Genomic DNA, 40,623 nt, shown 5'->3' with positions numbered 1-40,623 from the left:
CCCCCGGGCCCCCCCCCCCCCCGCCGGGGCCGGGTAATCCCCCGGCCCCCCCGCCCCCGGCCCCGGGGGGCCCCGCCCCCCCCCCCCCCCACCACCGGGGAGGCCTATCAGCCGCAATAAGCGCCCGTGGAGGCGGAGTTGACCATCTTGGCGTACTTGGCCAGGACACCCTTGGTGAACTTGGCCGGCAGCGGCTGCCAGCCGACCTTGCGGGCCTCGAGCTCCTCCGGCTCCACCAGCAGATCGAAGCTGCGGGCGGCAATGTCCACGCGGATCCGGTCGCCGTCCTTCACGAAGGCGATGGGACCGCCGTCGACCGCTTCCGGCGCCACGTGGCCGATGCACAGGCCTGTGGTGCCGCCGGAGAACCGGCCGTCGGTGAGCAGCAGGACATCCTTGCCCAGGCCGGCGCCCTTGATGGCACCGGTGATGGCGAGCATCTCGCGCATGCCCGGGCCGCCCTTGGGGCCTTCGTAGCGGATCACGACGACGTCGCCGGCGTGGATCTGTCCGGCGTCCAGGGCATCCAGGGCGCCCTGTTCGCGTTCGAAGACGCGGGCGGTACCCTCGAAGACGTCCGCGTCGAAGCCGGCTGACTTAACGACGGCGCCTTCGGGAGCCATGGAGCCCTTCAGCACTGTGATGCCGCCGGTCTTGTGGATGGGGTTGTCCATGGCGCGGAGCACCTTGCCGTCCGGATCCGGCGGATTGATCGATGCGAGGTTCTCCGCGACGGTCTTGCCGGTGACGGTGAGGCAGTCGCCGTGAATCAGGCCGGCGTCGAGCAGTGCCTTCATGATCACCGGCACGCCGCCGATCTTGTCGACGTCGAACATCACGTAGCGGCCGAACGGCTTCAGGTCCCCCAGGTGCGGGATCTTGTCGCCGATGCGGTTGAAGTCGTCCAGCGTGAGGTCCACTTCAGCCTCGCGGGCGATGGCGAGCAGATGCAGGACCGCGTTTGTGGAGCCGCCGAAGGCCATGGTGACCGCGATGGCGTTTTCGAAGGCCTTCTTGGTCATGATGTCCCGGGCGGTGATGCCCTTGCGCAGCAGGTTGACCACGGCTTCGCCGGATTTGCGGGCGAATTCGTCACGGCGGCGGTCGGCCGAGGGCGGTGCGGCGGAACCTGGCAGGGACATGCCCAGCGCCTCGCCGATGCAGGCCATGGTGTTCGCCGTGTACATGCCGCCGCAGGCACCTTCACCCGGGCAGATGGCACGCTCAATGGTGTCCAGGTCCTTGAGGCTCATCTTTCCCGCGGCGCAGGCGCCGACGGCTTCGAAGGCGTCAATAAGGGTGACTTCACGCTCGGTGCCGTCTTCCATCTTGGCGAAGCCGGGCATGATGGAACCCGCGTAGAGGAAAACGCTGGAGAGATCCAGGCGCGCTGCGGCCATCAGCATGCCCGGCAGGGACTTGTCGCAGCCGGCCAGGAGCACCGAGCCGTCGAGACGCTCGGCCATCATCACGGTTTCCACGGAGTCGGCAATGACTTCGCGGGAGACCAGGGAGAAATGCATGCCTTCATGGCCCATGGAGATGCCGTCCGAAACGGAGATGGTTCCGAACTGCATGGGGAACCCGCCGCCGGCATGGACGCCTTCCTTGGCGCCCTGGGCCAGCCGGTTCAGGGAGAGGTTGCAGGGGGTGATTTCGTTCCAGGAACTGGCGATGCCGATCTGCGGTTTGGCGAAATCATCGTCGCCCATACCGACGGCTCGGAACATACCGCGGGCGGGTGCTGCATGAATCCCGTCCGTGACGACACGGCTGCGGGGCTTGATATCCGGTGTATTTTCCACGCTCATAGCTAAATCCTAGGACTTAAGCCGGCGGCGTTCGCTCTGTGACGGGCGCGTGCTCCCCTTGTTACGGCCCGTGAACAGGAGATGAAGTTCCCGGCACCCGCCGGGGCGGGGTTCCCGGATAGGGGGAGCGTGTTCATAGACTGGGGAAATGACATCGGATAGAGAATCCAGCAGTCCGGACGCCCAGGCGGATACGGGAGCCAGCGATCAGCTCAAGCTCGTCCTCCGCCGCGTCTTCGAAACCCAGATTCCGAATTACGGTGACTACAACCTGGTCTGCGCCACCCCGGGGCTCGACGGCGAGACCGGGTTTTATGTGCTGGGCTACCGCTGGCGCCCGGCGGAACTGGTCTTTGCCCCGTTCGACGTCGACTCCCTCGCGGCGCTTGAAGCACCCACAGCCATCAACACTACGAATCTGTCCCACACTGATGAACTCGGCACGGATGCGTACGAGGTGGGCACCAACACCGGACGCATCTTCCGCTTCAGCGTCCTTCCGCAGGCCGCGCTCCCGGCCGAAGGCTCATCCACCCTGCTGGAGCAGGCTGCTGACTGGACCGATTTCCGTTCATTTGTACAGTCCTACCTGGACCTCGCGTAGCACCGCGACCACTGACCGGCTGCGGTCCGCTGCCCGCGGACCGGATCTTCGGAAGCTATTCCCACGGACCGCGCCGGACCAGGTTCATTGGTTCCCGGCCCTGAGCCAGCAAGGCGACCTGCTTACGCAAAAAGGCCTCGATCCGCGGCTGGAAGGCTCCCGTGTTCCCGCCCCAGTGCGGGGTGATGATGGCTCCCGGCGCACTTCGGAGCGGATGGTCCGAGGGCATGGGTTCAGGATCAAAAACATCCAGGGCGGCCCGCAGCCGGCCGGAGGACACCTCCTTGGTCAGTGCTTCACTGTCCACCACCGCCCCGCGTGCCACGTTCACTACGAGGGCGCCGTCCGGCAGTGCCGCCAGCACGCGGGCATCCACGAGGTGCCGGGTCTGGCCGTTCAGGGGCGTGATCACCACCAGGATGTCCGCGCCCGCAGCGAGGTCGATCAGTTCGTCGGTGCCGTGAACCTTCCCGTCCTCATCAGTGCGTGCGCTCCGGCCCACCCGGGTCAGTTCAACCTCGAAGGGCCGAAGGCGGGCAGCAATCTCATTCCCGATGCCGCCGACGCCCACCAGCAGTACCCGGCGGTCCGCCAGTCCGGGCCAGCGAATGGCTTCCCAGCGTCCCTCTGACTGTGCCCGGACGGCCTCGTCGATTCCCCGTTGGGACGCGAGCATCAGCGTGAGTGCCATTTCAGCCGTGGCAGCGGCGTGCACGCCTGCGGCGCTGGCAATGGCAGTGCCCGGTTCCACCAGTTCGGGCAGGCCGTCATACCCGGTGGACTGTGCCTGGAGCAGGGCAAGGTCCGGAACCCGGGACAGTGCGGCACCGTAGTTGCCCGGAAGGTAGGGAAAGACCACGGCGTCAATCTCCGAGTACTCCGCACCCTCGGGCTCACCGTCCAGATCCCAGAGCACCGCGCGGATTCCCTCCGGCAGGGGCTGCAGGGCGGAGAGCAGTTCAGCGCTGGGAACGGTGAGCACACGTACGGGGCGGGATTCGACGTCGGCCATGCGTGCCAGCCTAGCCGGATGCCCTTCATCACCGGCTATGGACACGGCCGGCCACCGGCCGTAACGTCGAATTGTGCCTTCCGCCGACCGAAGGAGGCCCCGTGGCTCGGAAATCGGTTCTTTTCACCGCCCTTGGACTCGGATCAGCCGCCACCGTTTGGACGGCCCGCCGGCTGCGCATGCTGCTGGCACACGGCGCGGTGCAGATGGCCGCGGGCCCCGCCCCCGGTCCGGAAGCCGAACGGACCGCACCGGCGGCGGCAAACGACGGTGCACCCCCGGTCACCACCGTGACCACCGGGGATCCCGCCTCGAACCTGCCGGCCCGGACCTGGGTGGTGGATAACGGCTCGGATTGGGACGGGAATCCCGGCGAACTGGTTATCCTCCCCTGCAACCGGACTGCCCGGGGCCACGAATCCAAGTGAAACAGCCCACAAAACGGGTCCGGATTTCATTCTTCGGCAAAACTGCTGGTAGTGTTTCATGTCGTTGCTGATGCAGCCACGGAGGAATATCCGCGGTTTACACGGCATCGAATGCGCACCTCTAGCTCAATTGGCAGAGCAATTGACTCTTAATCAATGGGTTCCGGGTTCAAGTCCCGGGGGGTGCACCAACTGCCCCGTCCGATCAGGTTATTCGCCTGAACGGGCGGGGTTTTTTGTGCTTCGCCACTGCTGTCCCGAGGTCTGCGGCGGTTTCGCGCTCCGGGTCAGGACGTGGTAGTGTTTCATGTCGTTGCGGAGATCGAACCGCGCTTCACGGCGCAGCGAGTTCGTCTCTGTGAAGATGCACCTCTAGCTCAATTGGCAGAGCAATTGACTCTTAATCAATGGGTTCCGGGTTCAAGTCCCGGGGGGTGCACAGCGAGAAACCCCGTCCGGCCAGGCCCAGTGCCCGGCCAGGCGGGGTTTTCTGTTGTCCGGCGCCGGGTGCCGAACCCTAGTCGCCTTTTACGCTCACGATCTGCCGCAGCACGTGCCGTACCGACACCAGGTCCTCCGCATCCGCCATCACCGTATCGATGTCCTTGTACGCAGCCGGGATTTCGTCAATGAAGGCGGCAGTGTCACGGTATTCAATGCCGGCCATGGCCTCCCGCAGCTGGTCCCGGCTGAACGTCCTGCGCGCCCGGGTGCGCGAAAACTGCCGGCCCGCTCCGTGCGGGGCCGAGTTCAGGGACGGAGCATAGCCCTTGCCTTCCACCACGTACGACGCCGTGCCCATGGAGCCGGGGATCAGGCCGGCACGGCCGGGCGAGGCGTCAATGGCGCCCTTGCGTGAGAGCCAGACCTTCCTGCCGTAGTGTTCTTCCACTTCCGTGTAATTGTGGTGGCAGTTGATCCGCTCCCGCTCCAGCACCCGCTCCCCCGTCCACGCACCGAAGCACGCCAGGACGCGGTCCATCATTTCCTCCCGGTTCAGGAGGGCGAATTTCTGCGCCCACATCAGTTCCGCTATGTAGCGGTCAAACTCCGGGGTGCTTTCCTCCAGGTAGGCAAGGTCCCGGTCGGGCAGCTCAATGGAGCGTCCGGTGCAGTAGGTCTGTGCAGCCTTGATGTGCCGCTGTGCGATTTTGTTTCCCACCCCGCGGGATCCCGAGTGCAGGAACAGCCAGACCGACCCTTCCTCGTCCAGGGATACCTCGATGAAGTGGTTGCCGGAGCCGAGGCTGCCCAGCTGCAGGCGCCAGTCCCGGAGATAAGCTGCAGGATCAAACCCGGCCGCGGCGGCGTCGTCGGCCAGTTCCCCTGTCCGGATCCCGGCGGATGCGGTGAGGACCTTGTTGTTATGTCCGGCGGAAAGCGGAACGGCCCGTTCAATGGCCTCCCGCAGTTTCCGGCGGTCCAGGCCCGCTATGTCCGAAGCCCGGTGTCCGGTCCGGACCGCAATCATGCCGCAGCCGATATCGACGCCGACGGCGGCCGGAATGACAGCACCCAGTGCAGGGATAACGGATCCCACGGCCGCGCCCTTGCCCAGATGCGCGTCCGGCATGGAGGCCAGGTGCGGATAGATAAACGGCATCTGAGCGGTCAGCCTGTTCTGTGCCAGCGTTGCCTCGTCAATGACACTGGCAAAGTTCAGGTACTTTTCGCTGATTCTCTGTTCCATGAACCGCCTTCCGGATCAGGGCTACGGCTTAAAGCAAAGGAGGCACATCCGGCGGATGTGCCTCCTATAAACATAGGTGCCCGTGGAGTCAGCGGCTCTCGGCTGCGGCCTCGGGAATAATCTCCAGGCCGGCGCCGGGCGGGAGGGGAAGCCCGGGGACATCCACCGCAACCTGCCAGCGCGGGCTGCCCAGCTCTCTGATCACCTTGCGCAGCTGGCTCCGCAGGTCCTCGGACATAAGCTCACCGTCATCGAGCAGCGTCCGCTCAATGTTCTGGGCCTCGGTCAGTGCTTCTTTGCCCTGAGCAGTAATGGTCACCATGTGACTGCGCTTGTCCAGGTCATTGCGTACGCGCGTCACGTGGCCGTGGGCTTCAAGGCGTGCCAGGGTTTTCCCCATGGTCTGCGCCTGAACACGCACCAGCTGCGCCAGACGTGCCTGTGTCATTGGTCCCTGCGTCTCCAGAACACCCAACGCGATGACACCTGCATGGGTCAGTCCGATGCTGACCAAACGTTCATTCCAGGCGTGCTCTACGAGGCGTGCTGCTGTAGACAGCAGGCGACCGGTGGGCCAACGCTCCATATCCGGCATAAAATAAAACTCTTCCTCTCGGCTTCGGACTCGCAGTAACAGTCAGTTTGCTGATAACGCGCGGATCCACAGACTAGGATAGCCACCCTGCGTTGGAATGTCGCGTTCGGACGCACCGAACACGAAATCTAGATCTTAGGAGAGACACAATGCCCCGCCTCAGCCCGGCCGAAACAGCACCGGATTTCACCCTGTCCGCCTCCGACGGAAGCACCGTCTCGCTGGCCGATATGCGCGGCAGCAACACCATTGTGTACTTCTACCCTGCCGCCGCCACTCCCGGCTGCACTACCGAGGCGTGCGATTTCCGCGACAACCTGAACAGCCTCAAGAGCGCCGGCTACACCGTCCTGGGCATCTCACCCGACCCGGTGGATAAGCTGGCGAAGTTCGCCGACTCCGAGGGGCTGAACTTCCCGCTGCTCTCCGACGAGGACCACGCCGTCGCCGAAGCGTACGGCGCCTGGGGCGAGAAAAAGAACTATGGCCGCACCTACGAGGGTCTGATCAGGTCAACGGTGGTGGTGGATCCCGAGGGAAAGGTTTCCCTCGCCCAGTACAACGTCAAAGCCACCGGACATGTTTCCAAGCTGCGCCGTGATCTGGGGCTCGATTAACCTCGGGTACACTGGAGGCTGGTTTCCCGGCCGCGCCTGCGGCAGGCCGGCGACCACGCGCGAGTGGCGAAATTGGCAGACGCGCTGGATTTAGGTTCCAGTGTCTTCGGACGTGTGGGTTCAAGTCCCTCCTCGCGCACCAGCAAAAGCCCCGGTCTTCGGACCGGGGCTTTTTTGCTGCCCTCCGCCAGCCCTGCCGCACCCGAACTGCAAAGGCGTGACCAAATCGTGACCGCGCCGGGGGTGTCGTATTTCACGTAACAGAAACACTTCGCCATTAGGCTCTGTCCATACGTTTGTGTCCGAGGACACATTCGGCCGGTATGCCGGCCGCAGGCAACACTCGCCTTAGCGTTTACCCGCCCTAGAGGAGTACCGAATATGTTCCCAGCAGACAGAGTCCGGAAAGGCCGTTCCGCGAAGAAACGCGCGTCCGCCCTGACCGCAGGCCTGGCCCTGAGCGCTCTTGTGCTCTCCGGCTGTGCCCAAAGCAACCGTGAAGAAGGCGACGCCGGCAACTCCGGCGACGTTGACGGCACCTTCGTTTTCGCCGCGTCCTCGGACCCCAAGTCCCTGGACCCCGCTTTCGCCTCCGACGGCGAGTCCTTCCGCGTCAGCCGCCAGATCTTCGAAGGGCTGGTGGGCGTGGAGCCCGGAACGGCTGACCCGGCACCGCTGCTGGCCAAGTCGTGGGAAAACTCCGAAGACGGCATGACCTACACCTTTGACCTTGAAGAAGGCGTCACGTTCCATGACGGCACCGACTTCAACGCCGAAGCCGTCTGCGCCAACTTCGAGCGCTGGTACAACTTCAGCGGCATCCAGCAGGCGGAAAGCCAGGCGTACTACTACGGCATGCTCTTCAAGGGCTTCTCGGATTCCCCCGAAACGGCTACGTACAAGTCCTGCGAGGCGCCCTCGGATACCGAGGCCGTTATTACCCTGAACAAGCCGTTCGCCGGGTTCGTCGCCGCCCTGTCCCTGCCGGCTTTCTCGATGCAGAGCCCTGCTGCCATGGAGGAATTCGGCGCCAACGAATCCTCGGGCACCGCTGAGGCTCCCGAGCTGACCGAATATGCCAAGAACCACCCCACCGGCACCGGGCCGTACAAGTTCGATAAGTGGGATGTCGGCAGCCAGCTGACGCTTTCCCTGAACGAGGATTACTGGGGCGGGGAAGAAGCCCAGGTCACCGACATCATCTTCCGCGTGATCGATGATCCGCAGGCCCGCCGCCAGTCGCTGGAATCCGGCGACATTGACGGCTACGACCTGGTGGCACCGGCTGACACCGAATCCCTGGCCGCGGCCGGTTTCAAGGTTGTCCCCCGGGATCCCTTCACCATCCTTTACCTGGGCATGAACCAGCAGGTACCGGAACTGGCTGATGTAAAGGTCCGCCAGGCCATCTCCCACGCCATCGACAAGGACGCCCTGGTCTCCCAGACCCTTCCCGAAGGCACCAAGGTGGCCACGCAGTTCATCCCCGAGGTAGTCAACGGCTACAACGAGGACGTCACCACCTACGAATACGATCCCGAGAAGGCCAAGTCGCTCCTGGCCGAAGCCGGTTACCCTGACGGTTTCACCATCGACTTCAACTACCCCACCGGCGTCTCCCGTCCGTACATGCCCACCCCGGAGCAGGTATTCACCAACCTCAGCGCCCAGCTGGGCGAGGTAGGCATCAAGGTCAACCCGCTGCCGAACAAGTGGTCCCCGGACTACCTTGACCGGGTCCAGGCCGGACCCGATCACGGCCTGCACCTGCTGGGCTGGACCGGCGACTACAACGACACCGACAACTTTGTTGGCGTGTTCTTCGGCCAGGAGAAGCCCGAATTCGGCTTCAACAACCCGGAAATCTTCGCCTCACTGGAAGAAGCTCGCCAGGTGTCCAAGCTCGAAGAGCAGACCCCGCTCTACGAGCAGATCAATGAAGACATCGCCCAGTTCGTGCCGGCAGTACCGCTGGCCCACCCGGCGCCGTCGCTCGCGTTCTCTGAGCGGGTGGATTCCTACCCGGCCAGCCCCGTGAATGACGAAGTGTTCAACCAGATCAAGCTCAACAAGTAGCGCAGCGAAGGCCGGGGACCCCAGCGGTCCCCGGCCTTTATGCGTGTTCCAGTCTTTTTCCCCACCAGATCCTCCAGCTCCCACGGCTGGGAAAGGACGCTCGTGCTACGAGTCATCGGCAAACGCCTGCTTATGCTGATTCCCACCCTGATAGGCCTCTCCATCCTGCTGTTCCTGTGGGTGCGCAACCTGCCCGGCGGGCCGGCCACCGCCCTGCTCGGCGATAAGGCCTCACCTGAAGCCATCGCCAACATCAATAAGGCCTACGGATTCGACCGCCCCCTGATCGAGCAGTACTTCACTTACGTGGGGAAGCTCCTGCAGGGCGATTTCGGCACGTCCATCGTCACCGGCCGCCCCGTCCTGGAGGAATTCGCCACACGCTTCCCGGCCACCGTGGAACTGGCGGTCGTAGCCCTGATCTTCGCGATCGGCATCGGCATTCCCCTCGGCTACCTGGCAGCCCGGCATTACGGCCGCTTCTGGGACCACGGCTCGGTGGTCCTGTCCCTGATCGGAATCACCGTTCCGGTGTTCTTCCTCGCCTTCATCCTCAAATGGGTACTGGCCATTCAGCTCGGCTGGTTCCCCACCGACGGACGCCAGGATCCGCGTATCAACGCCACCCATGTGACGGACTTTTATGTGCTCGACGGTTTACTGACCCGGGAATGGGACGCCTCCTGGGACGCCATTATGCACCTGGTGCTTCCGGCCATTGCCCTGGGTACCATCCCGCTGGCGATCATCGTGCGTATTACGCGTGCTTCAGTCCTGGAAGTCCAGGGTGCCGACTACGTCCGTACCGCCCGGGCCAAGGGCCTGATGGAAAAAACCATCCGCGGCCGGTTTGTCCTGCGCAACGCCATGCTGCCGGTGACCACCACCATCGGCCTGCAGACCGGGCTCCTGATCTCGGGGGCGGTGCTCACCGAGACAGTCTTCGCGTTCAGCGGTATAGGCCGGTTCCTGCGGGATGCCATTTTCGCCCTCGACTATCCCGTCCTGCAGGGCTTCATCGTCTTTATCGCCATAGCGTATTCACTTATCAACCTGCTGGTTGATGTGTCCTATGGCTTCATCGATCCTAGGGTGCGTGTCCAGTGAGTACTACTCTGCCTCCCGCCGCGGGCGGGTCCGTTCTTCCCGAAGGCGCACCCACCGCCAAGCCGGCCACCGGAAGCGGCATGTGGAAGGATGCCTTCCGCAGGCTGCGCCGCAACCCGGCCGCTATTGCCGGTGCCGTCATTGTTGGCCTGTTTGTCCTCGTGGCCATTCTTGCCCCGCTGCTGGCCCCGTACGGCGGCAATGACTTGCCCGGCCGGACCGAAATCACGCCTACCAGCATTCCGGGACCAGGTGATATCGACGGATATCCGCTGGGCCTGGACCGCTTCGGCGGAGACGTGCTCTCCAAGCTCATCTGGGGCGCCCGGGCATCGCTGATCATCGGCGTGGTCTCCACGGCACTCGGCCTGCTGGGCGGAATGCTCCTGGGCGTCATTGCCGGCGGCCTGGGCGGCTGGGTGGACAGCGTTATCATGCGTTTTGTGGACATCCTGCTCTCCGTGCCGAACCTGCTGCTCGCAGTAAGCATTGCCGCGCTGATGGGCCAAAGCTCCATGGCGATCATGATCGCCATCGGCGTTTCCCAGGTGCCGATCTTCGCCCGCCTGCTGCGTTCGTCGATGATTTCCCAGCGCAGCGCGGACTACATCCTCTCCGCGCAGACCCTCGGCCTGAGCCGGCGGACCATCACCATGAGCCACCTGCTGCCCAACAGCACGGGTCCGCTGATTGTGCAGGCCACGCTGACGCTGGCAACGGCCGTCATTGACGCCGCAGCCCTGTCCTTCCTCGGCCTCGGCGGCGGACTGCCGCAGACCGCCGAGTGGGGCCGGATGCTTACCTACGCCCAGGCTGAACTGGCCGTAGCCCCGCAGCTGGCGTTCCTGCCCGGCATTTGCATCGCCATTACCGCGCTTGGCTTCACCCTGCTGGGTGAGTCACTGCGTGAAGCTCTGGATCCAAAGACCCGGCGCAAGTAACAGCACGCGCCGGGCCGGTCCCGGGTATTAAAAGGGAAGGTCCCCTCCCGCTCGAGGGGACCTTCCCTTTTTAATGGGCGGTTCTTCTTAATGGGGCGGTTTTTCGTCGAGCGACACGAGGTACTCGGCGTTTCCCCGGATGGCCGGCACATACCGCTGCAGTTCCGGGGAATCGACATGCTCGGCCATCAGGAACAGCAGGCCGGCCAGGGCACGGTCCGCGCGGCCTGCTGCGTGCAGGGTCAGGGCCTCGAAGACCCCCAGCGACACCGAGCCGGGAAACTCCTGCCGGGCACGGGCAAAAACGGCCAGGGACTCCTCCATGCGCCCCAGGTTCCGCAGGGTGCTGCCGTACTGAAGGCAGCACCTGCGCAATACGTCCCCCGAGAGGCCTGCCGCCAGGGCCTGTTCGTAGTACCCGGCGGCTTCCTCCTCCCGCCCGGCGGTGTCATGCGCCCCGCCGACCTCATAGAGGACCCGGGCGTTGCCCGGGTGCCGCCGCAGTACGCCCAGAAGGGCGGTAATGGTCGGCGCCATGTCCGCCCGGTCCCGGGCCGCGAACAACCCGTCCAGCTCGGCTTCCAGGGCACCGTCCAGGTCCTCCGCCGGCGCCCCGGCCGGCCGATCTGTTGGCTCCCCGGCCGGTTTCTCCGGCGCCCGGTCCCCCGCCGGACCCGACGTCGGCATCATGACTAGGAGGCCAGCTCGCCGTCAAGCTCTGCGTCGCCCTGGATGTTCAGTTCATTACCGGGGATGGAGGCCAGCAGCTTGCGGGTATACGGGTGGCGGGGATTGGAGAAGACTTCCTCCGATGTGGCCGCCTCCACCAGTTCGCCGTCCTTCATCACGCAGACATAGTCCGAAATCAGGCGGACCACTGCCAGGTCATGGGAGATAAAGAGGTAGCTCAGCCCGAACTCGCGCTGCAGGTCCCCGAGCAGTTGCAGGATCTGCGCCTGGACCAGCACGTCCAGCGCCGAGACCGGTTCGTCGCAGACAATCAGCTCCGGCTTCAGGGCCAGGGCACGTGCAATCGCCACACGCTGGCGCTGGCCGCCGGAAAGCTCGGCAGGATAGCGGTGCAGCATGTCATGCGGCAGTGCCACCTGGTCCATCAGCTCCAGGACGCGGCGACGGCGCTCCGCCCGGTCCCCGCGCTTGTACGTCTTCAGCGGTTCCTCCAGGATCCGCTCAATGGTGTACATGGGATCAAGGGAGGAGTACGGGTCCTGGAAGATCGGCTGCACCCGCTGCCGGAAGTCCCGAAGCTGGACCTTGTCCAGCTTCGCAACGTCCATTCCGTCAAAGGTCATGGATCCGGACGTGGGCTCGATCAGCTTGAGCAGCATGCGGGCGGTGGTGGTTTTGCCCGAACCGGACTCCCCCACAATGGCTACGGTCTTGCCGCGCGGGATATCCAGGGTGACGTTCTTTGCGGCATAGAAATCATCGGCACGTCCGCGGATCTTGAAGACCTTGGTCAGGTCGCGGAACTCCACAATGTTGTCCACGGCTGCGGTGTCCGTTGCCTTGTCCTCCGCTTCCGCGGCGGCGGGCAGGTCTGCCGTTCCGGGAGCTCCGGCGAAGGCACCGGGCCGCAGCCGGACGGCGGCAACACTGGGCGCTGCCCGGACCAGGGACTGGGTGTAGGGATGCTGCGGGTCCTCCAGCAGCTGCCGCGCCGGACCGGTTTCCACCACTTCACCGCGGTGCATCACCACCAGCTGAGACGCACGCTCTGCGGCAAGGCCCAGGTCATGGGTAATCAAAAGGACCGAGGTCCCCAGCTCTTCGGTCATGCGGTCGATCTGGTCCAGGATGGTCCGCTGCACGGTCACGTCCAGGGCGCTGGTGGGTTCGTCGGCAATGAGCAGCCGCGGGCGGCAGGCCAGGCCAATGGCGATCAGGGCGCGCTGGCGCATACCGCCGGAAAACTCATGCGGATACTGCTTGGCACGTTCCTTGGCATTGGGCAGCCCGGCCGCGGTCAGGACCTCCACCACTTTCCGGTCCACGTCCTTGGATGTGGCCATCCCGTGCACCAGCAGCGTTTCGGCTACCTGGGTCCCGATCCGGGTTACCGGGTTGAGGTTGGACATGGGGTCCTGCGGTACCAGGCCGATGGACCGGCCGCGGATGGCGCGCATCTTTGCTTCCGGCAGCCCTACGAGTTCCTGCCCGTCGAAGCGGATACTGCCGGAGGCCACCTTGCCGTTGCCGGGCAGCAGGCCGATCACGGCCATGGCCGTAGTGGATTTTCCGGATCCCGACTCGCCCACAATGGCCAGGGTCTCCCCGGCGGGAAGCGAGAATCCGGCATTCCGCACCGCGGCCACTTCGCCGTCCATGGTACGGAATTTCACCGCGAGGTTGCTCACCTCGAGCAGGGGGGAATCAGTGCTCAAATCAGTCATTTCCCCATCCTGCCCCACTCTGGCCCCATGTGACGCGTGTCTCTGCGCTGTTTACCTGTTTTTAATCATTTAGAATGGAAAATCCACGAAACAGAGGGATGGAGCGTCCCGGAGGAGTATCACGGTGACACGATCCGGCGCAGCACAATCCGGCGCAGCAAACCCCGCCCCCGGCCCGGACCGTCCCGCACTTTCCCGCCGTTCCCTCATCCGCGCAGGCGCGGCCGCCGCAGCCTTGATGCTCGCCGGCTGCACGGCCGAAGCCGCCGGCGAGGACCCCACTGCGGGACCATCCGCCACCGGCGGAAGCGGACCCACGGCCCGCTTCACCTTTGCGACGGCGGCCCGCCCGGTCACCTTGGACCCCGCTCTCGCCTCCGACACCGAATCCTTCCGGGTCAGCCGCCAGGTATTGGAAGGCCTGGTGGGCGTAGACGCCCTGACCTCCGCGCCGGTGCCCCTCCTGGCCACCGGATGGACCCAGTCCGAGGACCGCAAGACCTACACCTTCGAATTGCGCCGCGACGTCATGTTCCACGATGGTGAACCCTTCAACGCGGAAGCGGTCCGGCGGAACTTCGAACGCTGGTACCACCTGCCCGAATCGGTGCGGAGCGGCGGCTCCCTGATGTACAAGTCCGTGTTCCGGGGCTACTCGGACACGCCGGCCACCGCCGTCTACAAGAGCTGCGAGGTGGAGGACGAATACACCGTGCGGGTGGAGCTGAACACTCCGATGGAAAGTTTCATCGCTGCGCTCGCCGCGCCTCCGTTCGCCATCTCCTCCCCCAAGGCACTGGCCGAGGCCGGTGCGGATTCCCTGACCCGGGAACTCAACGGCCGCAGAGTCTCCGGGTACGGCGTCCACCCTGTGGGTACCGGGCCCTTCCGCTTTGTGGCCTGGAATGAAGACACCGTGGAACTCGCCGCCAACCCCGGGTACTGGGGTGAAAAGGGACAGATCGGTTCGGTGGTCTTCCGCACCATTTCCAGCCCCGAGGGCCGGCTGCGTGCCCTGAAGAAGGGCGAGGTGGACGGCTATGACCTGGTTACCGTCAACGACGTGGGCGACCTGGCCCGCAACGGGCAGCGGATCCAGCAGCGCGACCCGTATTCCGTACTGTATCTGGGCATCAACCAGAACTTCCCGGGGCTGGACAGCGTCCTGATGCGCCAGGCAGTAGCCCACGCCATCGACAAGCCCGCCGTCCTGGACGGACTGTTCCTCAACGGCACCAAACCCGCCAATCAGTTCATGCCGGAAAAGCTGGGGCTCACCTCGGATTCGGTCACCGGCTACGGCTACGATCCGGAGAAGGCCCGGGAACTGCTGGAAGAAGCCGGCTACGACGGGCGCGAACTGCCCTTCTACTACCCCCGGCGCGTCACCCGCAGCTACCTGCCCGCACCGGAGAAGGTCTACGCCCGGCTCAGCGCACAACTCACCGCCGCCGGATTCAACATCCGCCCGGTGCCCGTGGACTGGTCCGAGGGATACCTGGAAAAGGTGCAGGGCAAGGAGGACCGGGCATTCCACCTGCTCGGCCTCGCCGGCAGCTACGAAGGCGGAGACAACTTCCTAAGCACGCTGTTCGGCCGCTACACCGAAGAGTTCTCCTTTAATGACCCCGAGGTCTTCACCGGCATTGAAAAGGCCGCCCGCCTGCCGGAAGGCCAGGACCAGACCGACGCCTACCATGCCGTCTCCGACCGCATTTCCCAGCGCGTTCCGGCCGTGCCGCTGGCCTTCCCGATTTCCGCCCTGGCCCTCTCGCCCCGGGTTTCCTCCTACCCCACAAGCCCGGTTCTGCACGAGGTCTTTAACCGGGTCAGCCTCACGGACCGCTGAGCCGGCTTCGAACAGCAATCGGCCCCGACCTCCAAAAGCAGTATTCGTACTGCGATAATTTTAGGAAGGCACCCGCTCGGGGATACGCTTCTATGGCTAGCGCCCACGCGACTGGAGAAGAAGTTGACTGCTAATAGCCCGGCGGAGAATTCCGCAACGAAAACTGATGTACTGCTGATCGGCGGAGGCATCATGAGCGCTACCCTTGGGGCGTTCCTGAAGCAGCTGGCTCCGGACTGGGACATTTCCCTCTACGAGCGCCTCGATCGCGCGGGGCTGGAAAGCTCCGATCCCTGGAACAACGCGGGTACCGGCCATGCCGCCCTCTGCGAACTGAACTACAGCCCGGCCGCGGCCGACGGCTCCGTGGACCCGGCCAAGGCGGTGGGAATCAACGAGCAGTTCCAGGTCTCCCGCCAGTTCTGGTCACACCTGGTCTCCGAGGGCCATATTGGCAATGACTTCATCAACCCGCTGCCGCACATGAGCTTTGTCTGGGGCGATGCACATTCGGAATACCTGCGCCGCCGGCACGAATCCCTGAGCGCCCAGCCGCTGTTCAAGACCATGGAGTTCTCCGAGGATCCGGCCAAGCTGGCCGAATGGGCTCCGCTCATCATGGAAGGCCGCGATCCCGGGCAGCGGGTGGCCGCCTCCCGCGTGGCCGGCGGAACCGACGTCGACTTCGGCAACCTGACCCGGCAGCTGACCAACTACATGGGTGCCAACGGCGTGCACCTGAACTTCGGCCACGAGGTCGGCAACGTTACCCGCTCCTCCAACGGCGGCTGGGACGTCAAGGTCAAGGACCGGGCAACCGGAACTACCAGCACCGTGTCCGCCAAGTTCGTGTTCATCGGCGGCGGCGGCGGTGCCCTGCACCTGCTGCAGGCCTCGGGCATCCCCGAGGGCAAGGGCTTTGGCGGCTTCCCCGTCTCCGGCCAGTTCCTGCGTGCCACGGATGAATCCATCATTTCCCGGCACAATGCCAAGGTCTACGGCCAGGCTTCCGTCGGCGCCCCGCCCATGTCCGTGCCGCACCTGGATACACGCTTCGTCAACGGCAAGCGCTCCCTGCTGTTCGGCCCGTACGGCGGCTTCTCGCCGAAGTTCCTGAAGACCGGCTCCCTCCTGGACCTGCCGCTCTCGGTCCGTCCCACCAACCTCGTGCCCATGCTGGCCGTGGCGAAGGACAACATGAGCCTGGTCAAGTACCTGGTCACCGAGGTTCTGAAGACCCGGGAAGGCAAGACCGCAGCGCTGCAGGAATTCATGCCGCAGGCACAGACCGAAGGCTGGGACCTCATCACCGCCGGTCAGCGCGTCCAGGTCATCAAGAAGGACCCGAAGAAGGGCGGTGTGCTGCAGTTCGGCACCGAACTCATCACCGCCGCCGACGGCTCCATCGGAGCCCTGCTGGGCGCGTCACCGGGTGCTTCCACTGCGCCGCCCATCATGATCAATCTGCTCAAGCGGGCCTTCCCCCGGCAGTTTGACGGCTGGGAGCCGAAGATCAAGGAAATGATCCCGGGCTACGGCGTGAAGCTGAACGAAAATGAACGCCTGGCTGAAGAGATTGAAGCCGATACCAGCCGGGTTCTGGGCCTGTCCTAGTCTCCGCTTAACGCGGCTTACCGTTTTACGCGGCGCAGACCTGCTCCTCCGGCAGGTCTGCGCCGCGAACCAGTTATACCGCCGGTTTCCGGCGCCGCTCCGTTGCGCACCGCCCTTCCTTAAGGCAGGATCATGGATCGTTTGGCCAAGCTGTCCCTCTCGAACAGGGCCCTCATTGCCCTGATCACCGTGTTTGTAGCTGTTTTCGGGGTGATCTCCATGAGCTCCCTCAAACAGGAACTGATCCCGTCGCTGGAGTTCCCGCAGATCAGCGTCATAACGGCACTGCCCGGCGCCTCCCCCGAGGTGGTGGACGCGCAGGTGAGCGAACCCCTCGAAGGTGCCCTGACAGCGGTGGAGGGACTCGAGTCCTCCTCGGCGACGTCGCGCTCAGGCATTTCGACCATCGCCCTCACCTTTGCCTACGGCACCGATCTGGACCGGGCCCGCGGCCAGGTGGACCGTGCCATTTCCAACGCCCGGCAGCTCCTGCCCGAGGATACGAATCCACAGTCCCTTGCCGGCAGCATCAGCGACTTCCCCATCGTTTACCTCGCCGTCTCCTCCGATGAGCCGCTGGCCGAGCTGAATGCGGACCTGCAGCGGCTGACCGTTCCCCGCCTGCAGAAGATCGAAGGCGTGCGGACGGCCGAGGTCACCGGCGGATCCACCCGCCATGTGGCCATCCTCCCCGACCCTGCCGCGCTGGCCGCCCAGGGTGCCACGCCGTCGTCGATTGTGGATGCCCTGGAAAACAGCGGCGCCCTGCTTCCCGCGGGCACGGTGGATGAGGAAAGCCGGACGCTGTCCATCCAGGTGGGAGCACCGCTGGACAGCCTGGAGAAAATTTCCGCCCTGCCGATTGAATCCTCCTCCGACAGCGCCACGCCGGTAACCATTGGCGACGTCGCCTCCGTGGAGATCACGGAGGACGAAGCCACCTCCATCACACGCACCAACGGACAGGCCACCCTGGCCGTCTCCATCACAAAGACCCCTGCCGGGGACACCGTGGGCATTTCACACGAGGTCACGGACCTGTTGCCTTCCCTCCAGGACGAGTTGGGCAACGGTGCGAAATTCACCGTGATCTTCGACCAGGCGCCCTTCATCGAAAAATCCATTTCGGACCTCACCACCGAGGGGCTGCTGGGACTGGGCTTCGCCGTCCTGGTCATCCTGGTCTTCCTGCTCTCGGTCCGTTCCACCCTGGTCACCGCCGTCTCAATCCCGCTGTCCCTGCTGGTGACCTTCATCGGGCTGCTGGCCTTCGGCTATTCCCTGAACATCCTCACCCTCGGCGCGCTGACCATCGCCATCGGCCGGGTGGTGGATGACTCGATTGTCGTCATCGAGAACATCAAGCGGCATCTGGGCTACGGCGAGGACAAACGCACCGCCATCCTCACCGCCGTGCGCGAGGTGGCCGGTGCCGTCACCGCCTCCACCCTCACCACGGTGGCCGTGTTTGCACCCATCGCCTTTGTGGGCGGCCTGGCCGGGGAACTGTTCCGACCCTTCGCCGTCACCACGTCCCTGGCCCTGCTGGCCTCGCTGCTGGTGTCTCTGACCATTGTTCCGGTGCTGGCGTACTGGTTCCTGAAGTCCTCTCCGCCGGTGGCGGATCCGGAGGCCTACCGGGCCGAAGCCGAGGAAAAGGAGACCCGCAGCTTCCTGCAGCGCGGCTACCTCCCCATCCTGCGCGGCACGCAGCGCCACCCCGTCTACACGGTGGTGGCCGGGCTGATCATCCTCCTCGCCACCGCCGCCATGACACCCCTGCTGCCCACCAACCTGCTCGGCGACACCGGACAGAACACGTTCAGCGTGCGGCAGGAACTGCCTGCCGGCACCTCGCTGGAACGCACGTCCGAAGCAGCCGAACAGGTCGAGGAAGCACTGTCCGGCGTGGACGGGGTCAAGGATGTCCAGGTCACCATGGGCACTTCCACCTCCGGCATTGCGGCATTCACCGCCGGCGGGTCCTCGGTGGCCAACTTCACCGTAATTACCGAGGAAGGCGAGGACCAGGTGGCCCTGCGGGACGCTGTCCGGGCGGCCATTGAGGACCTCGACGACGCCGGCGACGTCACCCTGGGCAGCACCGGCGGCGGTTTCGGTACCTCGAACACCGTGGACATCAACCTCTCCGCCGGGGATCCCGCGGAGCTGCAGCCGGCCAGCGACGCACTGGTGGAAGCCATGTCCGATCTTCCCGGCGTCGCCCAGGCCAGCAGCAACCTCTCCTCCTCGCAGCCGGTGGTCCAGGTGACCATTGACCGTGCCAAGGCCGTGGCGGCGGGTCTGAACGAGCAGCAGATCGCCGGCCTGGTTGCCTCCACCATCAGCCCCCTGCCGGCCGGTTCGGTCCGGCTGGGCACTGACGACCTGCCCGTGCTGATCGGTGAGGGTACCCCCATCACGTCCCTGGAACAGCTCAATGCCGTCTCGGTGCCCGCAGGCGCCGGCTCGGTGCCGCTGAGCGAGCTGGCCACCGTGGAGGAGGTCTCCGTGCCGACGTCGGTCTCCTCCTCAGGCGGTGAACGCACCGCCATTGTGTCCGTCTCCCCGGACGGCGACAACCTGGGCGCCACCATTACCGAGGTCCAGGCGCGGCTGGCCGATGTTGACCTGCCGGCCAGCGTCACCGCCGAACTCAGCGGCGCCGCCACCCAGCAGAACGAGTCCTTCACCCAGCTGGGCCTGGCCCTGCTGGCCGCCATCGCCATTGTGTACGTGATTATGGTGGCCACGTTCAAGTCCCTCCTGCAGCCGCTGATCCTGCTGGTGTCCATTCCCTTCGCGGCCACCGGCGCGATCCTGCTGCTGCTGATCAGCGGCATCCCGCTGGGGCTGCCGTCCCTGGTGGGCATGCTGATGCTGGTGGGCATTGTGGTGACCAACGCCATTGTGCTGATGGACCTGATCAACCAGTACCGCCGTCCGCGGGGCAGCGAACCCGGCATGAACGTGGAGGACGCCATCTTCCGCGGGGCACGCCAGCGCCTGCGCCCCATCCTGATGACGGCGCTGGCCACCATCTTCGCCCTGACGCCCATGGCGCTCGGCGTGACCGGTGAAGGCGGCTTTATTTCCCGGCCGCTGGCAGTGGTGGTGATCGGCGGGCTGATCTCCTCCACGGCCCTGACCCTGATCCTGGTACCTGTGCTGTACCGGCTGGTGGAAGGATCCAGGGAAAAGCGGGCGCAGCGCAAGGAACAGGTCCCTGCTGCGGCCGATGCCTAGGCCCCTGCTGCGTTAGCCGGTCCCGGGAATGAACCGGGGCCGGCAACGGTTGGAACAAAAGTCTATGCATATGCATATACTTTAAGAACATTCCAACATCGGAGGCCAGCATGCAGATCGGCGTCTTCAGCGTCAGCGACATCACCCGGGACCCGGTCACCGGCCGCATCCCCACCGAGGGCGAGCGAATCAAGGCCGCCGTGGCCATCGCCAAAAAGGTCGAGGACATCGGGATGGATGTCTACGCCACCGGCGAGCACCACAACCCGCCCTTCTACGCCAGCTCCCCCACCACCCTGCTGGGTTACATTGCCGCGCAGACCGAGCGGATCATCCTCTCCACGACCACCACGCTGATCACCACCAATGACCCGGTGAAGATCGCCGAGGACTTCGCCATGCTCCAGCACGTCTCCGACGGCCGCGTGGATCTGGTCCTGGGCCGCGGCAACACCGCCCCGGTCTACCCCTGGTTCGGCAAGGACCCGCAGGACTCGGTGGAACTGACGGTGGAGAACTACAACCTGCTCCGCCAGCTCTGGGACAAGGAGACAGTGAACTGGGAAGGCAAGTTCCGCACCCCGCTGCGCAACTTCACGGCCACGCCCCGCCCGCTCGACGGCGTCGCCCCCTTTGTCTGGCACGGCTCCATCCGCACGCCGCAGGTGGCGGAAATTGCCGCCTACTTCGGTGACGGATTCTTCGCCAACAACATCTTCTGGCCCAAGGAGCACTACATGCAGCTGATCGGGCTCTACCGGGAACGGTACGAGCACTACGGCCACGGCCGTGCCGACCAGGCCATTGTGGGCCTTGGCGGACAGTTCTTTATGCGGAAGAACTCCCAGGACGCGGTGAACGAATTCCGCCCCTACTTCGACAACGCCCCGGTCTACGGGCACGGGCCGAGCATGGAGGACTTCACCGCGCAGACCCCGCTGACCGTGGGCAGCCCGCAGGAGGTGCTGGAGAAAACCCTGAGTTTCCAGGAGTACTTCGGCGACTACCAGCGCCAGCTCTTCCTGATCGACCATGCCGGCCTGCCGCTTAAGACGGTGCTGGAGCAGCTGGATCTGTTCGGCGAGTATGTGCTCCCGGAGCTGCGCAGGGAATTCGATTCCCGCCGCCCGAAGGACGTTCCGGACGGTCCCACGCATGCCGGCCGCGTTGCCGCACGCGACGCCGCCCGTCATGCCGGGGCCGGGGTGCCCGCAACAGCCTCCGCCGTTCAGTAGGCTGGAACCATGCACTCCTCGAACAACCCGACCCCCAAGCAGGCAGCCGAAGCGTGGGAATCCCTGTTCCGCGTACAGGTAGGCGTGATGCGCCGGCTGCAAAAGGACGCGGAGTTCAAGGACCTGACCATGCGGGAATACGATGTGCTGTTCAACCTGACCCGCTGCCCGTCCGGCTGGACCCGGCTGAACGAGCTCAACGAGCACCTGCTGATCAGCCAGCCCAGCCTCAGCCGGATGGTGGACCGGCTCGAAGCCCGCGGCCTGGTCAAGCGCCGGCCCGCGGAGCAGGACCAGCGCGGCGTGGAGCTGTCCCTCACCGATGAAGGCCGCGAGGTGCAGAAACGCCTGGGCCGGATCCATGTGCGCGGCATCCATGACCTGCTCACCCCGGCGCTGGACCGCGACGAGCTGGCCACACTGAAGGAACTCACGGACAAGGTACTGGCCAGCCTCACCGATTAGGTCCCGCCCGGGCACTGCCGGCCCGGACTAGACGGCTTTCTCCTCCGCACCCAGCGGCGGGTCGGCGAACGCCAGCCGGGGAACCAGCAGCAGCACGGCCGCGGCCACGAACGCCGTCACCGAGCACACCGTCCACACCGTCAGGTAACCCTCCAGCGGCGCGGCGGTCACTGCGGTTCCGCCGGAAAGCGCATTCGCCGCTGTGCTGGCCAGGGCGATGCCGAACACTGCCGAGGCGAAGGACCCGCCAATGGTCTTGGTGGTGTTGGTGAGCCCGGTTGCCATGCCGGTGCGGTTCATCGGCGCGGCCGCTGCCGCAGCCGACGGAAGCGCCGCCACCAGGGCTCCGGAGCCGAGTCCGGCCACCACCATGTTGGCCAGCGCCTGCGGCAGCGTGTCATGGAAGGGCAGGAACATGGCGTATCCGACGCCGACCAGCAGTGCCGCCCCCACCAGGGTGTTGCGCGGGGTGGTGCGCCGGGCGGCCACCGGGAACAGCAGTGCACCCACCAGCAGGGCCAGCACATAGCTGCCGATGATGATGGACACCTGGGATGCTTCCAGCCCCAGCCCGTAGCCGTGCTGTGCCGGGTCGGTGCGCGCAAAGGTGGACATGGGCGCCTGCGCACCCAGCACCGAGATGCCGAACAGGCCGGCGGTCAGCTGGACCGGCCACATGGACGGGCGGCGCAGCATGGCGAAGTCCACCAGCGGATCCCTGCGGCCGAGCTCGTAGCGGACAAAGGGAATGAACGCCGCAACGCCGGCGGCCAGCACGGCCCAGGCCCACCAGGTACCGGGTCCGTTGATCCGCAGGAACGTCAGGCCGGAGGTCAGGGTCAGCAGCCCAACAGCCAGCAGCACAAATCCCGTGCGGTCCACGGTGCCGCCGTCCAGCGAGTCGGACTCCGGGACGCCGAAGTGCACTGCGAAAATACACAGGGTCACGGCCATTGCGGGGAAGGACAGCGTCAGCCAGAGCATCCCCGCGAACCGTTCCACCAGCACGCCACCCAGCAGTGCCCCGCCGATCACCCCCAGTTCCAGCGCGCCCACCAGCAGGCCGGCGGCCTTCCGGGTCAGCACGGCCCGGTTCGGGGCGTGGCGGAGCCGGCTGAAAATCAGAGCTATTTCCATGGGCAGCCAGACCACGTAGAACCCCTGCAGGGACCAGGCCGCCAGGAACGTCCAGAAGCCGGGCGCGAAGGCCACGCCCCAGGAGGCGGCGGCCGTCAGGACCGTGGACACGAGCAGGATGCGCTTGTGCCCGTAGATATCCCCAAGCTTGGCCAGGAGGGGCACCGCGAGGGCGCTGAGCATCAGCTGGGCGGATTCGAACCAGTTGACGTCGCCGTCGTCGATCCCCAGGTGCCGGGCGATGTCGGTGAGCATGGGGGTGTAGTAGCCCTGCAGGATGCCGCTGGTCAGTTCCACCAGCACCAGGAATCCCACTACGGGTCCGAGCATCCGCAGCCCTGCCGCCGGCAGAGCGGTCATCAGAGTGCACCCATCAGGGCGCGGTAAAACAGAATGCCCTCGCCGAAGGTTTCAATGCCCAGCTTTTCATTGTCGGCATGGATGCTTGCCCGGTCCGCTGCACTCATCCGGAACGGGGCAAACCGGTAGACCGCATCGCAGATGGTGGTAAAGCGGCGGGCATCGGTCCCGCCGAGCATGATGTACGGCACCGGGACGGCATCCGGGAACGTTCCGCTGATGGTCTCTTCCAGCAGCGCAAACTGGGCGTTGGTGGTGGCCGAGACCGGTGAGGGCTCGTTGCCTTCCACCACATGCAGGGACACTTTGGGGTCCCGGATGACCGTGCGGAGGCGGGTAAGCGTGGATGCCACGCTCTCGCCCACGGCTACCCGGATATTCGCATTGGCGCTGGCGCGGGTGGCCAGGACGTTGGATCCCTTGCTGCCGCGCAGCTGGGTAATGGCCACGGTGGTGCGCGTCATGGCATTGGGCTCCCCGCCGAGCAGTCCGAAAACCCGGGTCAGCGGACGCCGCAGCCGGCGCACATTCCCCAGCACCAGCCGGGGAAGCAGCGGGGCGGCCGCGGAGAGCCGCTCCACCATTTCCACGGTCACCTCGGGCAGGGCTGCGGGGAAGGGGCGGCGCTCCAGGCGGAGGATCGCCCGGGCCAGGCGCGCGGTGGCTCCCATCCGGTTCGGCGTGGATGCGTGCCCGCCGGGATCTTCGGTGGCCAGTTCGACGTCGAGGATCCCCTTTTCGGCCACGCCCACCACGGCCAGCGGTGCCTGGACGAAGGGAAAGGCGCCGGAGGCCACGGCGCCGCCTTCATCCAGCACCAGCCAGGGCCGGATGCCGCGCCCGGCGAGCAGGGCTGCGGCCGCGGCGGCCGTGTCACCGGCGGTTTCCTCGTTGTTGCCGAAGGAGAAGTAGATGTCCCGTGCCGGGGTGAAGCCTTCTGCCAGCAGCTGCTCGGCGGCTTCGAGCACGGCGGCCAGGGCGCCCTTGTCATCCAGGGCCCCTCGTCCGCAGATGGAGGTGTCGGTGATGGTGCCGGCGAACGGCGGATGCTCCCAGGCTGCCGGGTCCTCCACCGGGACCACGTCATAGTGGGCCATCAGCACCGCGGGACCGCGGGCATCACCGGTTTCCGCGTTGCCGCCCGCCCAGCGGTAGAGCAGGCCGTGCCCGTTGACCCGTTCCAGCTCCAAGCCGGCCGCGACGCGGGGAAAAAGTTCGGGCAGGGCGGCGAAAAACGCGTCGAACTGGTCTGTTTCCACCTCCTCCGGGATCCGGGAGGAGACGGTGCGGAAGGTCAGGAGCCGGGCCAGTTTCGGTGCCGCGTCCCTGCCGGTCCGGAGTGCGGAAGGCGCAGGCGCGGCGGAACCGGTCCGCGGGTCAATGGTGCTGTGCATGGGGCGAGTGTAGCGGCGGTGTGGTGCAGCTCACGCCCGGGACGCGAACCTGCAGCTACATTACGACGGCGGCCTGCCGGGCACCCGGCGTCGCCCTGCCCCTGGACTGCTGTCCCTGCACTATTGTCCCTGCACTGCTGCCCCTGTCACCGCTGCCACCGCGTCGATGACGGCGCTGGCTGCGTGCTCCATTTCCGCCGGCGTGGTGTGCGGGGAGAGGGTGAAGCGCACGGCTGTCTGTGCAGTTTCCCGGTCCAGTCCCATGGCGGTCAGTACGGCAGAGGGCTCATCGGAACCCGCCGCGCAGGCCGAGCCGGAGGAGCACAGCACTCCGCGGCGCTCCACCTCCAGCAGCACGGCCTCACCTGCGGTGCCGGGAAAACAGAAGGATGCATGTCCGGGCAGCCGCTGCACGGCCGGCCCGGTCAGTAATGCGCCCGGCACACCGCCGAGCACCTCCCGGATGAAGCGGTCGCGCAGCCCGGCGGTGCGGCGGGCCGCGGCATCCTGTTCGGCGACGGCGAGCGCCAGTGCCGCGGCAACGGCGACGGCACCGGCGACGTTTTCCGTCCCCGACCGTTTCCCGCGCTCCTGCCCGCCGCCGTGCAGCAGCGGTTCCAGCGGCAGTGCGCCCCGGACATACAGCAGGCCGCAGCCGGCGGGGGCGCCAAGTTTGTGCCCGGAAATGCTCATGGCGTCCACCCCCAGGTCCCTCACCTGTACCGGCAGCCAGCCGGCCGCCTGCACCGCATCGGTGTGGAACGGGACGCCCAGGGACCGGCAGGCACTGGCGACTTCGGTCACGGGCTGAAGAGTTCCCACCTCGTTGTTGGCATACATGATGGTGCACAGCGTGGTATCCGGCGTCAGGGCCGCGGCGGCTGCCGCCGGGTCCACCCGCCCGTCGCCGTCCACGGGCAGGAGTGTCAGGCGGAATCCGTGGGACCGTTCCAGGTAGCGCAGGGATTCCAGCACGGCGGGGTGTTCCACCTGGCTGGACACAACATGGCGTCCGCGGGGTGCGGCAAGCGCCAGCCCCTTGACCGCCAGGTTGTCGGCTTCGGTTCCACCGGAGGTGAACACGATGTCGCCGGGCCTGCAGCCCAGCGCCGTGGCCGCCGTGGTTCGTGCGTAGTCCAGGGCGGCCGCAGCACCCGTACCACGCAGGTGCCGGCTGGAGGGATTACCGAATTCCGTGGTCAGGAGCGGCTTGATCAGCTCCAGGATTTCGGTGCGCACCGGAGCGCTGGCCGCGGCATCGAGGTAAATCACCGGGTGTCCGCCATGTCCAGTCCAAGGTCCAGTGCCCGGACACTGTGGGTGAGGGCCCCGGCGGAGATCAGGTCCACTCCGGTGGCGGCTATGGCGGCCACGGTGTCGAGCCGGACATTGCCGCTGGCTTCGGTCAGGGCCCGGCCACCGATCAGCTCCACGGCGCGGCTCAGCTGCGCAGGAGTGAAGTTATCCAGCAGGACGGTGTCCGCTCCTCCGGCCAGGACTGCCTCGATCTGGTCCAGGCGGTCCACCTCCACCTCAAAATGGACAGTGTGCGGGAGCTGCGCGCGGGCCCGGCGCAGCGCCCGGGAGAGCTCCTCGCCGGTGCCCAGCAGTGCCAGATGGTTGTCCTTGGCCATCACGGCGTCCGAAAGGGAGAACCGGTGGTTGAAGCCCCCGCCGCAGCGGACGGCATGGCGTTCCAGGATACGCAGCCCGGGGGTGGTCTTGCGGGTATCGGTAATCCGTGCCGATGTACCACGGGTTTCCGCCACGAACGCCGCCGTCACCGTGGCGATTCCGCTCAGCCGCTGGGCCAGGTTCAGTGCCACCCGTTCGGCGGTGAGGATGGCGCGCGACGGGCCGCTGATCTCCGCCAGGACGGCACCGGCGTCGAACGCTTCACCGTCCCGGACCCGGAGCGCCACACGGGTTTCCGCCGAGGTGGCCCGGAAGGCTGCTTCAAGGACCTGGCTGCCGCAGAAGACTCCTGCCTCCCGTGCGGTCAGCTGCGCCGTGCCGTGAGCCTCCGCCGGGATCAGCGCCGTGCTGGTCAGGTCTCCCCATGGTGCGTCCTCGGCCAGGGCCGCGGTAACAATGCGTTCGACGGCGGCCGGATCCGCTGCCGGGATCTCCTGGGTGTTCATACTCTTACGTCCGTTCTCTCCCGCCGCGCAGGGATATGCGGGCTGTCCGTTCGGTAATGTGCCCCGAGCGAGGTGTGCCGCTGCAGGGCAGCACCCACCAGCAGCCGGGCGCAGGTGAGCAGGTTCGCGGTTTCCCGCTCCGCCACGGAGCTTCCTGCCGGCGGCAGCCAGGACGCCAGCTGCCGGGCAGCAGCGGCCAGGCCGTCGGCGTTGCGCAGCACTCCGGCGGAGCCGGACATCAGTGCCTGCAGCCGGTCCCGGGTAACCACTGCATACCCGCCGCCCTCCGGCCCGGCGGGACCCTGCGCGGCTAAACTCTGCAGCACTGAAGCCGGGAGAACCGGGGCCTGTGGAACCGAAGCCTGTGGAGCTGATGCCTGTGGAACCGAAGCCTGCGGAACTGAAGCCTGCCGGCCGACCGTTCCGGGCATCAGGGCTCCGGGCTGTGGGGGTCCGGATTGCTGGGCTCCGGTTTCGGCTTCGGCATCGGCTTCGGCTTCGGCTTCGGCTTCGGGCCAGGGCACGCCGGCCCGGACTGCGGCAGCGGTACGTGCCCCGAACACCAGGGCCTCGAGCAGTGAGTTGGAGGCCAGCCGGTTGGCACCGTGCACGCCGGTACAGGCGTTCTCCCCCACGGCGTAGAGACCGGGGACCGAGGTACGCCCGGCAAGGTCCGTACTGATTCCGCCCATCCAGTAGTGCGCCGCCGGTACCACCGGTACCGGCTCCCGTTCCCAGTCAAAGCCATGGGCTGAGGTAAGCGCGTCCAGGCCCGGGAAACGGCGGGCGAGGTATCCCGGACCGTGCCGGTGCCCGAGGCCGGTGGCGTCCAGGAAAACGCGGTGCGCTCCTGTCTCCTGCAGATGGAGCGCAATGCCGCGGGCCACCACATCCCGGCCGGAAAGCTCGGCTCCAGCTTCGGCTCCGGACCCGGCTCCGGACCCTATGTCCGAGTCCGTATCGGAGCCGGATCCTGCGACCAGGCCTGTATCGGCGCCTGCCCCCGCGAGGAACCGGATTCCGGCAACGTCCCGAAGTACCGCACCCTCGCCGCGCACAGCCTCGGACACCAGCGGATGGCCGGGGACGTCCAGTGCCGTGGGATGGAACTGGAAAAACTCGAGATCCGCCAGCGCTGCCCCCGCACCGGCGGCGAGCGCAACACCGTCGCCGGTGGCAGAGGCGGGATTGGTGCTCTGTGCGTAGAGCTCCCCCGCACCACCGGTCGCCAGCACCAGGGCAGTGACGGGCAGAATGCTCAGTACGCCGTCGGGATCCTGCACCTGAAGCCCCGCAACCCGCCCGCGTGCCAGCACAATATCCGTGGCAAAGGTGTGCTCGCGGATGCCGATTTTCGGTTCGGCACGCACCGCAGCCGTCAGCGCCACCGCAATCCCGGCGCCGGTGGCGTCTCCGTTCACGTGCAGCACGCGCCGGGCACTGTGTCCGCCCTCCAGCCCGGGTTCGGGATCAAAGTCCACCCCGAGCCGGACCAGTTCGGCAATGTGTTCGGCCGCCTCGGTGCACAGCGCAGCGACGGCTTCCGGGGTGTTGGTGCCTGCGCCGGCCTTCAGCGTGTCCTGGATGTGGAGGCGGACGGAATCCGGACCCCGGAGCACAGCGGCAATCCCGCCCTGCGCATACGGAGTGGCACCGCTGAGCAGTTCGCCCTTGGTCACCAGAGCGACGTCCAACCCGGCGCGCGCGGCACACAGTGCGGTGTAGAGCCCGGCAACTCCGCTGCCCACAACCGTCAGGGGCAGCGTCACGGGCGGACTGCCAGCATGCGCTCCAAGGCGGTGCGTGCGGGGGCGGCGACGTCATCCGGCACGGTGATGCGGTTATGCTGCTCACCGCGGACCAGACCCTCCAGCACCCACGCCAGGTAGCCGGGATGGATCCTGTACATAGTGGAGCAGGGGCAGATCACCGGGTCCAGGCAGAAGATGGTGTGCTCCGGGTGGGCGGCGGCGAGCCGGCGGACCATGTTGATCTCCGTGCCCAGGGCAAAGGTGCTTCCCGGTTCGGCGGCCTCGATCGCCTTGCGGATGTAGTCGGTGGAACCGGACTCGTCAGCTGCATCCACTACCGGCATGGGGCACTCGGGATGCACGATCACCCGCACCCCCGGGAACTGCTGCCGTGCCGCGGTGATCTGGTCCGTGGTGAAGCGCTTGTGCACTGAGCAGAAGCCGTTCCAGAGCAGGACCCGGGAGTGCCGCAGTTGTTCTTCCGTGTTGCCGCCCAGCGGCAGGCGCGGATTCCACATGGGCATGGCCTCCAGCGGGATGCCCATGGCCTTGGCGGTATTGCGGCCCAGGTGCTGGTCCGGGAAAAACAGCACGCGCTGCCCCCGCTCGAACGCCCAGGCCAGAACAGCCGCAGCATTGGAGGAGGTGCAGACAATCCCGCCGTGCCGGCCGCAGAATGCCTTCAGGGCCGCCGAAGAGTTCATGTAGGTCACGGGAATGACGGGCGCCGCTCCGGCAGTCTCCCGGCCGCGGAAAACGGCCTCCAGCTGCTCCCAGCACTCTTCCACTGAGTCAATGTCCGCCATGTCCGCCATGGAGCAGCCCGCTGCCAGGTTGGGCAGGAGTACTGCCTGCTCCGGCCCGGACAACAGGTCCGCGGTTTCCGCCATAAAGTGCACGCCGCAGAACACGATGGCTTCTGCCTCGGGGCGGGAAGCAGCAGCCTGGGCCAGCTGGAAGGAATCCCCCACGAAATCCGCATGGCGCACCACTTCATCCCGCTGGTAGAAGTGCCCAAGGATCACCACGCGGTCCCCCAACCCGGCTTTGGCCGCCGAGATCCTGGCCTCCAGTTCCTCGTCCGAGGCCTCGAGGTATTCCGAGGGCAGCGCACCCTGGCGCGGTGTTGCTGCCGGCGCGGGATCAGCGGCAGAGGCCCCTGGTCCGTACTGCGGCAGGGCGGCGCCGTCGAACGCCCAGGGCGGCGAGGCCAGGCCGGGCCCGCAGGTCGAGGACGCGGCTGCTGCCTTGTCGCGGCTGATCAGCCGAATGGCTGTTGCCACGCTGGCGCCGGGAGTAGCTTCCATGCTCATTCGGTGCTCCGTTGCGGTGTTGAGGGAACAGGACCGGGCACCGTGTCCGGGTCCGGGGTGTAGCGGTAGAGACGCGGCGGGCGGTGCCGGCCGCCGGCGAGGTAGTGCTCGGTCGCGGAGATCTGTGGTGTTGCCCGCAGCTGGCGGCGGAAATTTCCAGGGTCCAGTTCGCGTCCCAGAACCGCCTCGTAGACTTCGCGCAGCTGCGCCAGGGTAAACAGCTCCCCCAGAAAGGCATAGGCCGCCTGCCCGTACTCGGTTTTGTTCCGCAGCCGCCACAGGGCGTAGTCCACGATGGTGTTGTGGTCAAAGGCCAGCTCCCCGACGGCGTCGGCCCGGAACCAGCGCACGTTGTCGCTTTCCCTGGCAAGCGCCGCTTCGTCCGGCTGGACCAGCGCCCAGTAGACAATCGAGACCACCCGGGGCGACGGCGAGCGCTCCGGACCGCCAAAGGCGTAGAGCTGCTCCAGATAGCGCGGAGTGAGCCCGGTGGTGTCAGCCAGATTCCGGGCGGCTGCGTCCTGCAGGGATTCCCGGGCTGCCAGCGGACCGCCCGGAAGTGCCCACCGGTCCCGGTAGGGTTCCCGTATCCGCCGCACGAGCGGGAGCCAGAGCTCCGGGCGCCCTGTGTCCCCGTCCCGGCGCAGAGCGAAAATGACGGTGGAGATGGCCAGGGACGGCGGTGCCAGTTCACGCTCGGATACGTTGGCGTAGGGGGAATACACGGCTCCCCTTTCCGGGGCACTAGTAAAAGTCAGAATGACTGTAACTCATCCGGGCCGAAAAGATGGCCTTCATCACAGTGCGCCCGGTGCCGGCCGGACTCAGGGATCCGAGACGGCTGCCGCGTTCAGCAGCGGCAGCATCCGGCCTTCGAAATGCGTGTTGAGCACAATCACCGAGGACGTCCGCAGCACGGTATTGGTGGCCACAATTGCGTCGATGACCCGCTGCAGGTCCGAGTTGGACCGCGCCGCCACCCTGGCCAGGAGATCACTTTCACCGGACACGGTATGCACTTCCTGGATCTCCGGAATCCGGGACAGTGCCTGCACCACCGCGTCGTGGCCGGTATCCTGGCGGATGGTCAGGGAGCAGTACGCCACCACGTCATAGCCGAGGGCTTCGGCATCAATCCGCGGACCCCAACCGGCGATCACGCCCGTCTGCTGCATCCTGTCCAGCCTCGCCTGCACAGTGGCCCGGGCCACCTCCAGCCGCCGGGATGCCTCAAGCACCGACATCCGGGGGTTGTCGGTAAAGAGTGTGACAATGCGGGCGTCCAGCGCGTCGGTTGGCATGGGGTCCTTTGCTTAGAGAAGTCTGCAGCCGTGAACAATGATTGTCAGTGTACAAATTGTAGAGCCGACGTGGGTCACAGTCGGACATGACTGGACACAAACCGGTCCTAAGATGGAATCCGGTGTACATTCCCGCCAGCCGCCTGACGCCGGTCCGGCAGATGCACCGGCAGCCGCCCCAACGTTCTAAGGCCTTTTCCTTTTATGCCCGGTTCCGCCCTCCCGTCCCGTACCGATACGCCTTCTCCGGCCGGGAAAGACTCCGGGTCACAGAAAAAGATGCAGCCGCGGCACCTGGTTCTGATGAGCCTGGGCAGCGCCATCGGCACGGGACTCTTCGTCGGCTCCGGCGCAGGCATTGCGGCAGCCGGCCCGGCCGTGCTGATCTCCTTCCTGGTTGCCGGAACCATGGTGATCCTGGTGATGCGCATGATGGGCGAAATGGCCGCTGCGGATCCCAACAGCGGCGCGTTTTCCGTTTATGCGGAAAAGGCGCTCGGCCGCACTGCCGGGACGACCGTCGGCTGGCTCTGGTGGATCCAGATAGTCATTGTCATTGCGGCCGAGGCCACGGCGGCCGCCGCCATTGTCACGTCCCTGATCCCCGGCGTCGAGCAGTGGATCCTGGCCCTGGCCTTCATCGTTGTCTTCACAGCCATCAACCTGGCAGGGGCCGCCAGCCTGGGCGAGTTTGAGTACTGGTTTGCCATCCTGAAGGTGGCAGCCATCATCATTTTCCTGGCGGTGGGAGCCGCGTTCATCGCCGGCTGGCTTCCGGGCGCTGACTCCCCCGGGGTGGACAACCTCTTCAACAACGGCGGATTTATGCCCAACGGCATTACCGGGGTGGCCGCGGGCCTGCTGCTCGTGGTGTTCGCGTTCGGGGGTACCGAAATTGTCACCATTGCTGCCGCGGACACCGAGGAACCGTCCAAATCCATTGCGGGGGCCATCACCTCGGTGATCTGGCGGATCCTGATCTTCTACATCGGTTCTGTCCTGGTGATGGTCACGGTGCTGCCCTGGGACAACGAGGCCCTCAACACGGGCCCCTTTGTGGCTGTGCTGCACGCAGCCCAGGTGCCTGGAGCAGACACCGTGATGGCCGTGGTGATCGTGATCGCCCTGCTCTCGGCCATGAATGCGAATCTCTACGGGGCCTCACGGATGATCTACTCGCTCGGCGACCGCGGTCGCGCACCGGCCGCCCTGGCGAGGCTGGGCCGCGGCGGGGTCCCCCGGCGCGCGGTTGTGGCCTCGGTGGCCTTCGGGTTCATTGCCGTGGTGCTGAACTACCTCTACCCGGACACCGTGCTGATGATCCTGCTGAACCTGGTGGGTTCCACCTGCCTGGTGGTGTGGGGCATCTCGATTGTTTCGCAGATAATCCTGCGCCGCCGGGCCGATGCCGCCGGAGTGGAACTGACGTTCCGGATGTGGGCGTTCCCCTGGCTCTCCTACTTTGCCCTGGCACTGCTGGCGGCGATTGTGGTGCTTGGTTTCTTCGACGCGGCCGTCCGCGTGCAGCTGGTGGCCACGGCCGGTCTGACGGCCGTGCTGGTCCTCCTGGCCTGGCTGTTCGACCGCCGCACCACCCGCCGGTCCCGGACAGCAGCGGCGGACCCGGCAGAATAGCCCCGGCCCGCCGCTGCCCGGCCATCCGGGCAGCCGTCCCGGCTACCGGCCCTTGCGCCGCTTGGGCAGGAATTCTGCGTCAACCGCGCTCTTCGCCCGCTTCTCGGCGCGCTTTTCCTTTAGTGCCTTGCCGTGCTTCTTTGAACTGGATCCCTGCGGAGATTTACCTGACATGTCCGGCTCCTGACTCAAGGGGATGGATGTCTGGAAACCATACGCGGATACCGGAGGGATTCCAGCCCTTTTCCGAAACCTGATGTCAGCACCGCCGCATACCGGCTGCGAACAGATTGCCTAGGCAAAGGCGGGAGGGAATGGAACGTTTGTACAGAATGTGCAGCAATTCCGGGACGAATTGCCCAGCGTGATGCAAGCCACTAGATTGCCCCTATGGATAACTCTATGGATCCGGCGCCCCTGGCGCCGGAGGAACTGCGCAGGCTGTACCGCCTGATCACCGCCGCACGGCAGCTGGATCTCGCCGCCGTGGCCTGGCAGCGTCAGGGGATTATTCCCGGCTATGCCCCTGCCCTGGGCCAGGAAGCCGCCCAGGTGGGCAGCGCCTTCGCCATGGACCCTAAACGCGACTTTATCTTCCCCACCTACCGCGAAATGGGTGCGGCACTGGCCCTGGGCGTGGACATGACCGAGTACATGTCCACCCACAAGGCCAGCTGGCATGGCGGTCTCTACGATCCGGTGCGCACCGGATTTGCTCCAATCCAGGCAGTGGTCGGCGGTTCCGTGCTGCACGCGGTGGGTTGGGCCCACGGCCAGACCCTGAACGGCGGCACGGGCGGCGTGGCACTGACCTATTTCGGTGACGGCGCCAGCTCGCAGGGTGATGTCCATGAGGCCATGAACTTTGCCGGCGTACTGAAGGCCCCGGTGATTTTCTTCGTCCAGAACAACGGCTGGGCCATTTCGCTGCCCACCGAGGCACAGGTGGCGGGCGGCACGGTTGCAGCCCGCGCTGCCGGGTACGGCATGCGTGCCATCACTGTGGACGGCAATGACGCCCCCGCCGTCGTTTCCGCCACCCGCGAGGCGGCAGCCCATGCCCGCGCAGGGCATGGTCCGGTGCTGATCGAGGCCATGACTTACCGCCGCGGTCCGCACTCCACCAGCGACGACCCCGGGCGCTACCGCAGCCTGGATGAGGAACGCCGCGACGCCGGCCCGGACCCCGTCCAGCTGCTGGCCGACCGGCTGCTGGCCGAAGGCCTGGCGGACCGGGACTTCCTGGATGCCGCCCTCGAAGAAGCAAAGGACAACGCCGAACGCATCCGCGAAGGCGTGGAAGCCCTGGGCCCGCGGCCGGGCACGGAGATGTTCGACTTTGTCTATGCCGAACCCACCGAAGCACTCAAGGCCCAGGCGCGTGCCTGGCGGGAGGAATCCGAACATGTCTGAGCAGCTTACCGAGGCAGTACCCTCCTCCGATCTGGCCGAAGCGGCCCGCAACACCGAAGACACGGCTGCCACCCGCCAGTCTGCCACCACGCCGCCCGCGCCGTCCGGCCGCGGCCAGGTAGAGCAGCTTTCCATGCAGCAGGCCCTCAACCGTGCCCTGGCCGAAATCCTGGCCGAAGATCCCAAGGCCCTCGTCCTGGGCGAGGACGTAGGCCGGCTGGGCGGGGTTTTCCGCATCACGGACGGCCTGCAGAAGCGTTTCGGTGTCGACCGGGTCATGGACACTCCCCTGGCCGAATCCGGCATCCTGGGTATGTCCGTGGGCCTGGCCATGGCAGGCTTCCACCCCATTCCCGAAGTGCAGTTTGACGGGTTCGCTTATCCGGCCGTCAACCAGATCATCACGCAGCTGGCCCGGATGAACTACCGCAGCCGCGGCACCCTGCCCATGCCGGTGACCCTGCGGGTACCCAGCTTCGGCGGAATCCGCGCCCCCGAGCACCACGGAGAATCGCTGGAAGCACTGTTCGCCCATGTTCCGGGGCTGAAGGTCGTCTCCCCCTCGAGCCCGCATGAGGCCTACCACCTGCTCAGGCATTCGGTGGCTGTTCCGGACCCGGTGATCTTCATGGAACCGAAGTCCCGCTACTGGCAGAAGGGCGAAGTGAACCTTGGCCACGCCGGCCCGGTGGAGGGCGCCAAGGTGGTCCGTCCGGGCAGGCACGTCACCCTCGTGGCGTGGGGCGCCATGGTGGCACGCTGCCTCCAGGTGGCCGAACTGGCCGCCGAAGACGGCATTGAGGTGGAGGTCCTGGACCTGCGCTGGCTGAAGCCGATCGACGCCGCCGCCCTGGCCGAATCCGTCGGCCGGACCCGGCGCGCCGTCGTCGTCCATGAGGCGCCGCTGACCTCCGGCCTGGGCGCCGAGGTGGCCGCGCTGATCACCGAGCACTGCTTCGACACCCTGCGCGCCCCGGTTGGGCGGGTCACCGGATTCGACGTACCGTATCCGTCAGGAGACCTTGAAGACGAATACATCCCGAACATCGACCGCATCCTGTTCGGGATCCAGCGAGTATTGGAGTACCGGCGTGGCTGAAATTTCCTTCCCCCTTCCCGACCTCGGCGAAGGACTGATCGAAGCCACCGTCCTGGAATGGCTTGTGGCCGAAGGCGACCAGGTGGAGCGCAACCAACCGCTGGTGGAGGTGGAAACCACCAAATCCGCAGTGGAACTCCCCTCCCCGCAAGCCGGGAAGGTAGCCCGCATCTACGGGGAACCCGGCGACAGGATCAATGTGGGCGAGCCGCTTATTGTGTTCGAAGTGCCGGACAACACCGCCGGCATTGTCGGTACCGTTCCGCAGGAGGCCCCGGCGAAGCGCCGGGTCCGGCTGAGCGCCGTCCTGGACGAGGACTGACCGGTGTCCGGCTACGGCTCCCTGGTGGAAGGCACCGATCCTCGATTGGATGTCCAGGTGTTCGCGGGCGACGACGACGGCGCGGACTCCCGCCGTCCGGTCCTGCTGCTGCATGGATTTGCCTCCGACTCGCAGTTGAACTGGCACAATTCCGGCTGGGTGAATGCCCTGCTCACCGCCGGCAGGCAGGTCATCACGGTGGACCTGCCCGGCCACGGCGCCAGCGCCGCGCCGGCGGACCTCGACGCCTACCGTCCCAGCCGCATCCGCGCGGACCTGCTGCAGGTGGTACAGGACGCGGGTGTCCGGCCGCTGGCCGACGCCGACCCGGGGAGCGGGCTGGACGTAGTGGGCTATTCCCTGGGCTCCCGGCTGGCATGGGAGTTCGGGGCCACGCAGCCCGAGCTGGTGCACCGGATGGTGCTGGGCGGGCCCGGCAGCGGTGATCCGCTGGCTGATTTCGATCTGGACGCCGCCCGGGAGGCTGCCGCAGGCGGAGCGCCGGTAGCGGATCCGCGTACCGCCGAGCTGCTCCGGATGGCGCAGCTGGTCCCGCAGAACAACCTCGCCGCGCTTTTCCGTATGGTCGAGGCCATCAAGGAGGAGCCCTTCTCCCCCGCAGCCGCCGTGCCCGGGATGCCGCTGCTGCTGGTAGCCGGCGAGCGGGATGATCTGGCCGCCACGGCGCCCGAGCTGGCAGCGCTGAGCGGACAGGCAGACATGCTCACCCTCCCCGCCCGTACGCATGCCAATGCCGTCACGTCCCGGGCGTTTAAGACCGCCGCACTGGACTTCCTGGCGGGCTGAGCGGGCGAAAAGTTACGAGTTGGTCACGTAGGGGGCAATCTGCACCGGGACCACGCCGCGCCACGCTACGATGGAGAGGCTAGTGGACTAGGTTGGTTTTAATCAGCCTACTGATTGTTTTTCGGCTGATTCCGGGCCCCACCGGCCTTCACCTTTTATCCCCGTAGGGAGGACACCCGTGGATGTACTCCTTGGGCACCGATACCGCACCACTGAACTCATAGGTTCCGGCGGTGCAGCTTCGGTGTACCGGGCCGTCGATGAGAATCTCGGCCGCGAAGTAGCCGTCAAGCTTTTCAGTGCCGGCTTCCACGAGGATGACGAGACGCGCCGCCAGCAGACCGAAATGCAGCTGCTGGCCACACTGAACCATCCCGGCCTGGTCACCCTGCACGATGCAGGCGTGAGCGTGGACGAGGAAGGCCGGGCGTCCAGCTACCTGGTGATGGAACTGGTGGACGGACCGGATCTGCGCGGCAAGCTCAAGGAGGGCCCGCTCTCCTCCCCCGCAACGGCTGCACTGGGGGCAGACCTGGCCGATGCACTGAACTACGTCCACAGCAACGGTGTCATCCACCGCGACGTGAAGCCTGCCAACATCCTGCTCTTTCCGCAGGCAGAGCAGGACACCCGCCTGTATCCGAGGCTCACAGACTTCGGCATTGCGCGGATGGTGGAAGCAACAGTTGCCACCGCCCACGGTGCCACCATTGGAACGGCGAACTACCTGAGCCCGGAACAGGCCCAGGGAGCCGCAGTGGATCCGCGGACCGATATTTATTCGCTGGGCCTGGTACTGCTGGAATGCCTGACCGGTGAAAAGGCCTTCCCGGGTCCGATTGTGGAAGCTGCCGTTGCGCGCCTGCTGCGGGACCCTGAGATCCCCGAGTGGGTGGGCCCGGACTGGACGGAGATCCTGCGCGCCATGACCGCCCGCCTGGTGGATGCCCGCCCCGAAGCCCATGAGGTGGCAGTAGCGCTGCGCACCCTTGCGGCGGAACGCACCGTCCTGGACACACCCGAGTCCGTGCCGGCATCTGCCGACGCCTCGGCAGGCCGCGAACCGGTCACCGGCGACTCCACAGGCGGCATCACCACGGGCAACATCTACATTCCCGCCCCGCCGCTGCACTCTCCCAGCCTGGGCTAGGAAAAACCCGCCAGGCGCGGACAGCAAAACGGGGCCCGCGGTAATCCGCGGGCCCCGTTTCAGTTCCTGACTGCATCCGGACTGCCGGACGCCCTACTTGCCGTCGCCGGCTGCTTCGTCCTCTTCAGGTTCAAAGTTCGAGGCTTCCTCGGTGCTCGCAGCCGCAATACCGTCATCGCTCTGCGGGATGGTTCCATCGGGGCCTTTTGAACCGGTCTCCTTCGGATCCTGGCCGGCTTCCTTCTCTCCCATGGTGTCTCCTTAGTGGTACTGGTAACTGCGGCGGATAGTTCATGCTTCACTGCCCGACCTATCCTTCGATACTAGGCCAACTGTGGCACGGCTGACACCTGCACGGGCTCCCGTACGGGCTCAGGCATTCCGCCGCACGGCGGCTGCGCGAACCGCCACCAGCCCCAGCAGCAGCAGCGCTCCGGCGGCAGCGGCCGGAACAATAAACGCATGCTGGTAGCCGCCTGAATCCGCAAGGCGCCCTGCTACGGACGAGCCCAGTGCCGTGCCCGTCACCACTCCGCTGGCCAGCAGCGTCATAACGGTGCCCATCAGTTCCCGCGGTGCCACGATGGCGCCGATGCCGAAGATGCTGACCATGGTCGGCCCCACAGGGATGCCCAGCACAAACAGGACCACCAGCATGGTGGCAATATCCGCGGGCAGGAACAACAGCAGGGCAAGGACCGTCATTGCCCCGGCACAGAGCAGCCAGCGCGCTGCGGAACCGAACCGTTCGGGCCAGAAGGCCACGGACAGGGCCGCTGCGGCCGAGCTCAGGCCCATGACCGCATAGAGCAGGCCCGCGGACGATGCGACACCGAAGCTGCCGGCGAATGCCGTCAGGCTCGTCTGGGTGGAGCCGAAGAAAGTGCCCATGGCAACCATGCCCAGCACCGGCAGCATGATGAGCAGCCACTGCGGACGGGCACTGCCCGAAGTCCTGTCCTGCTGCTTTGTTCCGCGCCCGGTTTTTGGCCTCCCGCCGCCCGGGCGGCGGGAGGACGGAACCACGTATTCCACCGTGGGGTGGACGGCGAAGGCCGCCACCATGGTGGCTGTGAGCACTGCGGCCAGGGCCAGCGGGAGCCAGGGGGCGACGGCCGCGGCCAGCAGGCCCACGAGCGCCGGTCCCAGCACGAAGGTGAGCTCATCCGCCGTACCTTCGTAGGACAGGGCAGTGTCCATTTCGCGTCCCCACGGACGCCGGGCTGTCATAGCCATCCAGCGCACCCTGGCCATCGGTCCGACCTGCGGGCAGGAGGCGCCCATGGCGAAGGCGGCGATAAGCATCCAGACGGGAGAGCCGGCAGGGTCCAGCAACGCGGCGGTCAGCAGGAACAGTCCAATGGCCACCGGATTCAGGACCGCCGTGGAGAGCAGGATGGGACGCTGTCCAATCCGGTCGGCGAGATAGCCGAGCAGGGGCGCGCCGACGGCCGAACCGATTCCCACTCCGCCGGCGGCGAACCCGCCAAGTGCGTAGGACCCGGACACTTCGGTGATCAGGGTCAGCGCTCCGACGGTCAGCATGGCCAACGGCAGCCGCGCGAGGAAGGCGACCGGGAAAAAGGACCTGCCGGCGAGGGCGAAAATGGCCTGGTAACGGCCGGCGGAAGGTGCCCCCGCGGCTTCGTCAGCGGGCGTGGAGGGGGTTGGGGAGGGCGTGTTTGGAGTCATGGTGCGGTATCCGAATACGTTGAACCGCGCACCGTCCCCCCTCCCGGTACGCCCGACCCTTGCTACCCCCCAATTTTACCCACGCCCGGCTGCGGTGCCTAACTGCCGCTGCCGTATGAGCGTGGCCCGGGTTCAGCGCAGCGTCCTCACCCGGTTCAGCGCAGCACCGCTTCCCCCAGGCTGTAGCGGATGGTGGATCCGTTCCGTCCCTTCAGGATCTGCAGCTGGGCCGGTATCCGCTGCTTCATCTCGCCCACATGGCTGACCAGGCCGACCACCCGGCCGCCGTCCCGCAGTCCCTCCAGCGCGTCCATGACCTGTTCAAGGGACTGGTCATCCAGGCTGCCGAAGCCCTCATCAACAAACAGGGTCTCGATGTTCACTCCCCCGGCTTCCTGCTGCACCACGTCGGCCAGTCCCAGCGCCAGGGCCAGGGAGGCCATAAAGCTTTCGCCGCCGGAGAGCGTGGAGGTGTCCCGCCGCTGGCCGGTCCACTCGTCGGTGACGTGCAGCCCCAGTCCCGCCTTGCGGTTACCGGACTTGGAGTCGCTGTGCACCAGGGCATATCTGCCGCCGGTCATGGCGGCCAGCCGTTCCGTGGCAGCCGCAGCAACCTGTTCCAGCCGTGCGGCCAGGACGTAGGTGCTCAGTGTCATCTTGTACGTGTTCTCACCGGCACCGCGGACGGTGTCTGTGACCGACTGCAGCAGGTCCCGGCGGGCCCGCAGCGGAGCCGTCTCTTCCAAGGCGGCTGCGAGCTCGGCTGAGTATTCCGACAGGCGGACGGCCGAACCGTCCAGCAGGCGGACCAGCAGCGCTGCGTCTTCCTGCTCCTTCCGTGCCGCTGCCGCCTGCTCGGCGGCCTCGGCAATGTCTTCCTCATCAGGCACCGCGGATGAGTCCGTGTCCTGGTCCTCCGGGGCAGATGCATCCTGGCCTTCGCGCCGCAGCGCCAGCCGGCGGCCGGTCTCCTCCCACTCCTGCACGCTGTGGTCATAAGCATCCCTGGTTTCGGGATCCAGCAGTGCTTCACGGACGTCGGCAGCGGAGGCAAAGCCGGTGCCGGCCAGTGCCGTGTCGAGTTCGCGAAGCAGCCGGTCCAGCTCCTCCCCGGCCGCGTCGGCGGCCGCCCGTGCCTCGCGGGCAGCAGCGGCCAGCAGGCGGAACTGCGTCAGCGCCTCCACGCGCTCGCCCGCACCGGCAAAACCATGCAGCGCGGCACCCACCTTTGCCTCGAGGTCCGCAGCCTGAGCGCGCGCCGATTCAGCGCGGGAATCCGCCTGGGCGGCCTGGATCAGGGCCTGGGAACGGCCGGCTTCCGTGGCGGCCAGTTCCTCACCGATGCCTTCGAGCCGGTGCCGGGTTTCCAGCAGTGCCCCGGCCGCGCTGCGCGCCCGTTCCAGT

Annotated in this window: 35 protein-coding genes and 3 tRNA genes; 20 read left to right on the top strand and 18 right to left on the bottom strand. The window is 66.3% G+C overall.

Annotated features, from left to right (window positions below; genetic code table 11):
• Positions 1-107: 107 nt before the first annotated feature.
• Positions 108-1,811, bottom strand: coding sequence for a dihydroxy-acid dehydratase (ilvD, locus tag AC5RVB_RS14660; RefSeq protein ID WP_494143019.1), 1,704 nt, complete (start codon positions 1,809-1,811; stop codon positions 108-110).
• A 148-nt stretch (positions 1,812-1,959) separates the two neighbouring features.
• Between ilvD and AC5RVB_RS14655 the strand changes: the two genes are divergently transcribed.
• Positions 1,960-2,415 (top strand): hypothetical protein, encoded by a 456-nt coding sequence (locus AC5RVB_RS14655; RefSeq protein WP_227903286.1) that lies wholly within the window; start codon positions 1,960-1,962, stop codon positions 2,413-2,415.
• A 55-nt stretch (positions 2,416-2,470) separates the two neighbouring features.
• Here AC5RVB_RS14655 and AC5RVB_RS14650 read toward each other — a convergent pair whose 3' ends face one another.
• Positions 2,471-3,427 carry a 2-hydroxyacid dehydrogenase gene (locus AC5RVB_RS14650; RefSeq protein WP_227903287.1) on the bottom strand — a complete coding sequence of 319 codons (957 nt, stop codon included), beginning with the start codon at positions 3,425-3,427 and terminating at the stop codon, positions 2,471-2,473.
• A gap of 101 nt (positions 3,428-3,528) precedes the next feature.
• On the opposite strand from AC5RVB_RS14650, the gene AC5RVB_RS14645 reads away from it, so the two are divergent.
• The 3 genes from AC5RVB_RS14645 (at position 3,529) to AC5RVB_RS14635 (ending at position 4,294) form a co-directional block, all read left to right on the top strand.
• A complete protein-coding gene (locus AC5RVB_RS14645; protein ID WP_494143018.1) occupies positions 3,529-3,855 on the top strand; it encodes a hypothetical protein in 327 nt (108 codons plus the stop codon).
• Positions 3,856-3,970: 115 nt separating this feature from the next.
• Positions 3,971-4,046 (top strand) — tRNA-Lys (locus tag AC5RVB_RS14640).
• Between the two features lie 175 nt (positions 4,047-4,221).
• Positions 4,222-4,294: transfer RNA gene (locus AC5RVB_RS14635), tRNA-Lys, on the top strand.
• A 78-nt stretch (positions 4,295-4,372) separates the two neighbouring features.
• On the opposite strand, the gene AC5RVB_RS14630 is transcribed toward AC5RVB_RS14635, so the two are convergent.
• Together AC5RVB_RS14630 and AC5RVB_RS14625 are read right to left on the bottom strand one after the other, a co-directional pair.
• The gene (locus AC5RVB_RS14630; protein WP_494143017.1) at positions 4,373-5,545 is read right to left on the bottom strand and encodes an RtcB family protein; all 1,173 of its coding nucleotides are present in this window, start codon (positions 5,543-5,545) and stop codon (positions 4,373-4,375) included.
• Positions 5,546-5,633: 88 nt separating this feature from the next.
• Positions 5,634-6,140: a MarR family winged helix-turn-helix transcriptional regulator gene (locus AC5RVB_RS14625; RefSeq protein WP_227903290.1), complete on the bottom strand. Its 507-nt coding sequence runs from the start codon at positions 6,138-6,140 to the stop codon at positions 5,634-5,636.
• 149 nt (positions 6,141-6,289) lie between these two features.
• Between AC5RVB_RS14625 and bcp the strand changes: the two genes are divergently transcribed.
• The 5 genes from bcp to AC5RVB_RS14600 all read left to right on the top strand — a co-directional run bounded on the left by bcp (position 6,290) and on the right by AC5RVB_RS14600 (position 10,881).
• The gene (gene bcp, locus AC5RVB_RS14620) at positions 6,290-6,757 is read left to right on the top strand and encodes a thioredoxin-dependent thiol peroxidase (protein WP_227903291.1); all 468 of its coding nucleotides are present in this window, start codon (positions 6,290-6,292) and stop codon (positions 6,755-6,757) included.
• 57 nt (positions 6,758-6,814) lie between these two features.
• Positions 6,815-6,899 (top strand) — tRNA-Leu (locus tag AC5RVB_RS14615).
• Positions 6,900-7,138: 239 nt separating this feature from the next.
• The gene (locus AC5RVB_RS14610; RefSeq protein WP_494143016.1) at positions 7,139-8,833 is read left to right on the top strand and encodes an ABC transporter substrate-binding protein; all 1,695 of its coding nucleotides are present in this window, start codon (positions 7,139-7,141) and stop codon (positions 8,831-8,833) included.
• A 102-nt stretch (positions 8,834-8,935) separates the two neighbouring features.
• Positions 8,936-9,940 carry an ABC transporter permease gene (locus tag AC5RVB_RS14605; RefSeq protein ID WP_227903293.1) on the top strand — a complete coding sequence of 335 codons (1,005 nt, stop codon included), beginning with the start codon at positions 8,936-8,938 and terminating at the stop codon, positions 9,938-9,940.
• Positions 9,937-10,881 (top strand): ABC transporter permease, encoded by a 945-nt coding sequence (locus AC5RVB_RS14600; RefSeq protein WP_423723746.1) that lies wholly within the window; start codon positions 9,937-9,939, stop codon positions 10,879-10,881. The genes AC5RVB_RS14605 and AC5RVB_RS14600 overlap by 4 nt, the downstream gene beginning before the upstream one ends.
• An 87-nt stretch (positions 10,882-10,968) precedes the next feature.
• Here AC5RVB_RS14600 and AC5RVB_RS14595 read toward each other — a convergent pair whose 3' ends face one another.
• Both AC5RVB_RS14595 and AC5RVB_RS14590 read right to left on the bottom strand, forming a co-directional pair.
• On the bottom strand, positions 10,969-11,478 hold the full coding sequence (locus AC5RVB_RS14595) for a tetratricopeptide repeat protein (RefSeq protein WP_494143021.1): 510 nt from the start codon (positions 11,476-11,478) through the stop codon (positions 10,969-10,971).
• A gap of 95 nt (positions 11,479-11,573) precedes the next feature.
• Positions 11,574-13,295, bottom strand: a complete 1,722-nt coding sequence (locus AC5RVB_RS14590) for a dipeptide ABC transporter ATP-binding protein (protein ID WP_494143015.1) — start codon at positions 13,293-13,295, stop codon at positions 11,574-11,576.
• 124 nt (positions 13,296-13,419) lie between these two features.
• On the opposite strand from AC5RVB_RS14590, the gene AC5RVB_RS14585 reads away from it, so the two are divergent.
• From AC5RVB_RS14585 to AC5RVB_RS14565, 5 genes are all read left to right on the top strand, one after another.
• Positions 13,420-15,144 carry an ABC transporter substrate-binding protein gene (locus tag AC5RVB_RS14585; RefSeq protein ID WP_494143014.1) on the top strand — a complete coding sequence of 575 codons (1,725 nt, stop codon included), beginning with the start codon at positions 13,420-13,422 and terminating at the stop codon, positions 15,142-15,144.
• 123 nt (positions 15,145-15,267) lie between these two features.
• Positions 15,268-16,758: a malate:quinone oxidoreductase gene (locus AC5RVB_RS14580; protein WP_494143013.1), complete on the top strand. Its 1,491-nt coding sequence runs from the start codon at positions 15,268-15,270 to the stop codon at positions 16,756-16,758.
• Positions 16,759-16,890: 132 nt separating this feature from the next.
• The gene (locus tag AC5RVB_RS14575) at positions 16,891-20,004 is read left to right on the top strand and encodes an efflux RND transporter permease subunit (RefSeq protein WP_290244787.1); all 3,114 of its coding nucleotides are present in this window, start codon (positions 16,891-16,893) and stop codon (positions 20,002-20,004) included.
• A gap of 110 nt (positions 20,005-20,114) precedes the next feature.
• Positions 20,115-21,239 carry an LLM class flavin-dependent oxidoreductase gene (locus AC5RVB_RS14570; RefSeq protein ID WP_227903297.1) on the top strand — a complete coding sequence of 375 codons (1,125 nt, stop codon included), beginning with the start codon at positions 20,115-20,117 and terminating at the stop codon, positions 21,237-21,239.
• A 9-nt stretch (positions 21,240-21,248) separates the two neighbouring features.
• Positions 21,249-21,704, top strand: coding sequence for a MarR family winged helix-turn-helix transcriptional regulator (locus AC5RVB_RS14565; RefSeq protein WP_227903298.1), 456 nt, complete (start codon positions 21,249-21,251; stop codon positions 21,702-21,704).
• A gap of 27 nt (positions 21,705-21,731) precedes the next feature.
• Here the strand turns inward: AC5RVB_RS14565 and AC5RVB_RS14560 are convergent, their stop codons facing one another.
• The 8 genes from AC5RVB_RS14560 to AC5RVB_RS14525 all read right to left on the bottom strand — a co-directional run bounded on the left by AC5RVB_RS14560 (position 21,732) and on the right by AC5RVB_RS14525 (position 31,101).
• Positions 21,732-23,201: an MFS transporter gene (locus AC5RVB_RS14560; protein ID WP_494143012.1), complete on the bottom strand. Its 1,470-nt coding sequence runs from the start codon at positions 23,199-23,201 to the stop codon at positions 21,732-21,734.
• The gene (locus AC5RVB_RS14555; protein WP_494143011.1) at positions 23,201-24,595 is read right to left on the bottom strand and encodes a M20/M25/M40 family metallo-hydrolase; all 1,395 of its coding nucleotides are present in this window, start codon (positions 24,593-24,595) and stop codon (positions 23,201-23,203) included. The genes AC5RVB_RS14560 and AC5RVB_RS14555 overlap by 1 nt, the downstream gene beginning before the upstream one ends.
• A 120-nt stretch (positions 24,596-24,715) precedes the next feature.
• Entirely contained in the window at positions 24,716-25,867 is a 1,152-nt protein-coding gene (locus AC5RVB_RS14550; RefSeq protein WP_494143010.1) for a cysteine desulfurase family protein, read from the bottom strand.
• Positions 25,864-26,736 carry a carboxylating nicotinate-nucleotide diphosphorylase gene (gene nadC / locus AC5RVB_RS14545; protein ID WP_494143009.1) on the bottom strand — a complete coding sequence of 291 codons (873 nt, stop codon included), beginning with the start codon at positions 26,734-26,736 and terminating at the stop codon, positions 25,864-25,866. The genes AC5RVB_RS14550 and nadC overlap by 4 nt, the downstream gene beginning before the upstream one ends.
• Positions 26,733-28,505 (bottom strand): L-aspartate oxidase, encoded by a 1,773-nt coding sequence (locus AC5RVB_RS14540; protein ID WP_494143008.1) that lies wholly within the window; start codon positions 28,503-28,505, stop codon positions 26,733-26,735. The genes nadC and AC5RVB_RS14540 overlap by 4 nt, the downstream gene beginning before the upstream one ends.
• The gene (gene nadA / locus AC5RVB_RS14535) at positions 28,502-29,794 is read right to left on the bottom strand and encodes a quinolinate synthase NadA (RefSeq protein WP_494143020.1); all 1,293 of its coding nucleotides are present in this window, start codon (positions 29,792-29,794) and stop codon (positions 28,502-28,504) included. The genes AC5RVB_RS14540 and nadA overlap by 4 nt, the downstream gene beginning before the upstream one ends.
• 2 nt (positions 29,795-29,796) lie before the next feature.
• On the bottom strand, positions 29,797-30,525 hold the full coding sequence (locus AC5RVB_RS14530; RefSeq protein ID WP_227903304.1) for an NUDIX hydrolase: 729 nt from the start codon (positions 30,523-30,525) through the stop codon (positions 29,797-29,799).
• Positions 30,526-30,624: 99 nt separating this feature from the next.
• The gene (locus AC5RVB_RS14525) at positions 30,625-31,101 is read right to left on the bottom strand and encodes an Lrp/AsnC family transcriptional regulator (RefSeq protein WP_227903305.1); all 477 of its coding nucleotides are present in this window, start codon (positions 31,099-31,101) and stop codon (positions 30,625-30,627) included.
• Positions 31,102-31,305: 204 nt separating this feature from the next.
• Here AC5RVB_RS14525 and AC5RVB_RS14520 point away from each other — a divergent pair, with 204 nt between their 5' ends.
• On the top strand, positions 31,306-32,736 hold the full coding sequence (locus AC5RVB_RS14520; RefSeq protein WP_494143007.1) for an amino acid permease: 1,431 nt from the start codon (positions 31,306-31,308) through the stop codon (positions 32,734-32,736).
• A 42-nt stretch (positions 32,737-32,778) separates the two neighbouring features.
• Here AC5RVB_RS14520 and AC5RVB_RS14515 read toward each other — a convergent pair whose 3' ends face one another.
• Positions 32,779-32,910, bottom strand: coding sequence for a hypothetical protein (locus tag AC5RVB_RS14515; RefSeq protein ID WP_269437512.1), 132 nt, complete (start codon positions 32,908-32,910; stop codon positions 32,779-32,781).
• A 216-nt stretch (positions 32,911-33,126) separates the two neighbouring features.
• On the opposite strand from AC5RVB_RS14515, the gene AC5RVB_RS14510 reads away from it, so the two are divergent.
• The 5 genes from AC5RVB_RS14510 to AC5RVB_RS14490 all read left to right on the top strand — a co-directional run bounded on the left by AC5RVB_RS14510 (position 33,127) and on the right by AC5RVB_RS14490 (position 37,527).
• Positions 33,127-34,149 carry a thiamine pyrophosphate-dependent enzyme gene (locus tag AC5RVB_RS14510; protein ID WP_227903307.1) on the top strand — a complete coding sequence of 341 codons (1,023 nt, stop codon included), beginning with the start codon at positions 33,127-33,129 and terminating at the stop codon, positions 34,147-34,149.
• Between the two features lie 133 nt (positions 34,150-34,282).
• Positions 34,283-35,248: an alpha-ketoacid dehydrogenase subunit beta gene (locus AC5RVB_RS14505; protein ID WP_227929539.1), complete on the top strand. Its 966-nt coding sequence runs from the start codon at positions 34,283-34,285 to the stop codon at positions 35,246-35,248.
• Positions 35,241-35,570 carry a biotin/lipoyl-containing protein gene (locus AC5RVB_RS14500; protein ID WP_227903308.1) on the top strand — a complete coding sequence of 110 codons (330 nt, stop codon included), beginning with the start codon at positions 35,241-35,243 and terminating at the stop codon, positions 35,568-35,570. Before AC5RVB_RS14505 ends, AC5RVB_RS14500 begins: the two co-directional genes overlap by 8 nt.
• A gap of 3 nt (positions 35,571-35,573) precedes the next feature.
• Positions 35,574-36,377, top strand: coding sequence for an alpha/beta fold hydrolase (locus AC5RVB_RS14495; protein WP_494143006.1), 804 nt, complete (start codon positions 35,574-35,576; stop codon positions 36,375-36,377).
• Positions 36,378-36,555: 178 nt separating this feature from the next.
• Complete coding sequence (locus AC5RVB_RS14490; protein WP_227903309.1) at positions 36,556-37,527, top strand: serine/threonine-protein kinase; 972 nt, start codon at positions 36,556-36,558, stop codon at positions 37,525-37,527.
• Between the two features lie 93 nt (positions 37,528-37,620).
• Here AC5RVB_RS14490 and AC5RVB_RS14485 read toward each other — a convergent pair whose 3' ends face one another.
• From AC5RVB_RS14485 to AC5RVB_RS14475, 3 genes are all read right to left on the bottom strand, one after another.
• Complete coding sequence (locus tag AC5RVB_RS14485; protein ID WP_227903310.1) at positions 37,621-37,779, bottom strand: hypothetical protein; 159 nt, start codon at positions 37,777-37,779, stop codon at positions 37,621-37,623.
• A gap of 120 nt (positions 37,780-37,899) precedes the next feature.
• Positions 37,900-39,219: an MFS transporter gene (locus tag AC5RVB_RS14480; protein ID WP_494143005.1), complete on the bottom strand. Its 1,320-nt coding sequence runs from the start codon at positions 39,217-39,219 to the stop codon at positions 37,900-37,902.
• A gap of 155 nt (positions 39,220-39,374) precedes the next feature.
• Positions 39,375-40,623, bottom strand: a 1,249-nt coding sequence (locus AC5RVB_RS14475; RefSeq protein ID WP_494143004.1) for an SbcC/MukB-like Walker B domain-containing protein, incomplete at its 5' end; no start/stop codon positions are given.

The sequence above is a fragment of the Arthrobacter sp. Y3225209 genome, assembly GCF_059090685.1.
The sequence above is the reverse complement of the archived record's forward strand: the minus strand, read 5'-3'. Positions and strand labels throughout refer to the sequence as shown.

Bases quoted from the DNA above. Each gene is read 5' to 3' on its own strand.
- AC5RVB_RS14555 (WP_494143011.1), bottom strand. From the start codon at position 24,595: ATGCACAGCACCATTGACCCGCGGACCGGTTCCGCCGCGCCTGCGCCT.
- AC5RVB_RS14520 (WP_494143007.1), top strand. From the start codon at position 31,306: ATGCCCGGTTCCGCCCTCCCGTCCCGTACCGATACGCCTTCTCCGGCC.
- nadC (WP_494143009.1), bottom strand. From the start codon at position 26,736: ATGAACACCCAGGAGATCCCGGCAGCGGATCCGGCCGCCGTCGAACGC.
- AC5RVB_RS14570 (WP_227903297.1), top strand. From the start codon at position 20,115: ATGCAGATCGGCGTCTTCAGCGTCAGCGACATCACCCGGGACCCGGTC.
- AC5RVB_RS14515 (WP_269437512.1), bottom strand. From the start codon at position 32,910: ATGTCAGGTAAATCTCCGCAGGGATCCAGTTCAAAGAAGCACGGCAAG.
- AC5RVB_RS14525 (WP_227903305.1), bottom strand. From the start codon at position 31,101: ATGCCAACCGACGCGCTGGACGCCCGCATTGTCACACTCTTTACCGAC.
- AC5RVB_RS14485 (WP_227903310.1), bottom strand. From the start codon at position 37,779: ATGGGAGAGAAGGAAGCCGGCCAGGATCCGAAGGAGACCGGTTCAAAA.
- AC5RVB_RS14655 (WP_227903286.1), top strand. From the start codon at position 1,960: ATGACATCGGATAGAGAATCCAGCAGTCCGGACGCCCAGGCGGATACG.
- AC5RVB_RS14590 (WP_494143015.1), bottom strand. From the start codon at position 13,295: ATGACTGATTTGAGCACTGATTCCCCCCTGCTCGAGGTGAGCAACCTC.
- AC5RVB_RS14610 (WP_494143016.1), top strand. From the start codon at position 7,139: ATGTTCCCAGCAGACAGAGTCCGGAAAGGCCGTTCCGCGAAGAAACGC.
- AC5RVB_RS14625 (WP_227903290.1), bottom strand. From the start codon at position 6,140: ATGCCGGATATGGAGCGTTGGCCCACCGGTCGCCTGCTGTCTACAGCA.
- nadA (WP_494143020.1), bottom strand. From the start codon at position 29,794: ATGGAAGCTACTCCCGGCGCCAGCGTGGCAACAGCCATTCGGCTGATC.
- AC5RVB_RS14480 (WP_494143005.1), bottom strand. From the start codon at position 39,219: ATGACTCCAAACACGCCCTCCCCAACCCCCTCCACGCCCGCTGACGAA.
- AC5RVB_RS14630 (WP_494143017.1), bottom strand. From the start codon at position 5,545: ATGGAACAGAGAATCAGCGAAAAGTACCTGAACTTTGCCAGTGTCATT.
- AC5RVB_RS14505 (WP_227929539.1), top strand. From the start codon at position 34,283: ATGCAGCAGGCCCTCAACCGTGCCCTGGCCGAAATCCTGGCCGAAGAT.
- AC5RVB_RS14650 (WP_227903287.1), bottom strand. From the start codon at position 3,427: ATGGCCGACGTCGAATCCCGCCCCGTACGTGTGCTCACCGTTCCCAGC.
- AC5RVB_RS14575 (WP_290244787.1), top strand. From the start codon at position 16,891: ATGGATCGTTTGGCCAAGCTGTCCCTCTCGAACAGGGCCCTCATTGCC.
- bcp (WP_227903291.1), top strand. From the start codon at position 6,290: ATGCCCCGCCTCAGCCCGGCCGAAACAGCACCGGATTTCACCCTGTCC.
- AC5RVB_RS14565 (WP_227903298.1), top strand. From the start codon at position 21,249: ATGCACTCCTCGAACAACCCGACCCCCAAGCAGGCAGCCGAAGCGTGG.
- AC5RVB_RS14560 (WP_494143012.1), bottom strand. From the start codon at position 23,201: ATGACCGCTCTGCCGGCGGCAGGGCTGCGGATGCTCGGACCCGTAGTG.
- ilvD (WP_494143019.1), bottom strand. From the start codon at position 1,811: ATGAGCGTGGAAAATACACCGGATATCAAGCCCCGCAGCCGTGTCGTC.
- AC5RVB_RS14510 (WP_227903307.1), top strand. From the start codon at position 33,127: ATGGATAACTCTATGGATCCGGCGCCCCTGGCGCCGGAGGAACTGCGC.